The organism is Pseudomonas sp. LFS074, assembly GCF_047978165.1.
Lineage (GTDB): Bacteria > Pseudomonadota > Gammaproteobacteria > Pseudomonadales > Pseudomonadaceae > Aquipseudomonas > Aquipseudomonas putida_P.
Genome location: NZ_JBFPFV010000001.1, coordinates 1,086,774 through 1,144,444, shown reverse-complemented (window position 1 = coordinate 1,144,444; position 57,671 = coordinate 1,086,774). Strand labels below are relative to the sequence as shown.

Here is a 57,671-nt window from a genome sequence, read left to right as displayed (position 1 = left end):
TCTCCAACCTCGCCCGCCCGGCGTCCGGCCACATGTACTTCACCCTCAAGGACAGTGGCGCCCAGGTGCGTTGTGCGTTGTTCCGACAGAACGCCACACGGGTGCGCCAGGCCCTGCGCGACGGCCTGGCGGTGCGGGTGCGCGGCAAGGTTTCGCTGTTCGAGGGGCGTGGCGACTACCAGCTGATTCTCGACACCGTCGAGCCGGCCGGCGATGGTGCCTTGCGGCTGGCCTTCGAGGCGCTGAAGGAAAAGCTCGGTGCCGAGGGGCTGTTCAACACCGAACGCAAGAAGCCGCTGCCAGCCCACCCGCAACGCATCGGCATCATCACCTCGCCCACGGGCGCTGTGATCCGCGACATCATCAGCGTGTTCGGCCGCCGCGCCCCGCAGGTGGAACTGAACTTGGTTCCTACGGCAGTACAAGGCCGCGAAGCCATCGCGCAGATCGTGCGCGCCATTCGCCTGGCCGACAGCCTTGGCTTCGATGCACTGATCCTGGCCCGTGGTGGCGGCTCGCTGGAGGACCTGTGGTGCTTCAACGAAGAAGCCGTGGCGCGTGCCGTGGCCGCCTGCGTCACCCCGATAGTCAGCGCCGTGGGCCATGAAACCGACGTATCGATCAGCGACTTCGTCGCCGACATGCGCGCGCCCACCCCGTCTGCCGCCGCCGAGCTGCTGGCCCCCGACAACAGCGGCCTGCAGCAACGCCTGGATGGCCTGCAGCGGCGCCTGCTGCTGCGCATGCAGAACCGCCTGACCCACGACCGCCTGCGCCTGGAGTCACTGACCCGGCGCCTGCGCCACCCAGGCGAGCGCTTGCGTCAGCAGGCACAGCGCCTGGACGACCTGGACATGCGCCTGCGTCGCGCCTTCATGCTCAACCTCAACCAGCGCCGCGAACGCCTGGCGCGCCTGGACACCCGCCTGGCCGCGCAGCACCCGGGGCGTAACCTGAAGCTGTTGAAACAACGCCTGGACAGCCTGGCCGAGCGCCTGCCACGGGCCATGCGCGATGTGTTGAAAGACCGTCGCCAACGCTTCCAGGCCCAACTGCAAACCCTGCAGGTGGTCAGCCCGCTGGCCACCCTCGCCCGCGGCTACAGCATCCTGCTGGACGACCAGGGCCAGGCCATTCGCAGCGCCGAACAAACCCGCAATGGCCAGCGCCTCACCGCCCGCCTGAACGAAGGCGAGCTGCTGGTGCGGGTCGAAGACAACCACCAGACCCCGGTCACCCTCTCACTACTGGACTGACACATGCCCCGCCTGTTCGCGCCCCTGCTTGCCCTTTCCCTGCTGCTGCTGGCTGGCGGCGCCCAGGCCAGCTACATCACCCGCACCCTGAACAAACCGGTCCCGGGCGGCGTGGCAGTGGTCGACCTGGGCCCCGCCGCCAGCGCGCCCAGTGCCCGTTTCGACGGCAAGCCAGTGCTGGTGGTGAAGGAACAGGACAACTGGCTGGCCATCGTCGGCATCCCGCTGACCCAGAAGCCCGGCACCGCAATGCTGAACCAAGGCGGGCGCTCCCTGCCTTTCAGCGTCGGCAGTAAAAAGTACCCTGAGCAGCGCATTACCCTGAAGAACACCCGCCAGGTCAACCCGAACCCGGCCGACCTCAAGCGCATCGACCGCGAGCTGGCCGAGCAGATCAAGGCCTACCGCAGCTTCAGCCCGAGCCTGCCGAGTAACCTGATCCTCGACAAGCCGGTCAACGGCCCGCTGTCGAGCAAGTTCGGCGTGCGCCGTTTCTTCAACGGTGAAGAACGCAACCCGCATGCCGGGCTGGACTTCGCGGTGCCTGCGGGCACGCCGATCAAGACCCCGGCCAATGGCAAGGTGATCCTGGTGGGGGATTACTTCTTCAATGGCCGCACGGTATTCGTCGACCATGGGCAGGGCTTTATCAGCATGTTCTGCCACATGTCGAAGATCGACGTGCAGGTGGGGCAGCAACTGCGCCGGGGCGAGGTGGTCGGGCGCGTAGGTTCGACCGGGCGGGCAACCGGGCCGCACATGCACTGGAACGTCAGCCTGAATGATGCGCGGGTGGACCCGGCGATTTTCATTGGCGCGTTCCAACCCTGAGACCTGTGCCAGCCCTATCGCGGGTTTACCCGCGATAGGGCTCACACGGCCTGCAGCAAAACCTCTGTGTTGCGCCTTCGAAAAATACTACGCAAGCATCCAGAAGCACCTAACAAAATCCAGCTATAAAATCTCGCCGAGCAGCTTTTTTTAAGCATTTCTCTCAATTTTCCCCGAACACTTGCCATCCCCCACCCCACTGGTTAAGTTTGAAGGCATGAAAACCTTCAGCACCCTCATCCTGCTCCGACAACATCGCAGCCTCTGCCTGGTCAGCGCCCGACTACCAGGCTGAATCGCGTCGCCTCGCCTCCTCATCTCGTTATTGCTCGGCAGGCCCGATCTCGGCCGCACACAAAAGGATTGCTTCCATGACCATGCTCAAAGACCCTTCGAAGAAGTACCGCGCTTTCCCGACCATCGACCTGCCTGACCGCACCTGGCCGTCGAAGACCATCACCGAAGCACCTATCTGGTGCAGCTCCGACCTGCGTGATGGCAACCAGTCGCTGATCGAGCCGATGGATTCGGAGAAGAAACTGCGCTTCTGGAAGACCTTGGTGCAGGTGGGCGTGAAGGAAATCGAAGCCTCGTTCCCGTCTGCCTCGCAGACCGATTTCGACTTCGTGCGCACCCTGATCCAGGACGGCCACATCCCGGACGACACCACCATCCAGGTGCTCACCCAGGCCCGTGAAGACCTGATCGCCCGCACCTTCGAGTCGCTGCGCGGTGCCAAGAAAGCCATCGTCCACCTGTACAACGCCACCAGCCCGTCGTTCCGCCGCATCGTCTTCAATCAGGACAAGCAAGGCGTGAAGGACATCGCGGTGAACGCGGCCAAGCTGTTCGTCAAATACGCTGCCCAGCAGCCGGAAACCCACTGGACCTTCCAGTACTCGCCAGAAACCTTCAGCGCCACCGAAATGGAATTCGCCAAGGAAGTCTGCGACGCGGTCATCGAGGTGTGGAACCCAACACCTGAACACAAGATCATCCTCAACCTGCCGGCCACCGTGGAAGTGTCCACGCCAAACATCTACGCCGACCAGATCGAGTGGTTCTGCCGCAACGTCAGCCGCCGCGACAGCGTGATCATCAGCCTGCACTGCCACAACGACCGTGGCACCGGCATCGCAGCCACCGAGCTGGGCCTGATGGCCGGTGCCGACCGCGCCGAAGGCTGCCTGTTCGGCAACGGCGAGCGTACCGGTAACGTCGACCTGGTGACCTTGGCACTGAACCTCTACACCCAGGGCATCGACCCGCAGCTGGACTTCTCCGACATCGACGGCGTGCGCAAGGTGGTCGAAGAGTGCAATCAGCTGCCAGTGCACCCTCGCCACCCGTATGTTGGCGACCTGGTCCACACCGCGTTCTCCGGCTCGCACCAGGATGCCATCCGCAAGGGCTTCGCCAAGCAGCAGGAAGGCGAACGGTGGGAAGTGCCGTACCTGCCGATCGACCCGGCCGACATCGGCCGCAGCTACGAGGCGGTGATTCGCGTCAACAGCCAGTCGGGCAAAGGCGGCATCACCTACCTGCTCGAACAGGAATATGGCATCAGCCTGCCGCGCCGCATGCAAATCGAGTTCAGCCAAGTGGTGCAAGGTGAAACCGACCGCCTTGGCCTGGAAATGACCGCCCAGCAAATCTACAGCCTGCTGCACAAGGAATACCTCCAGGCCAACGCGCCATACGCATTGGTCAGCCATCGCCTGCAGGAAGAAAACGGCCACAGCGCCGTGGAAGTGGAAGTGGCCGGTGAAGGCGAAACCACCCTGCACTGGCGCGGCAAGGGCAATGGCGCCCTGGAAGCACTGGTGGCTGGCTTGCCGATTGCCGTGGAGATCATGGACTACAACGAGCACGCCATTGGTGCGGGCACCAATGCCAAGGCAGCGGCCTACATTGAACTGCGCGTGGCCGGTGGCCGCCCGGTACATGGCGTAGGCATCGATGAAAACATCACCACCGCCAGCTTCAAGGCACTGTTCAGCGCGCTGAACCGCTCGCTGAGCCAGCAGGAGGCCAAGGCGGCCTGAGCCCTACGGCAAGCATGAGAAAGCCCGCATCGTTTGATGCGGGCTTTTTTATTGCCTGTGCCCGCGATAGGGCCAGCACAGGCACTGCAAAAAAACCGGACAAAAAAAGGGGCGCCGACCAAGCGCCCCATAAGCCGTAAAGCACACAACAAATTCAGTTGGCGTCCAGCAGCGCCATCGCCTCCGCACTGCACGCCTCAATCCGCGCCCAGTCGCCGTTCTTGATCCAGCTGCTGTCGAGCATCCAGGTGCCACCCACGCACATCACATTGGGCAGTGCCATGTAGTTGCGCACATTGGCCGGGTTCACGCCGCCCGTGGGGCAGAAGCGAATATCACCGAACGGGCCGCCAAAGGCCTTGATTGCCGCCACACCGCCGCTGATTTCCGCCGGGAACAACTTGAAGCGACGGTAGCCCAGGGCGTAACCCATCATGATTTCGGATGGCGTGCTGATGCCTGGCAGCAGCGGAATTTCACTGTCCACGCCCGCTTGCAGAATGTCCTGGGTAATGCCCGGTGTAACGACGAACTGCGCGCCGGCAGCCTCGACGGCGGCGAACATACTGCGATCAAGCACGGTGCCGGCGCCTACGCACAACTCCGGGCGCTGTTCACGCAGCACCTGGATGGCCTTCAGGCCATGCTGCGAGCGCAGGGTCACTTCCAGGGTACGGATGCCGCCAGCGGCCAGGGCATCAGCCAGCGGCAGGATGTCTTCCTCACGGGCGATGGTGATGACCGGCAGGATGCGCGCCTTTTCGCAAATGGCGTCGATCCGCGCGGCTTTATCAGCCATCGAGAGCTTGGGCTGTGGGCGTTCGAGGGTGGTCATGACTGTGGATCCTTGGCTCATGGGCACCAGTAGATGTCCAGGGGGTCGTGAAGAAAAGCGCGAATCGGCATTTCAGTAAGGTCGTTGCCAGCCAGCGCGGCGCGCAGGGTAGCGAGTTTGCCCTGGCCTTGCACGGACAGCGCGATAAAGCCAGCACTGGCCAGCAGCGAGCGGGTCATCGACAGGCGCTGGTGCGGCACGCTCGGCGCCAGCAAGGGCAGGCAGCGGCGCGGGCTGGCCAAGTCCAGGCCTGCCTCCAGGTTGGGGCTGGCCGGAAACAGCGAGGCGGTATGGCCATCGTCACCCATGCCCAGCACCAGCACGTCGATTGGCGGTAGCGCGACCAAGCCCTGGTCGGCCTTGAGCGCAGCGGCATCGAGGTTTTCCGCCTGCTGGTACAGGCCAACGAAGCGGGCCTTGGCCGCCGCGCCCTTCAACAGGTGGCGGGCCAACAGGCCAGCATTGCTGTCAGCATGCTCCACCGGTACCCAGCGCTCGTCGGCCAGGCTGACGGTGACCTTGGCCCAGTCCAGGTTTTCGCTGGCCAGGTTCTCCAGGAACGGCACCGGGCTGCGGCCACCGGACAGCACCACGCAGGCTTGGCCCTTGGCGGCAATGGCCGCGCGCAGCCGTTCGGCCACGTCGTGCGCCAGGGTTGCAGCCAGTGCCTTGGCGTCCGCCAGGCTATGTGCCTTCACGGCCGCTGGCAGTTTCAGTTCAGATATCCCCATACCACGCCCTCCCATCGCGTGTGATCAGTGCAATCGAGCTCATCGGCCCCCAGGAGCCCGCAGCGTAAGGCTTGGGCGCATCGCCCGCATTACGCCAGCCGGCGATCAACTGGTCGCACCATTTCCAGGCATACTCGATTTCGTCCTTGCGCACGAACAGGTTCTGGTTGCCGCGCATCACTTCGAGCAAAAGCCGCTCGTAGGCATCCGGAATTCTTGCGCTGCGCCAGGTGTCGGAAAAATTCAATTGCAAAGGGCCACTGCGCAGTTGCATGCCCTTGTCCAGGCCTTGCTCCTTGGTCATCACCCGTAAAGAAATGCCTTCGTCCGGTTGCAGGCGGATGATCAGCTTGTTACCGATCTGCAAACGCTGCTCCGGGGCGAAGATGTAGTGCGGCGTTTCCTTGAAGTGGATGACGATCTGCGACAGCTTCTGCGGCATGCGCTTGCCGGTACGCAGGTAGAACGGCACACCCGACCAGCGCCAGTTGCGGATGTCGGCGCGCAGGGCAACGAACGTTTCGGTGTCGCTCTGGGCGTTGGCGTTGTCTTCTTCCAGGTAACCAGGCACCGGTTTGCCTTCGCTGTAGCCGGCAATGTACTGGCCGCGCACCACACGGGTGCTCAGGCCGTCGCCGGTGATCGGTGCCAGGGCCTTGAGCACTTTCACCTTTTCGTCGCGAATGGCATCGGCGGACAGCTCGCTGGGCGGGTCCATGGCGATCAGGCACAGCAGCTGCAGCAGGTGGTTCTGAATCATGTCGCGCAGCTGGCCGGCCTTGTCGAAATAACCCCAACGGCCTTCGATACCGACCTTTTCCGCGACGGTTATCTCCACGTGGGAGATGGAATTCTGGTTCCACTGGGTTTCGAACAGGCTGTTGGCGAAGCGCAGGGCAATGAGGTTTTGCACGGTCTCTTTGCCCAGGTAATGGTCGATGCGGTAGACCCGGTTTTCAGGGAAGAAGCGCGCCACGGCATCGTTGACCCGGCGCGACGACTCAAGGTCGTGGCCGATGGGCTTTTCCAGTACCACGCGCGTGCGCGGGGCCAACCCGACCTTGTCGAGGTTTTCGCAAATGGCCCCGTACACCACTGCCGCGGTGGCGAAGTAAGCGATCAACGGCTGCTCGCCGGGCAGTTGCTCGGCCAGGGCCTGGTAGCCCTCGGGCTGAAGGAAGTCCAGGTGCTGATAGCTCAGCCGGGCAAGGAAGCGCCCCAGCGAAGCAGGCTCGATATCGGCTTCGGGCACATGCCGGCGCAAGTGCGCCTCGATGGTGTCCAGATGCACCTGCGCACTGCCGGCCTCGCGGGCCAAGGCCAGCAGGCGGGTGTCCGGATGCAGCAAGTTGGCCCGGTCGAGCTGGTAGAGCGCAGGAAACAGCTTGCGCAATGCCAGGTCGCCGAGGGCGCCAAACAGGGCAAAGGTGCAAGGTTCGACACTGATCGCAGCCATGATGTTGGTTCTTTCCTAAAGTTGGTCTAGGAATACCGCTTTCACATACGGTTTTCAAGGGATAATGTAGTAAAAACCACAACATTACACACAAGTGTTACAGACAAGTGGTACGCCAACCGCACCGACAGTACGATAGACGACCGTGCAAAAAGCCTGCTGCTTGCGCAGCCGGCTGTCTTCCCGACCCAAGGACACACCCATGGACCGCGTGCGAAACCTCCTGGAACAGATCCAGGGACGCCTCGACGAGCTGAACAAGGCCGAACGCAAAGTCGCCGAAGTCATCTTGCTCAACCCGCAACAAGCCACTCGTTTCAGCATCGCTGCTCTGGCCCAGGCGGCCAAGGTCAGCGAACCGACCGTCAACCGCTTCTGCCGCTCGTTTGGCGTCAGCGGCTACCCGGAACTCAAGCTGCAACTGGCGCAGAGCCTGGCCAGCGGCGCCGCCTATGTCAGCCGCGCGGTAGAAGCCGACGATGACCCGGCAGCCTACACCCAGAAGATCTTCGCCAGTGCCATCGCCTCGCTCGACGGCGCTTGCCAGCAACTGGACCCGCAGCAGGTCAGCCGTGCGGTGGACATGATGATCCAGGCCCGACAGATCCACTTCTTCGGCCTAGGCGCCTCGGCCCCGGTGGCCCTGGATGCGCAGCACAAGTTCTTCCGCTTCAACCTGGCGGTGTCAGCCCATGCCGACGTGCTGATGCAGCGCATGCTGGCCTCGGTGGCGCACACCGGCGACCTGTTCGTGATCATTTCCTACACCGGGCGCACCCGCGAACTGGTCGAAGTGGCGCGCCTGGCACGCGAAAACGGCGCCTCGGTGCTGGGCCTGACCGCCGCAGGCTCGCCACTGGCCAATGCCTGCAGCCTGAGCCTGCACATCCCACTGCCGGAAGACACCGACATCTACATGCCGATGACCTCGCGGATCATCCAGCTGACCGTGCTCGATGTGCTGGCCACCGGCATGACCCTGCGCCGCGGCGTGGACTTCCAGCCGCACCTGCGCAAGATCAAGGAAAGCCTCAACGCCAGCCGCTACCCGATCGAGGACGACGAACTCAACTGAGCCGGTGCGCCTGCAAGCGCAAGTGCGCACGCTGGCCCGGCGCCAGGCTCAGGCCCTCGCCGCTGCCGCTGGCGGCCTCGACACAAACGAAACGCTGGCTCTCGCGCCCACTCACGCCCATCAGCGGGCGGTTGCCGGGGTGCCAGACCACGGTGTCGTCGCTGTCACCCGTGTCGATGCACAGCTCGCGCTGCCACGCCGGGTCCTGCAGCTGCACCCGAGGCGTGCTCGGGTAGACCTTCTGGCAGCCGCCCTTGAGCTTCAGCGCACCCTCCTCACGGCAGGCCTGGCGGTTGAGGCGGTCGTAGCCTTCGATATCCTCTAGCCCAGACAGCGCTATCTCGGACACGTCACTGATGCGCCAATAGGCCAGCAGCGCATGGCTCAACTGGCACGGTTCGCTGTCTTGATGCTCGGTGCTCAGGCTCAGTTCCATGCGGCTGCCCAGGCGAGCATGCAGGTCGACCTGCCAGTCGCACAGGTCCAGCCGCCATTTCAGGCTCACGCCATCCTCGTCCTCGCGGCTGTCCACCAGCTTCCAATCCAGCAGGCGTGCCCAACCGTGGGCCGGCCACAGGTCTTCGCTGGGGTGGCGGCCATACCACGGCCAGCACACCGGCACCCCACCCCGAATCGCCCCTACCTGCGGCCACTGCTCGGCGCACCACAGCCACGGCCGCTCACCGGCCGGTTGAAAGTGCAGCAACTGCGCACCCTGGCGGCTGAATACCGCCTGGCAACGGGGATGATCGATGATCAGCACATCGCGCTGCTGGTAACGCTCCCACTCGAATGTCGGCCTTGGCCGCTGCGAGGAAAAGAAGCGATGGAGCGGATGTTCGGGCATGGTTCAGAGCTCTTGTTGTTTGAGATAGCGCTGTCTCGGCCTATTCCCGACAACCACTGCAGGCCAGTGGGTGCCGGGAACCGAAAATGGATTGGCGTAAATTTACAACAAATGCCCTCAGAATGACGACTGAATCTTCAAACCTGCGACCAGCGCGTTGTCCACCTGGTCTACCCCGCCGGGGCTTTTGATGTACTGCAGGTTGGGCCGCACGGTGAGCCAGTTGGTGACGTGGAAGCCGTAATAGAGCTCGGCGTTGTACTCGGTGCGTTGCAGCGGCACGAAGCCTGGGTTGTCGTAATCGTTGATGCCACTCTGGGCGTTCAGCAGTTCAGCGCGCTTTTTCACGTCGTCATTTACATGAATACGCGCCACGCCAAAGCCGATGTCATCCTTGGGCCGGGCGTCGAAGGCGCCTTTGTAGACCAGCCCCACCTGCTGGTAGTTGTCGACCACGTTGGTGGCCTTGTCGTGCACGGTGAAGTTGGCGAACAGGCTCAGGCCACGGTTGACGTCGCCACCGTGAGCGGTGACTTGCTGCTGCGCCACCACCCACCAGCCGTGCTTGCTGGAATGCGACTTGAAGGCCTCGCCGCTGAGCGCCTGCGGGTTGCCGTTGACGTCGTCAAACACATCGTCGGCCTTGGCCGTGCTGTAGTAGTAGCCCAGGCGGTACTCACCAGGCAGGCCGTTGACCTTGGGTGACCACACCGCTTCCACCGGCAAGATCGCCCCCTTGGTACCACTGCCGCTGAGCTTGAAGCCGTTGCCGGTTTCCAGGTTGGAAGGGTTCTGCTCGAAAGCGCCGACCTGCACGAAGAATTCCGGGGTGATGTTGTATTTCACCCGCAGCGCCCACTGGCTGACCGGCCAGTTGTACCAGATGCCGCCGACCCAGTTGCCCACCTGCGAGCCACAGAAGGCCAGGTTCTGGAAATCGCAAGGGAAGCTGTTGAAGTCCTCGCCCTCGCCGAAGCGGCCGAATTTGACGTCCAGTGCGCCGTCGAAGTACTTCTGCTTGACCCACATCTGCGTCAAGCGCCAAGTCTGACCACGGCCCCACACCTCCTGCACCGAGCTGAACTGCCCAGCGCGTGGGTCGCTGATGCGGTCATTGGACAGGTTGCGGCCGCTGCGCTCGGTGATCGCCAGCTTGAACTCGGCATCGTGCCAGCCAAGTATTTTCTGCAAGTCCAGGTGCGCGCCGAGGGCGAACTGGTCGCTGTAGCGGGCGGTCTTGTCGTCGTTGTAGCCGCCGTGCAGGTTGCCGGCTACCTCGCCGACATAGTCGAGGGTGAAGTCGTAGCCCTTTTCCAGCAGCTCGGTACGGGTGCCGCCCCAGTCGCCAGTCATCCATTTCGACTCACTGGAAAAAGCCTCGGCAGCCTGCACGCCGCCGCTGCCGACAACGGCGAGCAAGGCCAGCGAGCCCAATGTGCTGATGCGTTTGCGCTGTTCCATCCCTTTGCGTCCTCTTTTTTCTTATTGATGGTGTAGACGATTCAACGGCCTTTGAAGTGAGCCACGTTGTCCTTTGCGGTTGCCCCAGTGCTGGCCAGGTGCACGCGTTCGCCGCTTTCGGCGTCGAACAGCAGCACCCGAGCCGGGTCGAATTGCAGGTTCAGGGTGTCACCCACCCGGCACGCCACATCCGGCGCCAGGCGGCAGCACACCTTGGTCTGGTTGAGGGTGACGAACACCAGCAGGTCCGGCCCGGTGGGCTCGGTAACCTGCACCTCGGCGCGAATGCCCGGCAGGCCATTGCCCTCTGCGGTGCCCAGGGCGATCTGCTCAGGGCGGATACCCAGAATGATCTCGCGACCGTCCAGCTCGTCGGCAGCCAACCCCAACGGCAGCTCGCAACGTGCCTGGCCACTGTCGAGCAGCGCCAGCACGCGGCCATCCTGCTTGGCCAGGCGCACCGGTATGAAGTTCATTGGCGGCGAACCAATGAAGCTGGCGACGAACTGGTTGGCCGGGTCGTTGTAGATCTGCTGCGGGGTACCGAACTGCTGGATGATGCCGTCCTTCATCACCGCCACCTTGTCGCCCAGGGTCATGGCCTCGATCTGGTCATGGGTGACGTAGACGGTCGTGGTCTTCAGGCGCTGGTGCATCAGCTTCATTTCGGTGCGCATCTCGACCCGCAGCTTGGCGTCGAGGTTGGACAAAGGTTCATCGAACAGGTAGATCTTCGGCCGCCGCGCCAGCGCCCGCCCCATGGCCACACGCTGTTGCTGGCCACCGGACAACTGCGCCGGCTTGCGCGCCAGCAGGTGCTCGATCTGCAGCAGCTTGGCCACCCGCGCCACTTCCTCGTCGATGGCGGCCTGGGGCAGCTTGCGGATTTTCAGACCAAACTCGATGTTCTCGCGCACGCTCATGGTCGGGTACAGCGCATAGGACTGGAACACCATGGCGATGTCGCGGTCCTTGGGGCTCATGCCACTGACGTCCTGCTCGTCGATGAGGATCGCGCCACCGGTGATCTGCTCAAGGCCGGCGATGCAGTTCATCAAGGTGGACTTGCCGCAGCCCGAAGGGCCGACCAGGATCAGGAATTCGCCGTCCCTGATCGACAGCTGGATGTCCTTGAGGGTGTCCGGCAGGCCGCTGCCGTAAGTCTTGTTCACATTGCGAAGTTCGAGCGTTGCCATGGCTTACCCCTTGACCGCGCCGGCTGTCAGCCCGCGCACGAAATATTTGCCTGCCACCACGTAGACCAGCAGGGTTGGCAGGCCGGCGATCATCGCTGCCGCCATGTCCACGTTGTATTCCTTGGCCCCGGTGCTGGTGTTGACCAGGTTGTTCAGGGCCACGGTGATCGGTTGCGAGTCGCCACTGGAGAACACCACGCCGAACAGGAAGTCGTTCCAGATCTGGGTGAACTGCCAGATCAAGCAAACCATGATGATCGGCGTCGACATGGGCAGGATGATGCGGCGGAAGATGGTGAAGAACCCAGCACCGTCCAAGCGCGCGGCCTTGACCAGCGCATCGGGAATGCTCACGTAGAAGTTGCGAAAGAACAGCGTGGTGAAGGCCAGGCCGTAGACCACGTGCACCAACACCAGGCCGCTGGTGGTGCTGGCCAGGCCGAGCTTGCCGAGGGTGAACGAGGCGGGCAGCAGCACGGTCTGGAACGGCAGGAAGCAGCCGAACAGCAGCAGGCCGAAAAACAGCTGCGAGCCACGAAAACGCCACATCGACAGCACATAGCCGTTCAGCGCACCGATGATGGTGGAGATCAGCACCGCTGGCACGGTGATCATGATCGAATTCCAGAAGTAACCGCTGACCGTGCCCCAGGCCTTGACCCAGCCAATGCCGGTAATCACCGCGGGCCAACTCAGCAGGTTGCCGGTACTGATGTCTTCGGGGGTCTTGAAGCTGGTCAGCAGCATCACCACCAGCGGCACCAGGTACAGCACCACAGCGATCAGCAACACCGCGTGTATGGCAATGCGGCTCAGGCTGAGCGCTGGTTTGTCGACAGGGCTATGCATGGCGTTTGCTCCGCAGCTCCGAATACAGGTAAGGCACGAGGATCGCCAGGATCGCCCCGAGCATCAGGATGGCGCTGGCCGACCCCATGCCCATCTGGCCGCGGCTGAAGGTGAACGAGTACATGAACATCGCCGGCAGGTCGGACGAGTAACCCGGGCCACCGGCCGTCATTGCCGCCACCAAGTCGAAACTCTTGATGGCAATGTGCGAAAGGATCATCAGTGCACTGAAAAACACCGGGCGCAGGCTAGGCAGCACCACGGTCCAGTAGATGCGCGGCAGGCTGGCGCCATCCATTTGCGCTGCGCGGATGATCGACGGGTCGACCCCGCGCAGGCCGGCAAGGAACATCGCCATTATGAAGCCCGAGGCCTGCCACACGGCCGCAATCACCAGGCAGTACACCACCCGGTCAGGGTCGATCAGCCAGTCCAGGCGAAAGCCCTCCCAGCCCCAGTCGCGCAGTAGCTTGTCCAGGCCCATGCCGGGGTTGAGCAACCACTTCCAGGCGGTGCCAGTCACGATCATGGACAGTGCCATGGGGTACAGGTAAAGGGTGCGGATAAAACCCTCGCGGCGTATGCGCTGGTCCAGCAGCACCGCCAGCAGCACGCCGATAACCAAGCTGATGGCAATGAACAGGCCGCCAAACACCAGCAGGTTCTTGCTTGCCACCCACCAGCGGTCGTTGTCGAACAGCCGGGCGTATTGCGCAAGGCCTGCCCATTTGTAGGTGGGCAGGAAGGTCGAGGTGGTGAAGGACAGCACGAACGTCCAGAGGATGTAGCCGTAGAAGCCCACCAGGACGATGAACATGCTGGGCGCCAGCACCAGCTTGGGCAGCCAGCGCTGAAGCGCGTCCAGGGGCGAGGCCCGCAGTTGGGCGGTAGTTGTTGTCATGGTTCACCTCAAAGGCGCCGCACTCCCTGTAGGAGCGGCCTTGCGTCGCGATAGGGCTGCGCAGCAGCCCCAAAAGACTCACGGCCAACACCTACCTGGAAGATCGAGTGCGCAGTTTTGGGGCTGCTGTGCAGCCCTATCGCGACGCAAGGCCGCTCCTACAAAGGGAGATGGCGTCGCGTTACCGGGCAGCCTTGATCGCCGCCGCCAGCTTCTTCGCCGCATCGGCCGGATCGGCCTTGGGATCGTTGATGTAGTTGGTCACTACATCGAAGAACGCACCCTGCACGGCCAGCGTGGTGGCCATGTTGTGCGCCATGCTCGGCTGCAGGCCGCCATTCTTGGCATCGGCCAGGAAGTCACTGGCAGAGCGCTGCGCGCAAGCATCGAAGCCATACTTGGCCATGTCGGCCAGCATGTCGTTGCGCACCGGGATCGACCCTTTGTTGGTGCTGAAGACTTTCTGGAAGTCCTCACCCATCACCTTGCGGGCAATGTCCTGCTGGCCGGCAGAAGTGCCTGCGTTGTTCTGCTTGAACACCACCAGCGAATCGATGTTGTAGAGGAAGGCCTTGTCGGTACCCGGGAACGGCACGCACTGGTAGTCCTTGCCGGCGGTCTTCTTCGCCAAGGTCCATTCGCTCTTGGCCCAGTCGCCCATGATCTGCATGCCGGCCTTGCCGTTGATGACCTTGGCCGCCTCCAGGTTCCAGTCCTGGCCTTTGCCATCCGGGTCCATGTAGTTGGCGACCTTTTTCAGCTCGGCCAGCGCCTTGACCATGTCCGGGCCGGTCAGGGCCGCATTGTCGAGGTCGACCATGGCCTTTTTGTAACCCTGCGCGCCCATCACCGAGAGCACCACGCTTTCAAACACGGTGCTGTCCTGCCACGGTTGGCCGCCATGGGCGAGCGGGATGAAGCCAGCGGCCTTGAGCTTGTCGGCAGCGGCATAGAATTCATCGAGCGTGGCCGGCGCCTTGTCGATGCCGGCCTTCTTGAAGACTTCTGGGTTGATCCAGAGCCAGTTGGTACGGTGGATGTTTACCGGTACGGCAACATAGTCACCGTCATACTTCACGTTGTCAGCGACCTTCTTGTCGAGCAAGGTGTCCCACTGCTCTTGCTTGGCCACATCCTTGAGCACTTCGCCGTCGAGCAAACCGGTGGCCGCCCAGTCCTGGATATCTGGCCCTTTGATTTGTGCGACACCCGGCGGGTTGCCCGCTACGGCGCGGCTCTTGAGCACGGTCATGGCCGTGGCGCCGCCACCGCCGGCGACAGCGCCATCCTTCCACGTGAAGCCGTCTTTCTCGACCTGGGCCTTGAGCACATCGACGGCCGCCTTTTCACCACCGGAGGTCCACCAGTGCACCACCTCGACACTGCCTTTGGGTTCGGCAGCCTGGGCACTGAGCGGGAGTAAGGAAGCCAGGGAGATTGCGGCAGCGAGACGGAGCGTGGAATTCATCGAAACACCTTTCTTGTTGTTATGCCGTGCAAGTCGATCGCTTGCGTTGCATGGAGTCTAAACAGCACGCCCGCCGCGCCGGGTAACGAAGCGATGCATGAATGTCATCGTTTGGTTACATTGCCGGTACAGGTAACGCAGCGTTTCACTCCACGCCCCGTGGCAGGTACAACGTCACCCGCAACCCACCCTCTCGCAGATTCAGCAAACTCACCTCGCCCCCATGGCTGTGGGCGATATTGCGTGCAATCCCCAACCCCAGCCCATAGCCCTGCTGCTGCCCTGCCAGCCGGAAATGCGGCTCGAACACCTGCTCCAGCTGCTGCTGCGGTACGCCCGGCCCCTGGTCGTCCACCTGCAGCACAAAGCCCTCGGCACTGTCGATGATGCGCAGCCGCGCCCGCTCGCCATACTTGATGGCGTTGTCGATCAGGTTGCCGATGCAGCGTCGCAACGCCAGCGGCTTGCCTGGGTAAGGCGCCAGCGCCCGGCCGTCGACCGTGATACGGCCATCACGCAGATACGGCTCTGCCAGAATCTCCAGCACCTGATTGAGGTCGACCGGCTCTATGTTCTCGTGGATATCGGTGTCCTTAACGCACTGCAAGGCGCCTTTGACCAGCAGCTCCAGTTCGTCCAGGTCCTGGCTGAACTTGGCCTGCAGGCGCTCGTCCTCCAGCAGTTCGACACGCAGGCGCAGGCGGGTGATCGGCGTGCGCAAGTCATGGGAGATGGCGCTGAACAGCTGGCTGCGTTCGGTCAGGTAGCGGCTGATGCGCTCACGCATGCTGTTGAATGCCCGGCTAACCTCGACCACTTCGCTACCCCCGCCTTCCGCCACCGGCGCCACATCGGCGCCCAGCGACATCTCCCGTGCGGCCCGCGCCAGGCGCTTGAGCGGCCAGCTCTGCCAGTGCACCAGCAGGCCGATGAACAACAACAGCAAGGCCGTGGTGAGTACGATGAAACCGATCTGCTGCCGTGGCAGGCGCTCGGCCTCCAGGCTGGTATAGGGTTCAGGCAGCAGCGAAGCGATGTACAGCCACTCACCCTCGCCCAGGCGAATCTGCGTCACCAGCACCGGCGGGTTGAGCGGCTCCAGGGTCAACGAGTAATGCGCCCAAGAACGTGGCAGCTCGTCTAGCTTAAGGCCGCTGTTGAAGATACGCAGGTCGTCGGGGGCGACGAACTCCACGGAAATGTCCATCTGCGACCCTAGGCGCTCGTGCAGCACCTGCTGGAACACATCGATCACCGCCTGCTTACGTGGGGTAATGGGCAATACCGGCATGTCCAGCGGCTTGGCGTTGAGCGACACGAAAAAGCGCGTGCCACCCATGCTGCGCAACTGGTCGAGCACCATCGGCCGATAGGCCACCGGCAGCGAGCGGAAGTAACTGACACTGGCGCTCATCGAGTGGGCCAGGCTGCTGGCACTGGCGCGCAGGCCCTGCAACTGGCTGGCCCGCAGTTGGGCAACCCAGATGATGCTCGACAGGCCCTGGGCCAGCAGCACAACCAACAAGGTCAGCAGCAGCATACGCCCCAGCAATGAGCGCGGCAGCAGGCGCCAGCGCCGCTCAGGGCGCACTGCAGACATGCGCCGCCAACAGGTAGCCACTGCCGCGTACCGTGCGGATCAGCCGGGGTGGCTTGTCGGTATCACGCAGACGCTGGCGCAAGCGGCTGACCGCCATGTCGACGATGCGGTCCAGCGGCATCGGCTCGCGACCACGGGTGGCGTTGCCGATGGTGTCGCGGTCGAGAATCTGCTGCGGATGGTCGAGAAACAGCTTGAGCAGGGCAAAGTCGGCGCCAGAAAGAATCACCTCTTCACCGTCGTGATGGAACAGGCGGTGGCTGACCGTGTCCAGGCGCCAGTCATCGAAGGCCAGCACCGCACTGCCCGGCGCCGCCTGGCCGAATTCGGCGCGACGCAGCAGGGCCTTGATTCGCGCTTGCAGTTCACGGGGGCTGAACGGTTTGCCCAGGTAGTCGTCGGCGCCCAGTTCCAGGCCAATGACCCGGTCGGCCTCGTCGGAGCTGGCGGTGAGCATGATGATCGGCACGCGCGCCTGGCGCGGGTGCTGGCGTACCCAGCGGCACAGGCTGAAGCCGTCTTCGTCGGGCAGCATGACATCGAGGATGACCAGGTCGCAGGGCGTGCTTTCCAGCGCACGGCGAAAGCCTTTGCCGTCGGCTTCGGCATGCACCTGAAAGCCGGAGCGACTCAGGTAGGTTTGCAGCAGTTCGCGGATTTCCTGGTCGTCGTCGACCATCAGGATCGATTTGCCGGCAGTGCTCAAGGTGGTCCTTCCTCTTGTTGTTTGCAGATCTTTTGCCTGCTGTTGGGTGTTGCCTTCTGGGGCTGCTTTGCAGCCCATCGCGACACAAGGCCGCTCCTACACACTGCGCGATCCCTGTAGGAGCGGCCTTGCGTCGCGATGGGCCGCGCAGCGGCCCCCTTACGCCTAGCTATGACCCAAAGCCTGCTGCAAGGCCACCCCGGCTCCCAGCAACCCGGAAAACTCGGCCGTCACCAGCCACACCGGCACGCCAGCAAAATAACCACTCATACAACCCTTGTCGGCAAAACTGGCGGCAAACCCGCTACGCAGGAACAACTCGGCGAAGCGCGGAATCACGCCGCCGACGATATAGACCCCACCTCGCGCGCCCAGCGTCAGCACATTGTTACCCGCCACGCGCCCAAGAAACCGGCAGAACTGCTCGACCACCGCCAGCGCTCGAGGCTCGCCGCCCAGTGCGGCATCGGTGACCTGCGCCGGGGTCTTGTGCCTGGGGGTGTCGCCGTCCAGTGCGCAGATCGCCTGGTACAACCGCACCAGGCCACCCCCACTAAGCACGGTCTCGGCGCTGACATGGCCAATCTGCCCATGGATGTGTTGGTGGATCGCCGCTTCGCGGGCATTGCCCACCGGCAGGTCAACATGCCCGCCTTCACCTGGCAGGGCTTGCCAGTGCTGCTCACCAAGGCGCAGCAGCGAGCCCACACCCAGGCCTGTCCCTGGCCCGATCACCAGCGCCGGCCGCGAAGGGTCGGCCTGGCCGGGGCACACTTCGCGGAACTCCTCTTCGCGCAGGCGAGTCATGCCCAGCGCCATGGCAGTGAAATCGTTGATCAGCAACAGCTGATCGACCTGCAAGGTCTTGCAGAAGGCGGTGCGGCTCAGACGCCAATGGTTGTTGGTGAAGCGGAATTCATCGCCATCAACCGGCCCAGCTACCGCCAGGCATACCGCCGCCAATCCACCGCGGGCGATGCCCTGGCCTTCGAGGTAAGCCTCGATGGCCTGCTCCGGGCTGGTGTAGTCTGCAGTGGCGAAAACCTTCACATCATGTAGCTGGTTGTCACGCCACAACGCAAAACGGGCATTGGTGCCGCCGATGTCGCCAACCAGCAGGTCTTTCATTTGAGGTTCTCCAGGGCCGAAGTGAACGCACTCGCGCCCTGCTCTGCCGGGCTGAACGCCATGCGCATGAAGCCGAACAGCTCGCGCCCGCAACCCAGGTCATTGCCCTGGGGCGCCGGCGGCAGATCGCGGCTGGCCAACTCTTCGGCCGAGACCATGACCCGCAAGGTACCTTCGACACCATCGACCCGCACGATATCACCATCGCGCACACGCGCCAGCGGGCCGCCGTCGTAAGCCTCGGGGCAAACGTGGATAGCCGCCGGGATCTTGCCCGAGGCACCCGACATACGCCCGTCTGTAACCAGCGCTACCTTGTAGCCACGGTCCTGCAGCACACCGAGGAATGGCGTTAGCTTGTGCAGCTCTGGCATGCCGTTGCAACGTGGCCCCTGGAAGCGCACCACGGCGACAAAGTCACGCTCAAGCTCACCGGCCTTGAACGCATCGGCCAGCGACTGCTGGTCCTGGAACACCCGCGCCGGGGCCTCGACCACCTGATGTTCGGCGGCGACGGCGGACACTTTCATCACGCCACGGCCCAGGTTGCCCTCCATCACCCGCAGGCCGCCTTCGGCGGAGAACGGCCGCGCCACCGGGCGCAGGATGCTCTCGTCCAGGCTCTGCTGCGGCCCTTCGCGCCACACCAGCTTGCCGTTGTCGAGGAACGGTTCCTGGGTGTAGCGACGCAAGCCGTGGCCGGCCACGGTATTGACATCCTCGTGCAGCAGCCCGGCGTCGAGCAGCTCGCGGATCAGGAAGGCCATGCCACCAGCCGCCTGGAAGTGGTTGATGTCGGCCTTGCCGTTGGGGTAGACGTGCGACAGGGTCGGCACCACTTCGGAAAGGTCGGCCATGTCCTGCCAGGTCAGCTGGATACCCGCAGCCTGGGCAATCGCTGGAATGTGCAGGGTGTGGTTGGTCGAGCCGCCGGTAGCGTGCAGGGCGACGATGGAGTTGACCAACGCTTTTTCGTCGACGATTTCACCCAGCGGCATGAAGCTGCCACTGGCCTTGGTCATGCGTGTCACCTGCTGCGCAGCCTCGGCGGTGAGTGCGTCGCGCAGCGGTGTGTACGGGTTGACGAACGAAGCGCCCGGCAGGTGCAGGCCCATTACCTCCATCACTAGTTGGTTGGTATTGGCGGTGCCGTAGAAGGTGCAGGTGCCTGGGCTGTGGTAGGAATTCATCTCCGACTCCAGCAGTTCCTCACGGCTGGCCTTGCCTTCGGCATAGCGCTGGCGCACGTCGGCCTTCTGCTTGTTGGAAATGCCGGACACCATTGGCCCACCCGGTACGAAAATGGTCGGCAAGTGGCCGAAACGCAGCGCGCCCATCATCAGGCCAGGAACGATCTTGTCGCATATGCCCAGCATCAGCGCGGCGTCGAACATGTTGTGCGACAGCGCGACAGCCGTGGACATGGCGATCACTTCGCGGCTGGCGATGGCCAGTTCCATGCCCGGCTCGCCTTGGGTCACACCGTCGCACATGGCCGGCACGCCACCTGCGAACTGGCCGACCGAGCCGACCTCACGCAGGGCCTGCTTGATTTGCTCGGGGAAATGCAGGTACGGCTGGTGGGCGGACAACATGTCGTTGTAGGCCGAGACGATAGCCACGTTGGCCGCGTTCATCAGGCGCAGCGTGTGCTTGTCTTCGCTGCCGCAACCGGCCACGCCGTGGGCGAAGTTGGCGCACTGCAGGCTGGCACGCATGGGGCCTTCACTGGCCGCGCCGCGAATCAGCTGCAGGTAACGTTCGCGGGTGGCACGGCTGCGTTCGACCAGCCGCTGGGTGACCTCAAGGATGCGCGGATGCATGTACTGGACTCCAGGCTAATTGTAAGGGCGGTTTACCGGGCATTTCCCCTCCAAACGATTGCGGCCTAGGCTCAAGGTGAGGAGCCCGCTGCATCGGTGGAGGCACGTCGCCCAACCACTCGTTGTATGTTTAAACAAAATACTGCCACTAAAAAGGCTTGTTTTCTATCGGCCAGTGAATAATCTTGTAATTCCAACAACAAAACCGTTTCAGTGAAGCTCCTTTGTGCCACAGGTTTCACTCGGACTGCCAGAGGTACTGCCATGACCCTTCGCATCGCCATCAATGGATTCGGCCGCATCGGGCGCAACGTCCTGCGCGCACTGTATACCCAAGGCTACCGCCAGGACCTGCAGGTCGTCGCCATCAACGACCTGGGCGACAGCGCCATGAATGCCCACCTGCTCAAGTACGACAGTGTGCACGGCACCTTCGACGCCAGTGTCGAGGCCGACCACGAGAGCCTGACGGTCAATGGTGACCGTATCGCGGTCAGTGCCATCCGCAACCCGGGCGAGCTGCCCTGGAAGGCCGAGGCGATCGACGTGGTGTTCGAGTGCACCGGGCTATTCACCGACCGCGCCAAGGCCGCTGCACACCTGGCCGCCGGGGCGGGCAAGGTGATTGTCTCGGCACCCGCCAAGGGTGCCGATGCCACCGTGGTGTACGGGGTCAACCACGACATCCTGCGGGCCTCGCACCAGGTCATTTCCAATGCCTCCTGCACCACCAACTGCCTGGCGCCGATCGCCCAGGTGCTGCACCGCGAGTTCGGCATCGAACAAGGCCTGATGACCACCATTCACGCCTACACCAATGACCAGGTGCTGACCGACATGTACCACAGCGACCCATATCGCGCGCGTTCGGCCACCCAGTCGATGATCCCGAGCAAGACTGGCGCCGCCGAGGCCGTCGGCCTGGTGCTGCCAGAGCTGGCCGGCAAGTTGACCGGCATGGCGGTGCGGGTACCGGTCATCAACGTGTCGCTGGTGGACCTCACCGTCAACCTCAAGCGCGAGGCCACCGCCGAGCAGGTCAACCAGCTGTTCCTTGAAGCCAGCAAGCATTCCAAGGTATTGGGCTACAACGCCTTGCCATTGGTTTCCTGCGATTTCAACCACAACCCGCTGTCGTCCATTTTCGATGCCAACCATACCCGGGCCAATGGGCGCATGCTCAAGGTGCTGGCCTGGTATGACAACGAGTGGGGGTTCAGCAACCGGATGCTGGATAACTGCTTGGCGTTGTGCAGCGCCCGCTAAGATTTGACACACGCCCTGTAGGAGCGGCCTTGTGTCGCGATGGGCCGCAAAGCGGCCCCGACAATTGGTGCTGGAGCCGAGACTTCGGGGCTGCTGCGCAGCCCATCGCGACACAAGGCCGCTCCTACAAGGGACCGCGCAGCGACGGAGCTCTCACAATCTTTACCTTTTCCTAACATTTCACCACTTGACCTACGACACAGATGATAAGCATTATCATTAACCTTTCGTCGACCAGGTTTCCCCGTGAGTCAGTCCCGGTTCAACTCCGTCTTCCTCGTCCAGCGCCTTACCCTGCTGCGTACCCTGCAGCGCATGGTCGGCAACCCCAGCACGGCCGAAGACCTGCTGCAGGAAACCTACCTGCGGGTATCCCGCGCCCTGGGCGAGCGGCCCATCGAGCACATCGAGCCGTTCGTGTTCCAGACCGCGCGCAACCTGGCGCTGGACCACCTGCGCGCACGCCGGGTGCAGGCGCGCATGCTGGTCGACGATGTGCCCGACGAAGTGCTGCACAGCGTGGCCGCCCCCGCCACCAGCAGCGAGGATGCCGCCCATGCCGAGCAGTTGCTCAAGCACCTGAGCATCAGCCTCAATCAGCTAAGCGAGCGCCAGCAACGCATTTTCATCCTCAGCCGCCTGCATGGCGCCACCTACCTGGAAATTGCCGAACAACTGAGTGTTTCGCCCAGCACGGTACAAAAGGAATTGAAACTGATCATGGCGATCTGCATGGGTGTTGCCGAGCGCCTCAAGTGAGCTGAGCGCAGGCGAACGGCAACGCAAAGCCCTTGCCACACCCCGCCTTAGCCTTGATCATTCGCAAAAACCATTCAAGGATTCACCGTGACCGACAGCCCTGCCCCTCGCCCGTCACCTGCCGGGCCCAGTGCCCGTGCTCGTGCCATGGACGAGGCGCTGGACTGGCTGGTACGCCTGCAATGCGCAGATGCCGCAGACACCCAGGCCTTTGAAGCCTGGCTGAGCGCCGCGCCGGAGAACGCCGAGGCCTATGTCGAGGCAGAGGCATTGTGGAACGGTACGCCGTTGCACCAGGCGGCCACGCAGATGCACCAGCAGCAACGCCGCTCATGGCGTGGGCGCCTGCGCAGCCACTGGAAACCCCTGGCCACCGCCGCGGTGCTGCTGGTGGGGCTGTTCACCGTCGGTAACCTGCCCATGCGCCTGCAGGCGGATCACCTGACCGTGGTGGGCGAGCGCCAGCGCCTGCAACTGGACGACGGCGCAAAAGTGCTGCTCAACACCAATTCGGCCTTTGCCAACGACCGTCGGGACGGCCGCCAGGTCGCCCGCCTGTTACAAGGCGAGGCGTACTTCCAGGTACCGGAGGGCGCGCTGTTGCCGCTGGAGGTGCAGGCAGGGCCTGTGCGCGCCCAGGTGCGCGACACCGATTTTGCCGTGCGCTACCTCGACGGCGAGGCCCAGGTGCGGGTGCAACGCGGCGATGTCGACCTGCAAGGCGCACGTGACCAGCGTATCCGCCTGAGTGCCGGCGACAGCATCAGCGTCGGCCCGCAAGGCTTTGGCCAGCGCCAGCGCCCCGACATGCAAAAGGACCTGGCCTGGATCGATGGCCGCCTGGTGTTCGAGAACTGCCCTTTGAGCCAGGTGCTGGCCGAAGTGCGGCGTTACTACCCAGGCTGGATCATCAACCGCAATGCACAGCTGGAAGACGTTGCCGTCACCGGAAACTACCGCCTCGACCAGCCGCTGGAAACCCTGCGCGCGCTGGCCCACATCACCTCGGCACAGCTGCATGAGTACCCGGCGCTGGTCATTCTGAACTGACCCTGAAATTATTTTTACGCGGTCGTGCTACCCCGCTCGTCTCGTTATAGCCAATGCAACTGATTCTTGTTTGAAAACGAGAACAGTCATCACCTATAACAGTCCGCGCGTCTGGGAGCGCTTCCGATGTCCACTGGTCCTACCCGCTCGTCCACCCTTCCCCGCCGTACAGGGCAACTGTCCCTATTGACCCTGGCCCTGCTTGCCAGCGGTGCCTGCAGCCTCCCGGCGCTGGCCGCCGAGCCGGCCCAGGCCAGCAGCCCGCGCATGGGCGACTATCGCTTCAGCATCGGCCAGCAGCCCCTGGTGTCGGCGATCAACGCCTTCAGCCAGGTCACCGGCTGGCAGGTCGGCTTCAGCGCCGAGCTGGCCGACGGCGTGGCCTCGCCTGGGGTACAGGGTTCGCTGCCGCCAGATGCCGCACTCAAGCGCCTGCTGCATGGAACGGGCCTGAGCTTTCGCAAGATCAGCAACGGCAACGTGGTTCTTGAGCGCCAGACCGTCGGTAACGTGATCGCTTTGCAGCAGGTGACCGTCAGCGCCACCCGCAGCGCCCAGGACGTCAGCCAGGTGCCGAGCACGGTCAGCGTGCAGACCCGCGAGCAACTGGACCGGCAAAACGTCAACAACATCCAGGACCTGGTGCGTTACGAGCCGGGTGTGTCGGTGGCAGGTACCGGCCAACGCAGCGGCCTGAACGGCTACAACATCCGAGGTATCGACGGCGAGCGGATCCTCACCCAGGTTGACGGCGTGTCGATCCCGGACAGCTTCTTCTATGGCCCCTATGCCCAGACCCAACGCAACTACGTCGACCCAGAAATCGTCAAGCGCGTGGAAATCCTCCGCGGCCCGGCCTCGGTGCTGTACGGCAGCAACGCCATCGGCGGCGCGGTCAGCTACTTCACCCTCGACCCGGACGACATCATCAAGCCTGGCAAAGACGTGGGTGCACGCCTGAAAACCGGTTACAGCTCGGCTGACGAAAGCTGGCTGACCTCCGCCACCGTCGCCGGCCGCGAGGGTGATTTCGATGGCCTGCTGCACCTGAGCCAGCGCAACGGCCACGAGACTGAAACCCACGGCAGCCACAGCGGTGCCGGCCTGTCGCGCACCGAAGCCAATCCAATGGATGTGCGCACCACCAACGTGCTGGCCAAGCTGGGCTGGAACTACGCCGATGACGCGCGCCTGGGCTTCACCTACGAACGCTACAAGGATGACCGCGACCAGAACATCCTCAGCGCGGTGGGCGGGCCGTTCATTCCGGGCTTTGGCGGCATGGGCTACTACAAGGCGCGCAATGGCAACGACACCATCACCCGCGAGCGCTTTGGCATCAACCATGAGTTCGGCCTGGATTCGCTGGTCGCCGACCACGTCAAGTGGAGCCTGAACTACCAGATCGCCAAGACCGACCAGCACACCGAAGAAGTCTACGCACCGCCTGGCCGCCAGGTGCTGCGTACCCGCGACACCACCTACAAGGACCGCCAGTGGGTGTTCGACGCCCAGCTGGACAAGGCCTTCAGCATCGGCGCCACCGACCATCTGCTGACCTATGGCACCACGATCAAGCACGAGAAAATCACCGGGTCCCGCAGCGGCACCGGCACCTGCCTGACCGTGGGCTCCGGTTGCTCCGCCGCTGGCGCCGAACGCCCGGCAGACGGCCAGGTTCTGGTCAGCGACTTCCCGGACCCGACCGTAAACACCTACAGCCTGTTCGTGCAGGATGAAATCCGCTGGAACAACTGGACCTTCATGCCCGGTGCGCGCTACGACTACACGCGCATGGAACCCAAGTTCACCGACGAATTCCTGCGCGGCCTGGAGTCCACCGGCACGGCACCCACCTCCCAGGACGACTCGGACAAGAAGTGGCACCGTGTGTCGCCCAAGCTCGGCGTGACCTACGCCTTCAACGACAACTACACCTGGTATGGCCAGTACGCCGAAGGCTTCCGCACCCCGACCGCCAAGGCCATGTACGGAAAATTCGTCAACCTTGAGGAAGGTTACCGCGTAGAAGGCAACCCCGGCCTGGAACCGGAAAAGAGCAAAAGCTACGAAACCGGCCTGCGTGGCAACTTCGACGCGGGTAACTTCGACGTGGCGGTGTTCTACAACAAGTACCGCGACTTCATCGACGAAGACGCCGTGCAAAGCGCCAACCTGGAACAGACCTTCCAGGCCAACAACATCAAGCACGCCACCATCAAGGGTGCCGAGGTCAAGGGCCGCCTGAACCTGGACCACTTCGGCGCACCGCAGGGCCTCTATACCCAGGGCTCGATTGCCTACACCTATGGTCGTAACGATGACACCGGTGAACCGCTGAACAGCGTCAACCCGCTGAAGGGCGTATTCGGCCTGGGTTACGAGCAGCAGAACTACGGCGGCCTGCTGAGCTGGACACTGGTCAAGCGCAAGACCCGTGTCGACGACTCCAGCTTCTACTCCCCCGACGGTTCGAGCTCGAAGTTCCGCACCCCGGGCTACGGCGTGCTGGACCTGACCGGCTTCTACAAGGTTACCGACGACGTGACCATCAACGCCGGCCTGTACAACCTCACCGACAAGAAATACTGGCAGTGGGATTCGGTACGCAGCTACGACGGCCAGGGTGAGGCAGCTGTGACCCAGCCAGCCAACATCGACCGCTTGACCATGCCAGGGCGCAACTTCGGTATCAATGTGGTTTGGGATATCTGATCCCTCACGCCTGTACCGGCCTCTTCGCGGGTAAACCCGCGAAGAGGCCGGTACAGGCAACACAAATACTGGCTTTTTTTACTGTCACGCCCCCGCTGTTTCGTCTTGTATCTAGACGCCCCTTTTTCCAAGGACTGCCCCATGACCGAACGCCCAGCCCTGCGCTCCCAGCGCCTGAACCAGATCACCCACGCCCCGCACGCCGAGCTGGATGCCCTGGTCAAATCCCACGCGCCCTTCGACAGCCGCGAAAGCTTCGCCCGTTTTGTCGTTGCCCAGTACCTGTTCCAATCCGAGCTGCAGGCGCTGTACAACGACCCACAACTGATCGCCATCGTCCCCGACCTGGCCGAGCGCTGCCGCGCAGACCAGGCCCGTCTCGACCTCGCTGACCTCGACACCGAAGTGCCGGCCGCCGTGCCAGGTGCCGTGGGCAACCCAAGCCTGGGCGAGGCAATGGGCTGGATCTTCGTCTCCGAAGGCTCCAAACTGGGCGCTGCGTTTCTGATCAAGCGTGCCGTGGCCCTGGAACTGTCCGACAGCTTCGGTGCCCGCCACTTGGGCGAGCCAGCCGGTGGCCGTGCCGAAGGCTGGAAGCAGTTCACCCGCATCCTTGATGGGCTGGAACTCTCGGCCGAAGAGGAAGCCGCTGCCGAGCGCGGCGCGGTTGCCGCTTTCGAGCGTTTCACCGAGCTGCTCAAGCACGCCTATGCCGCGGATGCCGCGCTGGTTTGATACGCCGTAGCCGGCCACCCCTCCGGTGGCCGAACCGTTTTATGCAGTGAGAACATGACCCAACCAGCCCGCTCGAAACTCGCCCGCCTGTTGTATGGAATCCTGGCTTACGTGAGCCTCGGGGTGGGCCTGGTCGCCATCGTGATTCCCGGCTTGCCGACCACCGAGTTCATCCTGCTGGCCGCCTGGGCCGCCACGCGCAGCTCACCGCGCCTTTCGGCCTGGCTGGAGAACCACCGGTTGTTCGGGCCGATCCTGTACAACTGGCGCAACGGCAAGGTGATCCAGCGCCGGGCCAAGGTCAGCGCGACCCTCAGCATGCTGCTGTGCGCCGGGCTGATGCTGACCTTCCTTGAACACCACTGGCCAGTGTTCCTGGCTATCGCCGGCATGACCCTGGGCAACCTGTGGATCTGGTCGCGCCCGGAGCACGCCTGCCCCGCCCCATCACAAGCTCAGCAGCCCTGAATACAAGGCGTAGGCCGCCAGCGCAGCGCCCACCAGCACAGCGGCGAAAATCAGCTTTTCCCAGCTAGTGAACAGGGTCTGGCCTTGCTCATGCTTGGCCCTGGCGAACAGGATCACACCTGGGGCGTACAGCAGCGCCGACAGCAACAGGTACTTGAGCCCGCCCGCATACAGCAGCCACACGGCATACAGCAAGGCAACCAGCGCCACCAGCAAGTCCTTGCGCCGCAACCCCGGCTGCCCGGCATAGGTTTCTGCGCGCACCGCCAGCAGCACGGCATAGGCCGCCGACCACAGGTAGGGCACCAGGATCATCGACGAGGCCAGGTAGATGAGGCTGGTGTACGTACCGGCCGAGAACAGCGTAATCAGCAGGAACCCCTGGATCATGCAGTTGGTCAGCCAAAGGGCGTTGGCTGGCACATGGTTGGCGTTTTCCTTGGCTAGAAAGCGCGGCATGGTCTTGTCCCGCGCCGTGGCAAACAGGATCTCGGCACACAGCAGCGCCCACGAAAGCAAGGCGCCGAGCAGCGAGACCGCCAAGCCAAGGCTGATCAGCAAGGCGCCCCAGGGGCCGACAATATGCTCCAGCACCGAGGCCAGCGAGGGGTTCTGCAGCCCGGCCAACTCCGGCTGGGTCATCACCCCCAGCGACAACACGTTGACCAGCACCAGCAGCGCCAGTACACCGAGAAAGCCGATGACCGTGGCCTTACCCACGTCAGAACGACGCTCGGCGCGCCCGGAATACACGCTGGCGCCCTCGATGCCGATGAATACGAACACGGTCACCAGCATCATGTTGCGCACCTGCTCCAGCACGCTGCCGAACTGCGGGTTGCTGAGGCCCCAGATATCCCGGGTGAAGATATCGGCGCGGAAGGCGAATGCCGCGATCACTACAAAGATCAACAGCGGCACCACCTTGGCTACCGTGGTCACCTGGTTGATGAACGCGGCTTCCTTGATGCCTCGCAGCACCAGGAAATGCACAGACCACAGCAACAGCGAGGCGCAGCCGATGGCAATGGGCGTGTTGCCTTCACCGAAAACGGGAAAGTAGAAGCCCAGGGTGCTGAACAGCAGTACGAAATAACCAACGTTACCCAGCCAGGCACTGATCCAGTAGCCCCAGGCCGAGGAAAAGCCCATGTACTCGCCGAAACCGGCCTTGGCATAAGCGTACACCCCTGAGTCCAGCTCGGGCTTGCGGTTGGCCAAGGTCTGGAACACGAAGGCCAGGGCCAGCATGCCAACCGCGGTGATCCCCCAGCCGATCAACACAGCCCCCACATCGGCGCGCGCGGCCATGTTCTGCGGCAGCGAGAAGATCCCGCCACCGATCATCGAGCCGACCACCAGCGCGATCAGCGCGCCCAGGCGCAGCTTCTGTCCCGGTTCGCTCATGAGCCTCCCTTTTTTCAAGCCCTGTCATGCATTTGTAACCGCTTTGCGGGCCATATAAATGTTGTTACTTATACTGTAGACGCGGGTTAAACCTATAGCACTAATAACTGCTTTGTCTATGCAGCCCTTCTCTCAAAATTAGCAGCAGTACGGCAACTAGAAAAGAAACTGATAAAACTCAAAATTCTTGTGAAAAATTTGCGAAAGCGGCAAAAGCGGCTAGTTTCAAGCTTCGCAGGCTGAACAGAGCGTTTGCTCTAGAAGGACATGGAGGTGCCAGCGCGCAAGGCCTGCAGCTTAAGCTGTCGGCACTCTCCAGGAGCACCCGTGAAGGAAATTTCCTACCTTCACATCGCCTTAAACTGACGCAAGTCAGGTTACGGCAAAGGCGTCGGATCTATTCTGTCGTCAACTTTCTCCTGGCAGGAGTTGTTAAATGTCTGATTCATCCGGAAAACTAAAGCTTGGTGCGTTAGTTGCACTTGTCGTCGGTTCGATGATTGGTGGCGGGATCTTCTCGCTGCCGCAAAACATGGCCGCCAGCGCAGGGGTTGGCGCGGTGTTGATCGGTTGGGGCATCACCGCGGTCGGCATGCTGACCCTGGCGTTCGTGTTCCAGACCTTGGCCAACCGCAAGCCTGATCTGGATGGCGGGGTATATGCCTACGCCAAGGCCGGTTTTGGCGACTACATGGGCTTCTCCTCAGCCTGGGGCTACTGGATCAGTGCCTGGCTGGGCAACGTCGGCTACTTCGTGCTGTTGTTCAGCACCTTGGGCTACTTCTTCCCAATCTTCGGTGAAGGCAACACGCCGGCCGCCATCATTGGCGCGTCGATCCTGTTGTGGGCCGTGCACTTCCTGGTATTGCGCGGTATCAAGGAGGCAGCGTTCATCAACCTGGTCACCACCGTGGCCAAAGTGGTGCCGCTGGTGCTGTTCGCCCTGATCTGCCTGTTCGCCTTCAGGCTCGATATCTTCACCGCCGACATCTGGGCCGTAGGCACACCAGAGCTTGGCAGCGTGATGAACCAGGTGCGCAACATGATGCTGGTCACCGTGTGGGTGTTCATCGGCATCGAGGGCGCGAGCATTTTCTCGTCCCGGGCGGAAAAACGCTCTGACGTGGGTAAGGCCACGGTCATCGGCTTCGTTACCGTGCTGCTGTTCCTGGTGCTGGTCAACGTGCTGTCGCTGGGCATCATGACCCAACCAGAGCTGGCCAAGCTGCAGAACCCGTCGATGGCCGCCGTGCTGGAACATGTGGTCGGCCACTGGGGCGCGGTGCTGATCAGCGTCGGCCTGATCATCTCGCTGCTGGGGGCCCTGCTGTCGTGGGTGCTGCTGTGCGCCGAGATCATGTTCGCCGCCGCCAAGGACCACACCATGCCGGAGTTCCTGCGCCGCGAGAACGCCAACCAGGTACCGGCCAACGCCCTGTGGCTGACCAACGCCATGGTGCAGATCTTCCTGGTGATCACGCTGTTCTCCAACAGCACCTACCTGTCGCTGATCTACCTCGCCACCTCGATGATCCTGGTGCCCTACCTGTGGTCGGCGGCCTACGCCTTCCTGCTGGCACTGCGCAGCGAAACCTACGAACAGGCCCTGGCCGAGCGCAAGAAAGACCTGATCATCGGCGGTATCGCCTTGTTGTACGCCGTCTGGCTGCTGTACGCCGGCGGTGTGAAATACCTGCTGCTCTCGGCCCTGCTCTACGCACCTGGCGCCATCCTGTTCGCCAAGGCCAAGCGTGAGGTAGGCCAACCTGTCTTCACCAACGTGGAAAAACTGATCTTCGCAGCCGTGGTCGTCGGCGCCCTGGTGGCAGCCTTTGGCCTGTACGACGGCTTCCTGACCCTTTGACCCACGTCTTCGTTCAATTGGAGGAATGAAACCATGTCCGCTGAAAAACAGAAGTACGGTGTCCACTCCGAAGCCGGCAAACTGCGCAAAGTGATGGTTTGCGCCCCGGGCTTGGCGCACAAGCGCCTGACGCCGAGCAACTGCGACGAACTGCTGTTCGACGATGTGATCTGGGTCGACCAGGCCAAGCGTGACCATTTCGACTTCGTCACCAAGATGCGCGAGCGTGGCGTGGATGTGCTGGAAATGCACAACCTGCTGACCGACATCGTGCAGAACAAAGAGGCCCTGAAGTGGATCCTCGACCGCAAGATCACCCCCGACACCGTCGGCGTGGGGCTGACCAACGAAGTGCGCAGCTGGCTCGAAGGCCTTGACCCGCGTCACCTGGCCGAATTCCTGATCGGTGGTGTGGCGGGCCAGGACCTGCCACAGAGCGAAGGCGCCGATGTGGTCAAGATGTACAACGACTACCTGGGCCACTCCAGCTTCATCCTGCCGCCACTGCCCAACACCCAGTTCACCCGCGACACCACCTGCTGGATCTACGGCGGCGTCACGCTGAACCCGATGTACTGGCCGGCGCGCCGCCAGGAAACCCTGCTGACCACCGCCATCTACAAGTTCCACAAGGAATTCACCGGCGCTGACTTCCAGGTGTGGTACGGCGACCCGGACAAGGACCACGGCAATGCCACCCTCGAAGGCGGTGACGTGATGCCGATCGGCAATGGCATCGTGCTCATCGGCATGGGCGAGCGCACCTCGCGCCAGGCCATTGGCCAACTGGCGCAGAACCTGTTCGCCAAGGGCGCCGTCAAGGAAGTGATCGTTGCCGGCCTGCCGAAGTCCCGCGCCGCCATGCACCTGGACACCGTGTTCAGCTTCTGCGACCGCGACCTGGTCACGGTCTTCCCGGAAGTGGTGAAAGAGATCGTGCCATTCATCATCCGCCCGGACGAAAGCAAGCCTTACGGCATGGATGTGCGCCGTATCAACAAGTCGTTCATCGAAGTGGTCGGCGAGCAGCTTGGCCTCAAGGGTGGCCTGCGCGTGGTCGAGACCGGCGGCAACAGCTTCGCCGCCGAGCGCGAACAGTGGGATGACGGCAACAACGTGGTGGCCATCGAGCCCGGCGTGGTCATCGGCTACGACCGCAACACCTACACCAACACCCTGCTGCGCAAGGCCGGCATCGAGGTCATCACCATCAGCGCCGGCGAACTGGGCCGGGGCCGGGGCGGCGGCCACTGCATGACCTGCCCGATTGTGCGCGACCCGATCGACTACTAACGACCATTACGCCCGGCCGCACCCACAAAGTGGCGGCCGGGACATCACCGGACTCAAGGAGAAACTGTCATGGCGTTCAACATTCACAACCGCAACCTGCTCAGCCTGGAACACCACACCACGCGCGAGTTGCGCTACCTGCTTGACCTGTCCCGCGACCTCAAGCGCGCCAAGTACACCGGCACCGAACAGCAGCACCTGAAGGGCAACAACATTGCCCTGATCTTCGAAAAAACCTCCACCCGTACCCGCTGCGCGTTCGAAGTGGCCGCCTATGACCAGGGCGCCAACGTTACCTATATCGACCCCAACTCTTCGCAGATCGGTCACAAGGAGAGCATGAAGGACACTGCCCGTGTGCTCGGGCGCATGTACGACGCCATCGAATACCGTGGCTTCAAGCAGGAAATCGTCGAAGAGCTGGCCAAGTTCGCCGGCGTACCGGTGTTCAACGGCTTGACCGACGAATATCACCCGACGCAGATGATCGCCGACGTGCTGACCATGCGCGAACACAGCGACAAGCCGCTGCACGACATCAGCTACGCCTACCTGGGCGACGCCCGCAACAACATGGGCAACTCGCTGCTGTTGATTGGCGCCAAGCTTGGCATGGATGTGCGCATCGCCGCGCCCAAGGCGCTGTGGCCACACGACGACCTGGTCGAACGCTGCAAGAAGTACGCTGAAGAAAGCGGCGCGCGCATCACCCTCACCGAAGATCCGAAAGCCGCGGTCAAGGGTGTGGACTTCGTGCATACCGACGTGTGGGTATCGATGGGTGAGCCGATCGAGGCCTGGGGTGAGCGCATCAAGCAGCTCAAGCCTTATCAGGTGAATGCCGAACTGATGAAGTCCACCGGCAACCCACGGACCAAGTTCATGCACTGCCTGCCGGCGTTCCACAACTCCGAAACCAAAGTCGGCAAGCAGATCGCCGAACAGTACCCAGACCTGGCCAACGGTATCGAAGTGACCGACGACGTGTTCGAGTCACCCGCCTGCATCGCCTTCGAGCAGGCGGAAAACCGCATGCACACGATCAAGGCGATCCTGGTTTCGACCCTGGCTGACCTCTGACGGCGTACCTCGCCCTCCTTGTGGGGGGCGAGGTGTACCCCTCTTCTGCAAATGCAAAGGACATTCCCCATGCGTATCGTTGTTGCATTGGGCGGCAACGCCCTGCTGCGTCGCGGCGAGCCCATGACCGCTGACAACCAGCGCGCCAATATCCGCACCGCCACCGAACAGATCGCCAAGATTCACCCCGGTAACGAGCTGGTCATCGCCCACGGCAACGGCCCGCAAGTCGGCCTGCTGTCGCTGCAGGCCCTTTCCTACAAGCCGGACGAAGCCTACCCACTGGACGTGCTGGGTGCCGAAACCGAAGGCATGATCGGCTACATGATCGAACAGGAACTGGGCAACCTGCTGGCCTTCGAGGTGCCGTTCGCCACCTTGCTGACTCAGGTGGAAGTGGACGCCAACGACCCAGCGTTCAAGGACCCGACCAAGTTCATCGGCCCGGTCTACAGCAAGGAAGAAGCCGAGCGCCTGGCCAAGGAAAAGGGCTGGGTAGTCAAGGCCGACGGCGACAAGTACCGCCGCGTGGTGGCCAGCCCGAAACCCAAGCGCATCTTCGAAATTCGCCCGATCAAGTGGCTGCTGGAAAAGAGCAGTATCGTGATTTGCGCCGGCGGTGGCGGCATCCCCACCATGTACGATGAAAACCGCAAGCTCAAAGGCATCGAGGCGGTGATCGACAAAGACCTGTGCTCGGCGCTGCTGGCCGAACAATTGGAAGCCGACCTTCTGATAATCGCCACCGACGTCGATGCAGCCTACATTGACTGGGGCAAGCCAACGCAGAAAGCCATTGCCCAGGCCCACCCGGACGAACTCGAACGCTTGGGCTTCGCTGCCGGCTCCATGGGGCCGAAGGTTCAAGCAGCCAGTGATTTCGCCCGCAATACCGGCAAGGTCGCCGTGATCAGCTCGCTGGAAAACATCGAGGACATCGTCAAGGGCACCGCCGGCACTCGGGTTTCTACCGAGAAGCCTGGGATCAGCTACCGTTGAATGCAGTCGGCGGGCTCACGGGGCCCGCCATTTTCGACCTTCCAAAGGAGCTAACCATGGCCCAGTACCACCCCGGTCATGTACACATCGAGCGCACTGCGCTGAACAATGCCGACCACAGCTACGACCTGAACATCGAGTACGAGGCCGTGTCGGACCCCAGGGAAGGCAGAGGCATTCAATTCCACATGCATGGCAGCATCGAAGGCAAACCGGTGGAAGAAAAGTTCTTCCTCCCCAAGGACCAGGTACTGCCCAGTTTCCTCATGCTGCTGACCCGCAAGGCCCAGTCGTACCTGGCGCCGCCAAAGAAGTTCGAGACCCTGAGTTCGCCACACAAGCTCTATGACTATATGTTCGCGGACATCCGCGAAAAGCTCGATGTGAAATCGGGCGACCCGATCAAACCTGAACATCTCGAGTGATTTCAGCATTTTGCGGCTGCTTTGCAGCCCAAGGCCGCTCCCACAACTGAATGCGTAAACGTTGTGGGAGTGGCCTAGTGTCGCGATAGGGCCGCAAAGCGGCCCCGGCGATGTTAAGGCATACTACCGCCCTCCCCGGCCACCACCTTTCGCCTCCCCATGCGCATCCACGTCAGCTTCATCGACCGCGTCGGCATCACCCAGGAAGTCCTCGCCCTGCTCGGTGCCCGCAACCTCAACCTGGACGCCGTGGAGATGGTCCCGCCGAACGTCTACATCGACGCCCCCACCCTCAGCCCCGCCGTGCTCGAAGAACTGCATGACGCGCTGTTCGAAGTACACGGCGTGCAGTCGGTGGACGTGGTCGACATCCTCCCCGGCCAGCGTCGCCACCTGCAACTCGATGCCCTGCTAGCGGCCATGAGCGACCCGGTGCTGGCGGTGGACAGCGCAGGCCTGGTGTTGCTGGCCAACCCGGCGCTGATCGAACTGTGCGGCCGTGAATCCGCCGGGCGCTCGGTGGATGAACTGTTTGGCGACCCTGCACTGCTGCAGGCCCTGCTGGACAACAACTTCCACCTGCCCATGCGCGAAATGCAGTTGAACGGCCAGAGCCTGCTGCTGGACGCCATGCCGATCACCAACGCCGGTGGCCTGCTGACGCTGTACCCACCTTCGCGCATGGGCGAACGCCTGTCGGCCCTGCACCACGACCACGCCGAAGGCTTCGATGCCTTGCTTGGCGAGTCGCCGGTCATACGCACCCTGAAGGCCCGCGCCCTGCGCGTGGCAGCGCTTGATGCGCCACTGCTGGTACATGGTGAAACCGGCACGGGTAAAGAGCTGGTCGCCCGCGCCTGCCATGCCATCAGCAGCCGCCATGCGGCACCGTTCCTGGCACTGAATTGCGCCGCGCTGCCCGAGAGCCTGGCCGAGAGCGAGTTGTTCGGTTACGCCCCCGGCGCCTTCACCGGCGCGCAACGCGGTGGCAAGCCCGGGCTGATGGAGTTGGCCAATCAGGGCACGGTGTTCCTTGATGAAATTGGCGAAATGTCACCGTACCTGCAGGCCAAGCTGCTGCGCTTTCTCAGCGACGGCAGCTTCCGCCGGGTGGGCGGTGACCGCGAGGTGAAGGTGGATGTGCGCATCATCAGCGCCACCCACCGCGACCTGGAGCGCATGGTTGCCGAAGGTAGCTTCCGCGAAGACCTGTTCTACCGCCTGAACGTGCTCAACCTGCAGGTGCCGCCACTGCGCGACCGTGGCCAGGACATCCTGATGCTGGCGCACTTCTTCATGCAGCAGGCTTGCACGCAGATCCAGCGCCCAGCCTGCCGGCTGACTCCGGCCACCCATTCGGCACTGCTGGCCAACCCTTGGCCGGGCAATGTGCGTCAGTTGCAGAACGTGATTTTCCGCGCGGCGGCCATCTGCGAGAGCAACCTGGTGGACATCGGCGACCTGGACATTGCGGGGACCTCGGTGGCACGCGGGCAAGAGGGTGAAGTGGCCAGCCTGGAACAGGCCGTGGGAGATTTCGAACGCGAACTGTTGCAGCGCCTGTATGCCAGTTACCCATCGACGCGGCAACTGGCCGGGCGCTTGCAAACTTCGCATACCGCCATCGCCCAGCGCTTGCGCAAATATGGAATACCCGGCAAACCCTGATAGTTATCGTCAAAACTGGCGGATGGTTCAGACTTTTCCTAACCGCGCAGCCGCAATTGACGGGAGTGCTCGCCGTAGAATGGTGACGTTGTAATTTCGCTTGTCACCCTGAACGAAGAGTACCCTGATGATTTAACTCGATTTTTACGGGACACTTGTAGCCGCCTCTTTAGTATTGCTACTGGGGCGTAGTTTGGTCGCACGAATTGGTTTCCTGCGTACTTACAATATCCCGGAGCCTGTTGCAGGCGGCCTGGTCGTTGCCTTGTCACTCTTGGCCTTGCGCAGTTTCGATGTACACGTCCAGTTTGATACCTCGCTGCAAACGCCGTTGATGTTGGCATTCTTCGCCACCATCGGCTTGAGTGCAGACTTCGCCAGCCTGAAAAAGGGCGGGCGCGTGGTGGCGGTGTTTTTGCTGGTGGTCACAGGCTTGCTGCTGGTTCAGAACGCCATGGGCATCGGCCTGGCAACAGCATTGGGGCTCGATCCGCTGATGGGCTTGCTGACCGGTTCTATCAGTTTGTCGGGGGGCCACGGTACAGGCGCTGCCTGGGGCGCAACCTTCACCGAGAGATTTGGCCTGGCTTCGGCATCCGAACTGGCAATGGCCTCTGCCACCTTCGGCCTGGTGCTGGGCGGTTTGATTGGTGGTCCCGTCGCCAGGATGTTGATCAAGCGCGTCAAGGCACCCGGTATCGAAGAAGAAGTTCCGCAGTTACCAAAGGGTTTCGAACACCCGCATAAAGAGCGCCTGATTACGCCATTTACATTTATCGAGACCCTCGCACTTATTGCCGTCAGCTTGCTGGCCGGCACACTACTTAATAGCGCATTGAAAGGCACAACATTTGAACTACCGACCTTCGTCTGCGTACTCTTCGTGGGGGTAGTGTTGCGCAACGGGCTTTCAGCAATCGGCTTTTACCGTGTATTCGAGCGGGAAGTGTCAGTAATGGGCAACGTGAGTTTGTCCCTGTTCCTGGCCATTGCCTTGATGTCGCTCAAATTGTGGGACCTGGCAGCCCTGGCCTTACCCTTCTTCATCTTGTTGGCCGTGCAGACACTGGTCATGGCGCTATTCGCGATCTTCGTGACCTTCAGGGTGATGGGGCGCAACTACGATGCGGCAGTCCTGGCCGCAGGGCACTGCGGCTTCGGCTTGGGTGCGACGCCGACGGCCATCGCCAACATGCAGGCGGTGACCCAGCGCTACGGCGCCTCCCAGATTGCCTTTCTGGTGGTACCGATGGTGGGCGCGTTCTTCATCGACATCATCAATGTCGTCGTGATCAAGTTGTACCTGGCATTGCTCCTCCTTATCGGAGGATGAACCCGGCTCTCAAGGCTGTATCGATTTCAGTACGCCGGATTGAAATCGATACACAACCATTCAGATGCGTCTGCACAAGGGTTTGATCACAAAACCCTTTCTCTCCCCTCGCCAACTGTAGCGTTATCGTTCCACAAAAATGTCAAACGCATTGCAGAAACAATATAAGCATATGATTTATAACGATTTTTTGTGATTGGCCGCGATATTGCTTAGGGAATCGCAACCCAAGAGCGCGGAGCCACCGCGCCCAACGCCCTGCTTCCCGAGGATTCCCCATGAGCGAGTTGCGTTTCACTGAAGATCACGAATGGCTGCGCGTCGAAGCCGATGGCAGCGTCACCGTGGGTATCACCGCCTACGCCCAGAACGCCCTTGGCGATGTGGTTTTCGTGCAACTGCCCGAGTTGCAGCAGTACGAGAAAGGCAGCGAAGCGTCCACCGTTGAATCGGTAAAGGCCGCCAGCGGCGTGTACATGCCGCTGAGCGGCGAAGTGGTCGCGGTCAACGACCAGCTCGAAAACAGCCCAGAGCTGGTCAACGAAGACCCGATGGGCGAAGGCTGGTTCTTCCGCTTCAACCCGGCCGACATGAGCGAAGTCAGCGCACTGCTCGACCAGGACGCCTACGACCGCCTGATCAAAGCCAACGACGACGCTTGAGGAACTGCGCCATGACCATCAACCTCGGCACCGCCAACGAATTCATCGCCCGCCACATCGGCCCGCGCGCCGTTGACGAACAGGCCATGCTCGCCGCCCTGGGCTTCGACTCGCTGGACGCCATGACTGCCGCAGTCATCCCTGACAGCATCAAGGGCACCAGCGTGCTTGGCTCGCACGACGGCCAGAGCGAAGCCGACGCGCTCGCCGCGCTCAAGGCCATCGCCGGCAAGAACCAGCTGTTCAAAAGTTACATCGGCCAGGGCTACTACAACACCCACACTCCGGCGCCGATCCTGCGCAACCTGCTGGAAAACCCAGCCTGGTACACCGCCTACACCCCGTACCAGCCAGAAATTTCCCAGGGCCGCCTGGAAGCGCTGCTGAACTTCCAGACCTTGATCAGCGACCTGACCGGCCTGCCGATCGCCAATGCCTCGCTGCTCGACGAAGCCACTGCCGCCGCAGAGGCCATGACCTTCTGCAAGCGCCTGTCGAAGAACAAGGCCAGCCACACCTTCTTCGCCTCCGTGCACTGCCACCCGCAAACCCTGGACGTGCTGCGCACCCGCGCCGAGCCGCTGGGTATCGAGGTCGTGGTCGGCGACGAGCGCGAGCTGGGCGATGTCAGCGCCTTCTTCGGCGCCCTGCTGCAGTACCCAGCCAGCAACGGTGAAGTGTTCGACTACCGTGAAGTGGTACAGCGCTTCCACGCCGCCAACGCCTTGGTCGCCGTCGCTGCCGACCTGCTGGCGCTGACGCTGCTGACCCCTCCGGGCGAGTTCGACGCCGACGTGGCCATCGGCAGCGCCCAGCGTTTTGGCGTACCCCTGGGCTTCGGTGGCCCGCACGCGGCCTACTTCGCCACCCGCGACGCGTTCAAGCGCGACATGCCGGGCCGCCTGGTCGGCGTATCGATCGACCGCTTCGGCAAAACCGCCCTGCGCCTGGCCATGCAAACCCGCGAGCAGCACATCCGCCGCGAAAAGGCCACCAGCAACATCTGCACCGCACAGGTACTGCTGGCCAACATCGCCAGCATGTTTGCCGTGTACCACGGCCCGGCCGGCCTCAAGCGCATTGCCGAGCGTACCCATGCGCTGACCGCGATCCTGGCCGCCGGCCTGAAGGCCCTGGGCGTACCGGTAGTGGGCACCAGCGCCTTTGACACCCTGACCCTGGCCACCGGTACCGCCACCACCAGCTTGCATGACAAGGCACGCGCCCAGGGCATCAACCTGCGCCAGATCGACGCCGCCCACCTGGGCCTGTCGCTGGACGAAACCAGCAGCCAGGCTGACGTCGAGTCGCTGTGGCAGCTGTTCGCTGGTGACCAGGCACAACCTGACTTCGTCGCCCTGGCCGCCAGCACCGGTTCGCTGCTGCCCACCGCCCTGCTGCGCCAGTCGGCCATCCTCGAACACCCCGTGTTCAACCGCTACCACAGCGAAACCGAGTTGATGCGCTACCTGCGCCGCCTGGCCGACAAGGACCTGGCGCTGGACCGCAGCATGATCCCGCTGGGCTCGTGCACCATGAAGCTGAACTCCGCCAGCGAAATGATCCCGGTCACCTGGGCCGAGTTCGGCAACCTGCACCCGTTCGCCCCGGCCGAGCAGAGCCAAGGCTACCTGCAGATGACCACCGAACTGGAGGCCATGCTGTGTGCCGCCACCGGTTATGACGCAGTATCGCTGCAGCCCAACGCCGGCTCGCAGGGCGAATACGCAGGCCTGTTGGCCATCCGCGCCTATCACCGCAGCCGCGGCGAAAGCCACCGCGACATCTGCCTGATCCCATCGTCGGCCCACGGCACCAACCCGGCCACCGCACACATGGCGGGCATGCGCGTCGTAGTCACCGCTTGTGACGCCCGCGGCAACGTCGATGTCGAGGACCTGCGCGCCAAGGCCATCGAACACCGCGAGCGCCTGGCCGCGATCATGATTACCTACCCGTCGACCCACGGTGTGTTCGAGGAAGCGATCGGCGAAATCTGCGCAATCATTCACGACAACGGTGGCCAGGTGTATATCGACGGCGCCAACATGAACGCCATGGTCGGCCTGTGCGCCCCTGGCAAGTTCGGTGGCGACGTTTCCCACCTGAACCTGCACAAGACCTTCTGCATCCCGCACGGTGGCGGCGGCCCGGGCGTCGGCCCGATTGGCGTCAAGTCGCACCTGGCGCCGTTCCTGCCTGGTCACGCGAAACTGGAAAACACCGAAGGTGCGGTGTGCGCCGCACCGTTCGGCAGCGCCAGCATCCTGCCGATCACCTGGATGTACATCCGCATGATGGGCGGTGCCGGCCTCAAGCGTGCCTCGCAGATGGCGATCCTCAATGCCAACTACATCGCCCGCAGCCTGGAAGAGCACTATCCTGTTCTGTATACCGGCGGTAATGGCCTGGTGGCTCACGAGTGCATCCTCGACCTGCGCCCGCTGAAGGACACCAGCGGCATCAGCGTCGACGACGTGGCCAAGCGCCTGATCGACTTCGGCTTCCATGCCCCGACCATGTCCTTCCCGGTGGCAGGCACGCTGATGATCGAACCGACCGAAAGCGAGTCCAAGGAAGAACTCGACCGTTTCTGCAACGCGATGATCCAGATCCGCGAAGAAATTCGCGCGGTCGAGAACGGTAGCCTGGACAAGGACGACAACCCGCTGAAAAACGCCCCGCACACGGCGGCCGAGCTGGTTGGCGAATGGGCCCATGGCTACAGCCGCGAACAGGCGGTGTACCCGCTGCCGAGCCTGGTGGAAGGCAAATACTGGCCGCCAGTCGGCCGGGTCGACAACGTGTTCGGCGACCGTAACCTGGTATGCGCCTGCCCGTCGATCGAGAGCTATCAGGACGCCTGATAGCTTTCGGGCCCGTTCCCTGAGTTGAGGTGTGGGCCTCTGTGGGAGCGGGTTTACCCGCGAATGCGATGGTGGCTTTACCGCCGCATTCGCGGGTAAACCCGCTCCCACAGGGTTCACCGTCCGTCCTGAAACCCTGGCAGGAGGTCACCATGTCATTGAGTGTCTTCGACCTGTTCAAGATCGGCATCGGCCCCTCCAGTTCACACACAGTCGGCCCGATGCGTGCCGCTGCGCGCTTTGCCGAAGGGCTGCGCCGTGACGGCCTGCTTGCCAGCACCGCCAGCGTCAGGGCCGAGCTGTATGGCTCACTGGGCGCCACCGGCAAGGGCCATGGCAGTGACAAGGCCGTGCTGCTGGGCCTTGAAGGCGAACACCCAGACATTATCGACACCGACAGCATCCCGGCTCGGCTGCAGGCCATCCGCGACAGCGGCCGCATCAACCTGCTGGGCGAGCACAGCATTGCGTTCATCGAAAAGCAGCACCTGGCGATGATCCGCAAGCCGCTGGACTACCACCCCAATGGCATGATCTTCCGCGCGTTCGACGAGGCCGGCCTGCAAATCCGCAGCCGCGAGTACTACTCGGTGGGCGGCGGTTTCGTGGTGGATGAGGACGCCGCCGGCCATGACCGCATCGTCGAGGACAGCACTGTGCTGGCCTACCCCTTCAAGACGGCCAAGGAACTGCTAGGCCATTGCTCTGCAATGCAACTGTCAGTCAGCCAAGTGATGTTGGCCAACGAGGCCGCCTGGCGCCCAGAGGCAGAAACCCGCGCCGGGCTGCTGCGCATCTGGCAGGTGATGCAGGATTGCGTCGAAGCCGGTTGCCAGCACGAAGGTATCTTGCCAGGAGGGCTCAAGGTAAAACGCCGGGCACCAGCCCTGTACCGCCAACTGAGCCGCCACCCGGAGGCCAGCCTGCGTGACGCCCTGTCGGTGCTTGACTGGGTCAATCTCTACGCTTTGGCGGTGAACGAGGAAAACGCCTATGGCGGGCGTGTGGTTACCGCCCCCACCAACGGTGCGGCGGGCATCGTCCCGGCGGTACTGCACTACTACATGCGTTTCGTGCCGGGTGCCAGCGAGGACGGGGTGGTGCGCTTTCTGCTCACCGCTGCGGCCATCGGCATCCTGTACAAGGAAAACGCCTCCATCTCCGGCGCCGAAGTGGGCTGCCAGGGAGAAGTCGGCGTCGCCTGTTCGATGGCCGCCGGGGCGTTGTGCGAAGTGATGGGCGGCAGCGTGCAGCAGGTGGAGAACGCCGCCGAAATCGGCATGGAACACAACCTGGGCCTGACCTGCGACCCGATCGGAGGCCTCGTGCAGGTGCCCTGCATCGAACGCAATGCCATGGGTTCGGTGAAAGCCATCAACGCGGTGCGCATGGCCTTGCGCGGGGACGGCCAGCACTTCGTGTCCCTCGACAAGGTCATCCGCACCATGCGCCAGACTGGCGCCGACATGAAAAGCAAATACAAAGAGACCGCCCGAGGCGGCCTGGCCGTCAACATCATCGAATGTTGACCCGACAACAACAGCAAGGAGTCACCGATGTCCGAAACACTGCTCAAGACCCCACTGCATGCCCTGCACCTGGAATTGGGGGCGCGCATGGTGCCGTTCGCCGGCTACGACATGCCAGTGCAGTACCCGCTGGGCGTGCTCAAGGAACACCTGCACACCCGCGAGCAGGCCGGCCTGTTCGATGTCTCGCACATGGGCCAGATCATCCTGCGCGGCGCCGATGCCGCCAAGGCCTTGGAAAGCCTGGTGCCAGTGGACATCATCGACCTGCCGGTGGGCATGCAACGCTATGCCATGTTCACCAATGAACAAGGCGGTATCCTTGACGACCTGATGGTGGCCAACCTGGGCGACGACACCCTGTTCCTGGTGGTGAACGCCGCTTGCAAGGACCAGGACCTGGCCCACCTGCAAACGCACATCGGCGGCCGTTGCGAGGTGCAGCCATTGTTCGAGCAGCGTGCCCTGCTCGCCCTGCAAGGGCCGGCAGCGGTCAAGGTGCTTGAGCGCCTGGCCCCGGAAGTGGCCGGCATGACCTTCATGCAGTTCCGCCCGGTGAAACTGCTGGGTGAAGACTGCTTCGTCAGCCGCTCGGGCTACACCGGCGAAGACGGCTACGAGATTTCGGTACCGGTCCAAGGCGCCGAAGCTTTGGCCCGCCGCCTGCTGGCCGAGCCGGAAGTACAACCTATCGGCCTGGGCGCGCGCGACTCGCTGCGCCTGGAAGCCGGCCTGTGCCTGTATGGCCATGACATGAATACCGAGACCACTCCGATCGAAGCCAGTCTGCTGTGGGCGATTTCCAAAGTGCGCCGTGCCGAGGGTGCGCGTGCTGCAGGGTTCCCTGGCGCCGAGGCAATCTTCGCCCACCAGCGCGAGGGAGTGGCGCGCAAACGTGTCGGGCTGTTGCCACAAGAACGTACCCCAGTACGTGAAGGGGCGGACATTGTCGATGCAAACGATAAACCGGTAGGTAAAGTGTGCAGCGGTGGCTTTGGCCCGACACTCGGCGCCCCTGTTGCAATGGGTTATATCGAGAGTGAACATGCTGCACTCGACACCCCCCTGTTTGCCGTAGTACGCGGCAAGAAGGTTGCCTTGAAAGTCAGCAAAATGCCTTTCGTGGCACAACGTTACTACCGTGGTTGAAACGGTTCTGTGAAGGTTGTGGGCAGGTTCGACATATTCGTTTTCGAACCTTCCCAATAACTTTTGAACATGGCGCCAGGCCAGGCGCCACGCCGTTTCCGACAAAGCGGTCGGTTATCGGCAGACGGTCATTTTTCCATACGACCAAGGGCTTGTTTTTCGCTCGGGAGTTGGCGTAGAGTCACTGCACTGTGTTTGCATGGGTCGCAACAGTTCGTGACCTGGGCCAGTAGCCGAGATTTGCTACAACCCGTTCGACGTCTCTTACTTTCCTGCAACCCAGCCCAGTAATCTTTCGCTTACAAACAAGTGCGAAAGTAACTGTCATCAAAATTCAAGCTTCATAGGAAATAAGACAATGGCTGAGCGTCAGAACGGTACCGTCAAGTGGTTTAACGACGAGAAAGGTTACGGTTTCATCACCCCAGAAAGCGGTGCTGATCTGTTCGTGCACTTCCGTGCTATCGAAGGCAACGGTTTCAAAAGCCTGAAAGAAGGCCAGAAGGTTACCTTCGTAGCCGTCCAGGGCCAGAAAGGCCTGCAGGCCGACCAGGTTCAGGTCGTCGCATAAGCGAATACCAGACACCCAAAAGCCCCTGCCAAGTGCAGGGGCTTTTTTTTGCCCGTAGAATAGCGGCTTCGTCTTCTGGAGCCGTCCTGCATGTCCAAGCCTCTGCTCACACCCCAGGGTGATTTTCCGCCGGTCGGCCTGGGCCGGCGCCTGGCGGCGATGTTCTATGACTTTCTGCTGTGTACGGCACTGCTGATCGTAACCGCTGGTGCCTACAAGATGATCCAGATGTCGATTATCGGCGAGGCGCGTATGCGCGAGCTGACCGAGGCCGGCGCACTGGATGGCGACCCTCTGCTGTCAACGGTGTTGCTGTTCGCCCTGTTCGGCTTCTTTGCCAAGTTCTGGACCCACGGTGGGCAGACCCTGGGCATGCAGGTGTGGGGTGTGCGGGTGCAGAACGCCGATGGCTCGGCCATCAGCCTGTGGCAGGCGCTGTTGCGCTTTGTGGTATCGATCGCCTCATGGCTGTGCCTGGGGCTGGGTTTTTTCTGGGTGCTGATCGACAAGCGCAAGCGCGGTTGGCATGACATCTACTCGGAAAGCCAACTGGTGCGGGTGCCGAAGCAGAAGAAATGACCCAGAACGGGCCTACGAAAAAGCCGACCCTAGGGTCGGCTTTTTATGCAGCTCAGGCCATCAACCCGCTCGGCGCAACAACCACACACCCGCCAGCGCACAGATGCCTGCCGGGATCACCACCGCCAGCAGCGGCGGGAAGCCGAACACCTGGCTCGAAGGCCCCAGCAGGTCCTGGCCGATGCGGAACACGAAGCCCACCAGTACACCGGTGAACACGCGCTGGCCAAGCGTCACCGAACGCAGCGGGCCAAAGATGAACGAGATCGCCATCAGCACCAGTGCCGCCGTCACCATCGGCTGCAGCACCTTGGTCCAGAACGCCAGCCAATAACGGGCGTTGTTCAGGCCCTGGTCGGACAAGTAGTGGATGTAGTCCCACAGCCCGGTGATCGACAGCGACTCCGGCGCCAGAATCACGGTATTGAGCAGTTCTGGCGTAAGCGAAACGTCCCAGCGCTCCTGCGGCGCGTTGACCACTTCGGTGTGGTCGCCACGGAAGTAGGTGGTGCGCACGTCAGCCAGCAGCCAGTGGTCGTCCTGGTACTGCGCGCGGCGGGCGAAGCTCGAGGTGACGATCTTGCGCTCGTTGTCGAAGCGGTAGCGGGTTACACCCAGCAGCAGGCCGTTGGGCTGCACGGCGTTGATGTGCACGTATTCCTCGCCCTGGCGGTGCCACATGCCGCGTTTGGAGCTTTGCGCTTCACCGCCACCCTGGGCCAGGGAACGGTCGGCCTGGGCCTTGTTCTCGGTCACCGGTGCCACGTACTCGCCAATCAGCAGGCCAACCAGCATCAGCACCAGCATCGGCTTCATCACCGCCCAGACGATACGGCCGATGGAAACACCCGCCGCACGCATGATGGTCAGTTCGCTGCTGCTGGCCAGGCTGCCCAGGCCGATCAGGCAGCCGATCAATGCCGCCATCGGCAGCATTTCGTACAGCCGCCGTGGTGCGGTAAGCAGGACGAAGTTGCCCGCTTCCATCACCGTGTAGGTGTCACTCAGGTCGCTCATCTCATCGATGAAGGCGAACAGCGAGGCCAGGCCGAGGATGATCCCCAGCACAGCCAGAATGGCCATCAGCACGCTCTGGCCGATGTAGCGGTCGAGCTTAGCCATGGGCCACCTCCGCACGGCGAGCGGCGCGTTTGAGGCGCAGAGGCTCCCAGTACATCAGACCAAGGCCGATCAGCAGGAACAGGCCGTGGACCCACCACATGCCCAGGGCGATCGGCAGTTTGCCCTTCTCGAGGGCGCCGCGTACGGAAATCAGCATTGTCAGGTAGGCCATGTACAGAAGAATTGCTGGCAACAGCTTGAGGAAGCGGCCTTGTCGCGGGTTGACCCGTGACAGCGGCACCGCCAGCAAGGTAACGACAAACACCAGGATCGGCAGCGATATCCGCCATTGCAGTTCGGCGCGCTCACGCAGGCCTTTCTTGCCAATCAGCTCGGAGGTAGGGATAGCTTCGCGCTCGGTTACCTCCTCGGCGACTTCCGGCTTGGGCAGCAGCACGCCGTAAGTGTCGTACTTGATAGCACGGTAGTCGGCCTGGCCCGGGTTGCCGTCGTAGCGGTAGCCGTTCTCCAGGACCAGGTAGCGGTTGCCGTCGGCCTGGATCTCCTGGTGGCCTTTCTCGGCGACCAGCACCGACGGGGCACGGTCCTTGGTCTTGTCCTGGTTGAAGCGCTTCTCGGAGATGAACACCCCAGCCAGGTTGATGCGGTCATCCGACAGTTGCTCGGTGTAGGTTACCCGCGAGCCATCACGTAATGTCTGGAAGCGGCCCGGCACCAGAGTGTCGAACTCGGTCAGGGCATCCTGCTGGCTGATGATCTGCTGCACCTGGGCTACGCCCAGCGGTGCCAGGCTCAGGCTCAGCCAGGCCACCAGCAGGGCGACCAGGGCAGCCGGCGCCATGGTCAGGCCCAGCAAGCGCTGCTGGCTCATGCCCGTGGCCGACAGTACGGTCATCTCGCTTTCCAGGTACAGGCGCCCGTAAGCCAGGAGAATGCCGAGGAACAGCCCCAGCGGCAGGATCAGCTGCAGGAAGCCCGGCAGGCGGAAGCCCATGATCAGGAACAGCACACCCGGATCGAGCACGCCTTGGGCAGCCTGGGCCAGGTACTTGATGAAGCGCCCGCTCATGATGATCACCAGCAGCACAGCGCTGACGGCGCTCAAGGTCACCAGGACCTCGCGGGACAGATAACGAAAGACGATCAAACCAGACACTCCTGGGTTGTCAGGGCGGACTGCCATGCAATGGCGCCAAACAATGACTTAGTACATCCAAGACCAATGCCGGTTCGCCAAAGGCGAACCTCCATGTAAAGTGCGCGCATTATCCTGTGATTGGCCGCCCCTGTCACTTGGCCGCGCATGAAGGTGCACAACGGGGTTGTCAGCACGCTTGCCGCAGGCTCAAACTGGCAGCTTTTCTGCTGGTGCGCGACGACGCGGCCAGGCCCGTCCAGAGCGCTGGAACGCACAGCGCCATACGTATCGATCATTCGGGGACCCTGACATGGAACTGGTTGTAAAAAGCGTAGCTGCTGCATCCGTAAAAACCGCCACGCTGGTCATTCCGGTAGGTGAAAATCGCAAGCTCGGCGCTGTTGCCAAGGCAGTCGACCAGGCCAGCGAAGGCGCCATCAGCGCCGTGCTCAAGCGCGGCGACCTGGCCGGCAAGCCGGGGCAGACCTTGCTGCTGCAGAACCTCGCGGGCCTGAAGGCCGAGCGCGTGCTGCTGGTTGGCAGTGGCAAGGAAGAAGCCCTGGGTGATCGCGCCTGGCGCAAACTGGTTGCCAGTGTCGCTGGCGTACTCAAGGGCCTGAACGGCGCTGATGCCGTACTGGCTCTGGACGATATCGCTGTCAGCAACCGCGACGCCCACTACGGCAAGTACCGCCTGCTGGCTGAAACCCTGCTCGACGGCGAGTATGTGTTCGATCGTTTCAAAAGCCAGAAGGCCGAGCCACGCGCCCTGAAAAAGGTCACCCTGCTGGCCGACAAGGCCGGCCAGGCCGAAGTCGAGCGCGCGGTCAAGCACGCCAGCGCCATCGCCACCGGCATGGCCTTCACCCGCGACCTCGGTAACCTGCCGCCCAACCTTTGCCACCCAAGCTTCCTGGCCGAACAGGCCAAGGACCTGGGCAAGGCGCACAAAGGCCTCAAGGTTGAAGTGCTGGACGAGAAAAAGATCAAGGACCTGGGCATGGGCGCTTTCTACGCCGTGGGCCAGGGCAGCGACCAGCCGCCACGCCTGATCGTGCTCAATTATCAGGGCGGCAAGAAGGCCGACAAGCCGTTCGTGCTGGTCGGTAAAGGCATTACCTTCGACACCGGCGGTATCAGCCTCAAGCCAGGCGCCGGCATGGACGAAATGAAATACGACATGTGCGGCGCCGCCAGCGTGTTCGGCACCCTGCGTGCCGTGCTCGAGCTGCAACTGCCGATCAACCTGGTGTGCCTGCTGGCCTGCGCCGAGAACATGCCAAGTGGCGGCGCCACCCGCCCGGGTGACATCGTCACCACCATGAGCGGCCAGACCGTGGAAATTCTCAACACCGACGCCGAAGGCCGCCTGGTGCTGTGCGATACCCTGACCTACGCCGAACGCTTCAAGCCACAGGCGGTGATCGACATCGCCACCCTGACCGGCGCCTGCATCGTTGCCCTGGGCAGCCACACCTCCGGCCTGATGGGCAACAATGACGACCTGGTCGGCCAGTTGCTCGATGCCGGAAAGCGCGCCGACGACCGTGCCTGGCAGCTGCCGCTGTTCGACGAATACCAGGAGCAGTTGGACAGCCCGTTCGCCGACATGGGCAACATCGGCGGGCCGAAGGCCGGTACCATCACCGCTGGCTGCTTCCTGTCGCGCTTCGCCAAGGCCTACAACTGGGCGCACATGGACATCGCCGGCACCGCCTGGGTAAGCGGCGGCAAGGACAAGGGCGCCACTGGCCGCCCGGTCCCCCTGCTGACCCAGTACCTGCTGGACCGCGCTGGCGCCTGACGCCGTGAAGCCGGTGGTGCCCTGCGCCACCGGCCGGCGAGACCAACCATGAGCAAAGTCGACTTCTACATCTTGCCCACCGACTCGCTGTCGGCGCGGCTCGATTTCGCCTGCAAACTGTGCGAAAAAGCCTGGCGCCTCGGCCACCGTGTTTATCTGCACTGCCAGGATACTGAACAGCGCAGCGAGCTGGACCAGCGCTTATGGCGTTTCAAGGGCGAGGCGTTCGTGCCCCACGACCTGGCCGAAGTGCATGCCGATGCTGACGTGGCCCTGGGCCTGGCTGACAACGCAGGCGAGCACCACGACCTGCTGATCAACCTGGGCGCCAGCGTGCCGGGTTTTGTCGGCCAGTTCGAGCGGGTAGCCGAAATCGTCGTCGAAGAGCCTGGTATCCGCCAATCAGCCCGTGAGCGATTCCGTTTCTACCGTGAACAGGGCTATGCTCTGCAAGACCACCGCTTACAGCGACTTTGACGACGATGGACAAGCCCTCCCCTTTGCCCGACTCCGCCCACCTGCTCGATGACCTTGAGTCGATCCGCCAGCTGCTTGGCGACGCCGACCTGCAACCGCCGCTGCTGACCGAGACGGTAGAGCAGATCCCGTTGCTGCTGGAAGAGCCTGCCGGCAAACCTGCCCCTGTTGCCAAACCGGTAGCTGTAGAACCCGAGGAAGACCCGCAGACCCGCCGCCAGGACACCCTGCTGCACCTGGAAAGCGAGCTGCGGGCGGCTGCGCAGTTGATCATGCAGGACGTGATCAACGACTTTACCCCGCACATCGAGAACGAGATCAAGCGCCGGCTGGATGCGCGGATCGAGCGGTTGATCAAGCGTTCGGAGTGACCTTCGCGACACAAGGCCGCTGCCACAGGAGGAAGGCGTTCATCTGTGGCAGCAGCCTTGTGTCGCGAAAGGGCTGCAAAGCAGCCCCCGGCCTGTCGCCTAAACCCTGTGCCTTCGTTATACTTTTCGGCTTTCCCGAATAAATGCACAGGGTCCCGCCGCGCATGGATAAGACCTACCAGCCGCACGCTATTGAAACTTCCTGGTACAACACCTGGGAGTCCGAGAACTATTTCGCCCCGCAAGGTGCAGGCGAGTCCTACACCATCATGATCCCGCCGCCGAACGTCACCGGCAGCCTGCACATGGGCCACGGGTTCAACAACGCGATCATGGACGCCCTGATCCGTTTCCGTCGCATGCAAGGCCGCGACACCCTGTGGCAGCCAGGCACCGACCACGCCGGTATCGCCACGCAGATGCTGGTCGAGCGCCAGCTCGAAGCCAAAGGCCAGAACCGTCATGACCTGGGCCGCGAAAAGTTCCTGGAAAAGGTCTGGGAGTGGAAGGATCAGTCCGGTGGCAACATCAGCCGCCAGATCCGTCGCCTGGGCTCGTCGGTAGACTGGAGCCGCGAGCGCTTCACCATGGACGACGGCCTCTCCGAAGCCGTTAAAGAAGCGTTCGTGCGCCTGCATGAAGACGGCCTTATCTACCGCGGCAAGCGCCTGGTCAACTGGGACACCAAGCTGCACACGGCCATCTCCGACCTCGAAGTGGAAAACCACGACGAGAAAGGCCACCTGTGGAACCTGCGCTACCCGCTGGCCGACGGCGCCAAGACCGCCGAAGGCCAGGATTACCTGGTCGTTGCCACCACGCGTCCAGAAACCCTGCTGGGTGACGCCGCCGTGGCCGTCAACCCGAACGACGAACGTTACCAGGCACTGATCGGCAAGTTCGTTGAACTGCCACTGGTCGGTCGCCGCATTCCGATCATCGCCGACGACTACTGCGACCCAGAATTCGGTACCGGTTGCGTGAAGATCACCCCGGCCCACGACTTCAACGACTACGAAGTCGGCAAGCGCCACAACCTGCCGCTGCTGAACATCTTCGACAAGAACGCCTTCGTGCTGGCCAGCGCCCAGGCCTTCAACCTCGACGGCAGCGTCAACGAGCAGGTCGACACCCGACTGCCGGCCCAGTACGCCAACCTCGACCGCTTTGTCGCGCGCAAGCAGATCGTCGCCGACCTGGACGCCCAGGGCCTGCTGGTCAGCATCGACGACCACGCGCTGAAAGTGCCGAAAGGCGACCGCTCCGGCACTGTCATCGAGCCGTGGCTGACCGACCAGTGGTACGTTTCCACCAAGCCGCTGGCAGAACCCGCCATCGCCGCTGTGGAAGATGGCCGCATCCAGTTCGTGCCCAAGCAGTACGAGAACATGTACTTCTCCTGGATGCGCGATATCCAGGACTGGTGCATCAGCCGCCAGCTGTGGTGGGGCCACCGCATTCCGGCGTGGTACGACGAGGCCGGCCAGGTCTATGTCGGCCGCGACGAGGCTGAAGTGCGCACCAAGCATAACCTGGGCGCCGACGTGGTCCTGCGCCAGGACGACGACGTGCTCGACACCTGGTTCAGCTCGGGCCTGTGGACCTTCTCCACCCTGGGCTGGCCGGAACAGACCGAATTCCTCAAGAAGTTCCACTCCACCGACGTGTTGGTGACTGGCTTCGACATCATCTTCTTCTGGGTTGCGCGCATGATCATGCTGACCATGCACCTGATCAAGAACGAAGACGGCACCCCGCAGGTACCGTTCAAGACCGTGTACGTGCACGGCCTGGTACGTGACGGCCAGGGCCAGAAGATGTCCAAGTCCAAAGGCAACGTCCTGGACCCGCTGGACATCGTCGACGGCATCACCCTCGATGCCCTGCTGGAAAAACGCACCAGCGGCATGATGCAGCCCAAGCTTGCCGAAAAAATCGCCAAGCAGACCAAGGCCGAGTTCCCTGAAGGTATCGCCAGCTACGGCACCGACGCCCTGCGCTTCACCTTCTGCTCGCTGGCCTCCACTGGCCGCGACATCAAGTTCGACATGGGCCGCGTCGAAGGCTACCGCAACTTCTGCAACAAGATCTGGAACGCTGCCCGCTACGTGCTGGACAAGGGCGAAGACTGCGGTCAGAACGGCGAAGCCTACGAACTGTCGCTGGCCGACCGCTGGATCATCTCGCAACTGCAGCGCACCGAAGCCGAAGTGACCCGCCAGCTGGAGCAGTTCCGCTTCGACCTGGCCAGCCAGGCGTTGTACGAGTTCATCTGGAACCAGTACTGCGACTGGTACCTGGAGCTGTCCAAGCCGGTACTGTGGGACGAAAACGCCCCGGTCGAGCGCGCCCGTGGCACCCGCCGCACCCTGGTGCGCGTGCTGGAAGTAGCGCTGCGCCTGGCGCACCCGTTCATGCCGTTCATCACCGAAGAAATCTGGCAGCGCATCGCGCCGCTGGCTGGCATCGATGGCAAGACCATCATGCTGCAGCCGTGGCCAGTGGCCAATGAAGCGCGCATCGACGCCGCTGCAGAAGGCGACATCGAGTGGCTGAAAGAGCTGATGGTCGGCCTGCGCAACATCCGCGCCGAGATGAACATCGGCCCCGGCAAGCCGCTGCCGCTGTTCCTGAAGAACGCCAACGCCGACGACCAGCGCCGCCTGCAGGAAAACGAAGCGCTGCTGAAGAAGCTGGCCAAGGTCGAGTCGTTCACCGTCCTCGGCGATGCCGACGAAGCGCCGCTGTCGGCCACCGCACTGGTGGGCGATCTGCAGGTGCTGGTGCCGATGGCAGGCCTGATCGACAAAGACGCCGAGTTGGCTCGCCTGAACAAGGAAATCCAGCGTCTGCAAGGTGAAGTCCAGCGCGTGGGCGGCAAGCTGTCCAACGCCGCCTTCGTCGACAAGGCGCCGCCTGCGGTGATCGAGAAGGAGCGCGCCAAGCTGGCCGAGTCCGAGCAGGCCCTGGCCAACTTCACCGAGCAACATGCGCGGATTGCAGCGCTGTAACAATCTGATAGACCGCAGGGGCCGCGTTGCGGCCCTTTCGCGACACAAGGCCGCTCCTACAGGGACGGCGCCGGTTTGAAGGGCGCCGCTATCCTGTAGGAGCGGCCTTGTGTCGCGAAAGGGCTGCAAAGCAGCCCCACGGCCTGCAACACCGGATCCGACCATGACAGAAAAACCCACCCTGCACCCGCGCAACCGCCACCAGGGCCGCTACGACTTCCCCAGCCTGATCAAGGCCCACCCTGACCTGGCCCGCTTCACCATCACCAACCCCCACGGCAAACCCAGCATCGACTTCGCCAACCCCGAAGCCGTGCGGGTGTTCAACCGCGCCCTGCTCAAGGCCCAATACGGCATCCAGCACTGGGACATCCCCGCCGACTACCTGTGCCCGCCCATTCCAGGTCGCGCCGACTACATCCACGTGGCCGCCGACCTGTTGGCCGACGACAATGCGGGTGAGGTCCCCAAGGGCGCCCAGGTACGTGCGCTGGACATTGGCGTAGGTGCCAATTGCATCTACCCGCTGTTGGGCCACAGTGACTACCGCTGGCGCTTCCTCGGCTCGGACATCGACCCGGTGGCACTGGCCTCGGCCAAGGCCATCGTCCAGGCCAATGGCCTGGGCAAGGCCATCATCCTGCGCCAGCAGGCCAACCGTGCACACATCCTCAGCGGCCTGCTGCAAGAGGGCGAACGCTTCGACCTGACCCTGTGCAACCCGCCCTTCCATGCCTCACGCGACGAAGCCACCCGCGGCAGCCAGCGCAAGTGGAAAAACCTGGGCAAGCAGGACCCCAAGCGCAAACTGCCCGTGCTCAACTTCGGAGGCCAGAACAATGAACTGTGGTGCGAAGGCGGCGAAATCCGCTTTGTCAGCCAACTGGTTGGCGAAAGCGTGCAATATGCCGAGCGGGTGCTGTGGTTCACCAGCCTGGTGTCCAAGGCCAGCAACCTGCCAGGTATCGAGGCGGCGCTGAAAAAGGCGGGCGCCAAGGCCGTGCGCATCATCGAGATGGGCCAAGGGCAGAAACAGAGCCGCATGGTCGCCTGGAGCTTCCATGACGCCGCTGCGCGCCTGGCCTGGCACGCCCAGCGTAAATCACAGGCATGAAAAAACCGCGCCCGGGCAAGCCGGGCGCGGTTTCGTCAACGCTTCAACAATTACTTGTTGATGGCGTCGGTCAGCACTTTGGCTGGAACGAACTTGACGACTTTCTTGGCAGCGATTTCGATGGCAGCGCCAGTCGAAGGGTTGCGGCCGGTACGGGCAGGACGCTCGGAGACTTTCAGCTTGCCAATGCCTGGCAGAGTGATTTCAGCGCCGTTTTCCAGTTGGTCGGCAACGATCTGGCCCAGTTGCTCCAGAGCGTTCTTGGCGGTGGCTTTTGGCGCGGCGATCGATTCGGCGATGTCGGCAATCAGTTGGTCTTTGGTCAATGCCATGGTGGTGTTCCTTCCCTATCAAATTCGATGGTTATGCAGCGAACTACGACGTTATCGGGCCAGCCCCTTTTAGTGGAGGGCCGCGCCAATCGCGTATGTAGATACGTAAATCGGCGTTTGGTTCGACACGACGAAAGCACGCTGCCAGCAATGCGCCACACGAGGGGCGCAAGACCGCGCAAAACTACCACAGGAATGGATAAATATCCGCTGCACGCTTCGATTTAATGCAGGTTTTTCGGGGGTTTTAGCTTAATTCGTACAAAATTGAACAAAAAACGAACAACCGACATATCTGCCAACATACGGCCACTGCATCACCTTGCGTGTAGGGTAAACTTGGCGACTTTTGCAGCTCGCCGAGAATTCCATGCCAATTCGTCATTGCATCGTTCACCTGATCGACAAAAAGCCCGATGGCAGCCCCGCCGTGCTGCATGCTCGCGACTCTGAACTGGCGGCCTCCGATGCCATCGAAAACCTGCTGGCCGACCTCAATGACAGCTATAACGCCAAGCAAGGCAAGGCCTGGGGGTTTTTCCACGGCGAATCGGGGGCCTACCCGCTGAGCGGCTGGCTCAAACAGTACCTGGATGAGGAAAAGGACTTCACCGCCTTCAGCCGCGTCGCTGTCGAGCACCTGCAGAAGCTGATGGAAGAGTCCAACCTGTCCACCGGCGGGCACATCCTGTTTGCCCACTACCAGCAAGGCATGACCGAGTACCTGGCAATCGCCCTGCTGCACCACAGCGAAGGCGTGGCGGTGAACGCCGAGCTGGACGTCACCCCGTCACGTCACCTCGACCTTGGCCAGCTGCACCTGGCGGCGCGCATCAACCTGTCGGAGTGGAAGAACAACCAGAACTCCAAGCAGTACATTTCGTTCATCAAGGGCAAGAACGGCAAGAAGGTCTCGGATTACTTCCGCGATTTCATCGGCTGCCAGGAAGGCGTTGATGGCCCGGGCGAAACCCGCACCCTGCTCAAGGCCTTCAGCGACTTTGTCGAAAGCGAAGACCTGCCGGAAGAATCCGCCCGCGAAAAGACCCAGACCCTGGTCGAGTACGCCACCACCCAGACCAAGCTGGGCGAACCGGTGACGCTGGAGGAACTGTCCAGCCTGATCGACGAGGACCGGCCCAAAGCGTTCTACGACCATATCCGCAACAAGGACTACGGCCTGTCGCCGGAAATCCCCGCGGACAAACGCACACTGAACCAGTTCCGCCGCTTCACCGGGCGCGCCGAAGGCCTGTCGATCAGCTTCGAGGCGCACTTGCTGGGTGACAAGGTTGAATATGACGAAGCTGCGGGCACCCTGATCATCAAGGGGCTGCCGACGACGTTGGTCGATCAGCTGAAGCGCCGCAAGGACTGATTCCCCCAACGCCTTTGAAGGAGGCCACCAGTGCCTCCTTCGCCGACTTGCGCAGCCGCTTCACCAACCGTTCCTGGCGCAACGCTTCGCCTTTATCCGGCCACTGCTCCACATACACCAGCGCCTGGGCCGGGCTGGTCTTGAAGTAGCGGGCGCCCTGCCCCTTCTGATGTGCCACGAAGCGCCGTTGCGGATCATCGCTGATGCCGCAATACAACGAGCCATTGGCCGCCCGTACCAGGTAGACAAACCAGGGTTTACCAACCACAGGTTCGACGACTTCACTCACCTTGGGCCTGCTGGAAGGCGCGCAAACCCTTGAATGCTTGCAGGCGGACCTTGTTCTGCAACAGCGGCGACCAACCCAGCAACATGCCGGGCACCCCAAGCGCCTGCCGCGACCAGCGCCACAGGTCGAACGTGTCGTCATGCTGGCAGATCAGCCCATCGCGAATGACAAAGCGCGCCTGGATGTCATTGACCACGACACGGCCGGTCTGGCTGAACAGGTAGGTTGCCACCCAGTGCGCAGCACCCGTGCGCTCATCAGCGCGGACGCTGTCGAACGTCAGGGTGAAGTTTTTGGCGCGGCTGGTGAGCATCCGCCACATATCGCCCGCGTCCTTGCCGCGCAGGGTCCCGAACACCGGGTCGCTGAAAACGATATCGTCGCTGTAGCAGGCCAGCATGGCCTCGGCATCCAGGCGCTGGAAGGCCTGGTAGAAGCGGGTGATCAGGTCGCGGTTGGCGTCGCTCATGGGGGCTGGTCCGTCCTCGGGTCGAAAGCAGCACGATAATCCGCCCCGAAGGCTTATACCAGTGCCGGCACTCAGACCTTCTCGCTTGTCACCTGTACATGCAACGCCCGCCCGGCACCCAGCCCGAACACGATGGCGCCAGTACCCAGCACCGCGAAAATCCACCCCACTGCCGCCCAGCCCCCGGTCATGTCATGCACCAACCCCACCGCAAATGGCCCCATTGACGCCAGGGTGTAACCGACCCCCTGGGCCATGCTCGACAGGTTTGCCGCAACGTGCGCGTCCTTCGAGCGCAGCACGATCAAGGTCAGCGCCAGGGCAAAAGTACCGCCCTGCCCCAGACCAAGCACCACGGCCCAGCCCCACAGCCCGGAGATCGGTGCATACAGGCAACCGAACAACCCCGCCAGGGTGATCAACATGACCACCACGATAGCCAGCCGTTGGTCCTTGCCACGGGTGGCCAACCAAGGTGCTGTGAGCGAGCTGATCAACTGCACGATCACCGAGCCCGACAGCACCAGCCCCGCCTCGGTCGGGCTTAGGCCGCGGCCGATCAGGATCGACGGCAACCAGCCAAAGACGATGTAGGCCAACGACGACTGCAGCCCCATGTACAGGGTCACCTGCCAGGCCAGCGGGTCGCGCCACAGGCCACGCACGCGATAGGCAACCTTGTGCAGGCCATGCCCGTGCCGGGCCTGAGGCAGCCACACCAGCATGGCCAGCAAGGCCGGCAGCCCCCAGAAGCCCAGCCCCAGCGCCCAACTACCGTCGAAATGCTGGGCCAAGGGTACGGTGGCCCCCGCCGCCATGGCCGCGCCCAGGCACAAAGCCATGGTGTACACACCGGTCAGCGTGCCAGCGTGCTGCGGGAAATCGCGCTTGACGATACCCGGCAGCAACACGCCGATAATGCCGATGCTGGCACCCGCCATCAGGCTACCGAGAAACACCCCGGTGACGCCAAATGTGCTTCGCACCCCGATACCCAGCGCCAGGGTAACCAGAATGCCGACGATCACCCGCTCGCTGCCAAAGCGCCGTGCCAGCGCAGGCGCCAGCGGCGCGAACAGGCCCAGGCACAGCACCGGCAAGGTGGTCAGCAAGCCTGCCTGCGAGGCATTGAGCCCCAGGCCCTCGGACACCTGGCCCAGCACCGGCGCCATGCTCGACAGCGCCGGGCGCAAGTTCAACGCCACCAGCACCAGGCCCAGCAACAAAAACCAGGGCCGCCTCAGCAGCACGGGCTGCTGCTGCACCTGCTCGTCGTCAGCTTCAGCGTCGATCAGCAGCTCATCGAGCTCGCGCTCCTTTGGCGGGGTATTGCGTGTGATTGATTCAGCCATGGCCTTCTCGGAGTCAGGATTCGATGAGGGTACGGCTCAGGCGCTTGGCCCGCTCCGCGTCGCGTTGCTCGATGGCGTCGAGGATCTGCCCATGCAGGTCGAACGTGGCCTGGCAGCGTGGCACGGTCGCCATGTTGCGCTGCAGCGCGGCAGCCACCACCCCGGAAAAGTAACGATACAGCTCGCTTAACGCCGGGTTGTGGGCGGCATCGACCAGCCGTTGGTG

The 57,671-nt window shown here is 62.7% G+C and carries 49 protein-coding genes and 1 pseudogene (2 of these 50 cut by a window edge); 29 read left to right on the top strand and 21 right to left on the bottom strand.

Annotation, left to right across the window (positions count from 1 at the left end; all coding sequences use genetic code 11):
* From xseA to leuA, 3 genes are all read left to right on the top strand, one after another.
* Positions 1-1,256, top strand: partial view of an exodeoxyribonuclease VII large subunit gene (gene xseA / locus ACNQP3_RS05245; protein WP_264316858.1) — the 3' portion only. The gene continues 124 nt to the left of window position 1, outside the view; only the last 1,256 of its 1,380 coding nucleotides appear in the window; its start codon lies beyond the left edge, outside the window; its stop codon occupies positions 1,254-1,256.
* Positions 1,257-1,259: 3 nt separating this feature from the next.
* Positions 1,260-2,087, top strand: coding sequence for a M23 family metallopeptidase (locus ACNQP3_RS05240; protein WP_012270718.1), 828 nt, complete (start codon positions 1,260-1,262; stop codon positions 2,085-2,087).
* A 371-nt stretch (positions 2,088-2,458) separates the two neighbouring features.
* Positions 2,459-4,132, top strand: a complete 1,674-nt coding sequence (gene leuA, locus ACNQP3_RS05235) for a 2-isopropylmalate synthase (protein ID WP_012270717.1) — start codon at positions 2,459-2,461, stop codon at positions 4,130-4,132.
* Between the two features lie 154 nt (positions 4,133-4,286).
* Here leuA and ACNQP3_RS05230 read toward each other — a convergent pair whose 3' ends face one another.
* From ACNQP3_RS05230 to zwf, 3 genes are read right to left on the bottom strand one after another with little or no spacing between them, the layout of a single operon-like run.
* The gene (locus ACNQP3_RS05230) at positions 4,287-4,967 is read right to left on the bottom strand and encodes a bifunctional 4-hydroxy-2-oxoglutarate aldolase/2-dehydro-3-deoxy-phosphogluconate aldolase (RefSeq protein WP_012270716.1); all 681 of its coding nucleotides are present in this window, start codon (positions 4,965-4,967) and stop codon (positions 4,287-4,289) included.
* Positions 4,968-4,984: 17 nt separating this feature from the next.
* Positions 4,985-5,698, bottom strand: coding sequence for a 6-phosphogluconolactonase (pgl, locus tag ACNQP3_RS05225; protein WP_060494479.1), 714 nt, complete (start codon positions 5,696-5,698; stop codon positions 4,985-4,987).
* Positions 5,685-7,154, bottom strand: a complete 1,470-nt coding sequence (gene zwf, locus ACNQP3_RS05220; RefSeq protein ID WP_012270714.1) for a glucose-6-phosphate dehydrogenase — start codon at positions 7,152-7,154, stop codon at positions 5,685-5,687. The genes pgl and zwf overlap by 14 nt, the downstream gene beginning before the upstream one ends.
* 211 nt (positions 7,155-7,365) lie before the next feature.
* On the opposite strand from zwf, the gene hexR reads away from it, so the two are divergent.
* A complete protein-coding gene (gene hexR / locus ACNQP3_RS05215; protein WP_169725179.1) occupies positions 7,366-8,229 on the top strand; it encodes a DNA-binding transcriptional regulator HexR in 864 nt (287 codons plus the stop codon).
* Here hexR and ACNQP3_RS05210 read toward each other — a convergent pair.
* The 10 genes from ACNQP3_RS05210 to edd all read right to left on the bottom strand — a co-directional run bounded on the left by ACNQP3_RS05210 (position 8,222) and on the right by edd (position 20,208).
* Complete coding sequence (locus tag ACNQP3_RS05210; protein ID WP_264316857.1) at positions 8,222-9,076, bottom strand: D-hexose-6-phosphate mutarotase; 855 nt, start codon at positions 9,074-9,076, stop codon at positions 8,222-8,224. The two genes, hexR and ACNQP3_RS05210, sit on opposite strands and share 8 nt — an antisense overlap.
* Before the next feature lie 117 nt (positions 9,077-9,193).
* Complete coding sequence (locus tag ACNQP3_RS05205) at positions 9,194-10,537, bottom strand: carbohydrate porin (protein ID WP_012270711.1); 1,344 nt, start codon at positions 10,535-10,537, stop codon at positions 9,194-9,196.
* Positions 10,538-10,578: 41 nt separating this feature from the next.
* Positions 10,579-11,733, bottom strand: coding sequence for an ABC transporter ATP-binding protein (locus ACNQP3_RS05200; RefSeq protein ID WP_060515672.1), 1,155 nt, complete (start codon positions 11,731-11,733; stop codon positions 10,579-10,581).
* A gap of 3 nt (positions 11,734-11,736) precedes the next feature.
* Positions 11,737-12,582, bottom strand: a complete 846-nt coding sequence (locus ACNQP3_RS05195) for a carbohydrate ABC transporter permease (RefSeq protein WP_012270709.1) — start codon at positions 12,580-12,582, stop codon at positions 11,737-11,739.
* Complete coding sequence (locus tag ACNQP3_RS05190) at positions 12,575-13,483, bottom strand: carbohydrate ABC transporter permease (RefSeq protein ID WP_012270708.1); 909 nt, start codon at positions 13,481-13,483, stop codon at positions 12,575-12,577. Before ACNQP3_RS05190 ends, ACNQP3_RS05195 begins: the two co-directional genes overlap by 8 nt.
* 181 nt (positions 13,484-13,664) lie before the next feature.
* Positions 13,665-14,951, bottom strand: coding sequence for an ABC transporter substrate-binding protein (locus tag ACNQP3_RS05185; RefSeq protein ID WP_012270707.1), 1,287 nt, complete (start codon positions 14,949-14,951; stop codon positions 13,665-13,667).
* 145 nt (positions 14,952-15,096) lie between these two features.
* Entirely contained in the window at positions 15,097-16,551 is a 1,455-nt protein-coding gene (locus ACNQP3_RS05180; protein WP_060493424.1) for an ATP-binding protein, read from the bottom strand.
* A complete protein-coding gene (gene gltR, locus ACNQP3_RS05175; RefSeq protein ID WP_012270705.1) occupies positions 16,532-17,257 on the bottom strand; it encodes a two-component system response regulator GltR in 726 nt (241 codons plus the stop codon). The genes ACNQP3_RS05180 and gltR overlap by 20 nt, the downstream gene beginning before the upstream one ends.
* A 165-nt stretch (positions 17,258-17,422) precedes the next feature.
* Positions 17,423-18,385 (bottom strand): glucokinase, encoded by a 963-nt coding sequence (locus ACNQP3_RS05170; RefSeq protein WP_264316856.1) that lies wholly within the window; start codon positions 18,383-18,385, stop codon positions 17,423-17,425.
* Positions 18,382-20,208 carry a phosphogluconate dehydratase gene (gene edd / locus ACNQP3_RS05165; protein ID WP_012270703.1) on the bottom strand — a complete coding sequence of 609 codons (1,827 nt, stop codon included), beginning with the start codon at positions 20,206-20,208 and terminating at the stop codon, positions 18,382-18,384. The genes ACNQP3_RS05170 and edd overlap by 4 nt, the downstream gene beginning before the upstream one ends.
* A gap of 264 nt (positions 20,209-20,472) precedes the next feature.
* Between edd and gap the strand changes: the two genes are divergently transcribed.
* The 6 genes from gap to ACNQP3_RS05135 all read left to right on the top strand — a co-directional run bounded on the left by gap (position 20,473) and on the right by ACNQP3_RS05135 (position 27,201).
* Positions 20,473-21,474 (top strand): type I glyceraldehyde-3-phosphate dehydrogenase, encoded by a 1,002-nt coding sequence (gene gap, locus ACNQP3_RS05160; protein WP_264316855.1) that lies wholly within the window; start codon positions 20,473-20,475, stop codon positions 21,472-21,474.
* 246 nt (positions 21,475-21,720) lie between these two features.
* On the top strand, positions 21,721-22,233 hold the full coding sequence (locus ACNQP3_RS05155; protein ID WP_012270701.1) for an RNA polymerase sigma factor: 513 nt from the start codon (positions 21,721-21,723) through the stop codon (positions 22,231-22,233).
* Between the two features lie 87 nt (positions 22,234-22,320).
* Complete coding sequence (locus ACNQP3_RS05150) at positions 22,321-23,283, top strand: FecR family protein (RefSeq protein WP_012270700.1); 963 nt, start codon at positions 22,321-22,323, stop codon at positions 23,281-23,283.
* Between the two features lie 126 nt (positions 23,284-23,409).
* Positions 23,410-25,998, top strand: coding sequence for a TonB-dependent receptor (locus ACNQP3_RS05145; protein WP_012270699.1), 2,589 nt, complete (start codon positions 23,410-23,412; stop codon positions 25,996-25,998).
* A gap of 141 nt (positions 25,999-26,139) precedes the next feature.
* Positions 26,140-26,733, top strand: coding sequence for a biliverdin-producing heme oxygenase (locus ACNQP3_RS05140; RefSeq protein WP_264316854.1), 594 nt, complete (start codon positions 26,140-26,142; stop codon positions 26,731-26,733).
* 54 nt (positions 26,734-26,787) lie between these two features.
* Positions 26,788-27,201, top strand: coding sequence for a YbaN family protein (locus ACNQP3_RS05135; protein WP_012270697.1), 414 nt, complete (start codon positions 26,788-26,790; stop codon positions 27,199-27,201).
* Here ACNQP3_RS05135 and arcD (ACNQP3_RS05130) read toward each other — a convergent pair.
* The gene (gene arcD / locus ACNQP3_RS05130; protein ID WP_012270696.1) at positions 27,181-28,608 is read right to left on the bottom strand and encodes an arginine-ornithine antiporter; all 1,428 of its coding nucleotides are present in this window, start codon (positions 28,606-28,608) and stop codon (positions 27,181-27,183) included. The two genes, ACNQP3_RS05135 and arcD (ACNQP3_RS05130), sit on opposite strands and share 21 nt — an antisense overlap.
* Before the next feature lie 436 nt (positions 28,609-29,044).
* On the opposite strand from arcD (ACNQP3_RS05130), the gene arcD (ACNQP3_RS05125) reads away from it, so the two are divergent.
* The 13 genes and pseudogenes from arcD (ACNQP3_RS05125) (at position 29,045) to ACNQP3_RS05065 (ending at position 44,627) form a co-directional block, all read left to right on the top strand.
* A complete protein-coding gene (gene arcD / locus ACNQP3_RS05125; RefSeq protein WP_012270695.1) occupies positions 29,045-30,472 on the top strand; it encodes an arginine-ornithine antiporter in 1,428 nt (475 codons plus the stop codon).
* Positions 30,473-30,505: 33 nt separating this feature from the next.
* Entirely contained in the window at positions 30,506-31,765 is a 1,260-nt protein-coding gene (gene arcA / locus ACNQP3_RS05120) for an arginine deiminase (protein WP_012270694.1), read from the top strand.
* A gap of 69 nt (positions 31,766-31,834) precedes the next feature.
* Entirely contained in the window at positions 31,835-32,845 is a 1,011-nt protein-coding gene (locus ACNQP3_RS05115; RefSeq protein ID WP_012270693.1) for an ornithine carbamoyltransferase, read from the top strand.
* A gap of 69 nt (positions 32,846-32,914) precedes the next feature.
* Positions 32,915-33,844, top strand: coding sequence for a carbamate kinase (arcC, locus tag ACNQP3_RS05110; RefSeq protein ID WP_012270692.1), 930 nt, complete (start codon positions 32,915-32,917; stop codon positions 33,842-33,844).
* 56 nt (positions 33,845-33,900) lie between these two features.
* On the top strand, positions 33,901-34,269 hold the full coding sequence (locus ACNQP3_RS05105; protein WP_012270691.1) for a DUF5064 family protein: 369 nt from the start codon (positions 33,901-33,903) through the stop codon (positions 34,267-34,269).
* Between the two features lie 159 nt (positions 34,270-34,428).
* Entirely contained in the window at positions 34,429-35,937 is a 1,509-nt protein-coding gene (locus ACNQP3_RS05100) for a sigma-54-dependent transcriptional regulator (RefSeq protein ID WP_012270690.1), read from the top strand.
* A 136-nt stretch (positions 35,938-36,073) separates the two neighbouring features.
* Positions 36,074-37,270: pseudogene (gene gltS, locus ACNQP3_RS05095) on the top strand (sodium/glutamate symporter); the annotation flags it as partial.
* Between the two features lie 278 nt (positions 37,271-37,548).
* Positions 37,549-37,932 (top strand): glycine cleavage system protein GcvH, encoded by a 384-nt coding sequence (gcvH, locus tag ACNQP3_RS05090; protein ID WP_012270688.1) that lies wholly within the window; start codon positions 37,549-37,551, stop codon positions 37,930-37,932.
* Between the two features lie 11 nt (positions 37,933-37,943).
* On the top strand, positions 37,944-40,799 hold the full coding sequence (gcvP, locus tag ACNQP3_RS05085; protein ID WP_264316853.1) for an aminomethyl-transferring glycine dehydrogenase: 2,856 nt from the start codon (positions 37,944-37,946) through the stop codon (positions 40,797-40,799).
* A gap of 152 nt (positions 40,800-40,951) precedes the next feature.
* Complete coding sequence (locus ACNQP3_RS05080) at positions 40,952-42,328, top strand: L-serine ammonia-lyase (RefSeq protein WP_012270686.1); 1,377 nt, start codon at positions 40,952-40,954, stop codon at positions 42,326-42,328.
* Positions 42,329-42,355: 27 nt separating this feature from the next.
* Complete coding sequence (gene gcvT / locus ACNQP3_RS05075) at positions 42,356-43,477, top strand: glycine cleavage system aminomethyltransferase GcvT (RefSeq protein ID WP_012270685.1); 1,122 nt, start codon at positions 42,356-42,358, stop codon at positions 43,475-43,477.
* A gap of 358 nt (positions 43,478-43,835) precedes the next feature.
* Complete coding sequence (locus tag ACNQP3_RS05070) at positions 43,836-44,048, top strand: cold-shock protein (RefSeq protein WP_012270684.1); 213 nt, start codon at positions 43,836-43,838, stop codon at positions 44,046-44,048.
* 90 nt (positions 44,049-44,138) lie between these two features.
* Positions 44,139-44,627 (top strand): RDD family protein, encoded by a 489-nt coding sequence (locus tag ACNQP3_RS05065; RefSeq protein ID WP_003255094.1) that lies wholly within the window; start codon positions 44,139-44,141, stop codon positions 44,625-44,627.
* Positions 44,628-44,687: 60 nt separating this feature from the next.
* Here the strand turns inward: ACNQP3_RS05065 and lptG are convergent, their stop codons facing one another.
* A complete protein-coding gene (lptG, locus tag ACNQP3_RS05060; protein ID WP_012270683.1) occupies positions 44,688-45,749 on the bottom strand; it encodes an LPS export ABC transporter permease LptG in 1,062 nt (353 codons plus the stop codon).
* The gene (lptF, locus tag ACNQP3_RS05055; protein WP_012270682.1) at positions 45,742-46,857 is read right to left on the bottom strand and encodes an LPS export ABC transporter permease LptF; all 1,116 of its coding nucleotides are present in this window, start codon (positions 46,855-46,857) and stop codon (positions 45,742-45,744) included. Before lptF ends, lptG begins: the two co-directional genes overlap by 8 nt.
* 301 nt (positions 46,858-47,158) lie before the next feature.
* On the opposite strand from lptF, the gene ACNQP3_RS05050 reads away from it, so the two are divergent.
* From ACNQP3_RS05050 to rlmF, 5 genes are all read left to right on the top strand, one after another.
* On the top strand, positions 47,159-48,652 hold the full coding sequence (locus ACNQP3_RS05050) for a leucyl aminopeptidase (RefSeq protein WP_012270681.1): 1,494 nt from the start codon (positions 47,159-47,161) through the stop codon (positions 48,650-48,652).
* Positions 48,653-48,700: 48 nt separating this feature from the next.
* Complete coding sequence (locus tag ACNQP3_RS05045; protein WP_060493431.1) at positions 48,701-49,129, top strand: DNA polymerase III subunit chi; 429 nt, start codon at positions 48,701-48,703, stop codon at positions 49,127-49,129.
* Positions 49,130-49,134: 5 nt separating this feature from the next.
* Positions 49,135-49,500 carry a DNA polymerase III subunit chi gene (locus tag ACNQP3_RS05040; protein ID WP_264316852.1) on the top strand — a complete coding sequence of 122 codons (366 nt, stop codon included), beginning with the start codon at positions 49,135-49,137 and terminating at the stop codon, positions 49,498-49,500.
* A 164-nt stretch (positions 49,501-49,664) separates the two neighbouring features.
* Positions 49,665-52,511 carry a valine--tRNA ligase gene (locus tag ACNQP3_RS05035; RefSeq protein WP_012270678.1) on the top strand — a complete coding sequence of 949 codons (2,847 nt, stop codon included), beginning with the start codon at positions 49,665-49,667 and terminating at the stop codon, positions 52,509-52,511.
* Positions 52,512-52,674: 163 nt separating this feature from the next.
* Positions 52,675-53,625, top strand: coding sequence for a 23S rRNA (adenine(1618)-N(6))-methyltransferase RlmF (rlmF, locus tag ACNQP3_RS05030; protein WP_012270677.1), 951 nt, complete (start codon positions 52,675-52,677; stop codon positions 53,623-53,625).
* 50 nt (positions 53,626-53,675) lie between these two features.
* Here the strand turns inward: rlmF and ACNQP3_RS05025 are convergent, their stop codons facing one another.
* Positions 53,676-53,957 carry an HU family DNA-binding protein gene (locus tag ACNQP3_RS05025; protein ID WP_003255106.1) on the bottom strand — a complete coding sequence of 94 codons (282 nt, stop codon included), beginning with the start codon at positions 53,955-53,957 and terminating at the stop codon, positions 53,676-53,678.
* 370 nt (positions 53,958-54,327) lie between these two features.
* Here ACNQP3_RS05025 and yejK point away from each other — a divergent pair, with 370 nt between their 5' ends.
* Entirely contained in the window at positions 54,328-55,335 is a 1,008-nt protein-coding gene (gene yejK / locus ACNQP3_RS05020) for a nucleoid-associated protein YejK (protein WP_012270676.1), read from the top strand.
* Here yejK and ACNQP3_RS05015 read toward each other — a convergent pair.
* The 4 genes from ACNQP3_RS05015 to ACNQP3_RS05000 form a co-directional block, all read right to left on the bottom strand.
* Positions 55,283-55,624, bottom strand: coding sequence for a GIY-YIG nuclease family protein (locus ACNQP3_RS05015; RefSeq protein ID WP_012270675.1), 342 nt, complete (start codon positions 55,622-55,624; stop codon positions 55,283-55,285). The genes yejK and ACNQP3_RS05015 overlap by 53 nt on opposite strands.
* Entirely contained in the window at positions 55,617-56,093 is a 477-nt protein-coding gene (locus ACNQP3_RS05010) for a nuclear transport factor 2 family protein (protein ID WP_060493433.1), read from the bottom strand. Before ACNQP3_RS05010 ends, ACNQP3_RS05015 begins: the two co-directional genes overlap by 8 nt.
* Positions 56,094-56,164: 71 nt before the next feature.
* Entirely contained in the window at positions 56,165-57,445 is a 1,281-nt protein-coding gene (locus ACNQP3_RS05005; RefSeq protein WP_012270673.1) for a CynX/NimT family MFS transporter, read from the bottom strand.
* Between the two features lie 13 nt (positions 57,446-57,458).
* On the bottom strand, positions 57,459-57,671 hold the end of the coding sequence (locus tag ACNQP3_RS05000; protein WP_012270672.1) for a FadR/GntR family transcriptional regulator. It continues 438 nt past the right edge of the window; only the last 213 of its 651 coding nucleotides appear in the window; the start codon falls outside the window, past its right edge; it ends in the stop codon at positions 57,459-57,461.

Coding starts and splice junctions, on each gene's coding strand:
- arcA (WP_012270694.1), top strand. CDS start 30,506: ATGTCCGCTGAAAAACAGAAGTACGGTGTCCACTCCGAAGCCGGCAAA.
- ACNQP3_RS05210 (WP_264316857.1), bottom strand. CDS start 9,076: ATGCCCGAACATCCGCTCCATCGCTTCTTTTCCTCGCAGCGGCCAAGG.
- ACNQP3_RS05025 (WP_003255106.1), bottom strand. CDS start 53,957: ATGGCATTGACCAAAGACCAACTGATTGCCGACATCGCCGAATCGATC.
- ACNQP3_RS05065 (WP_003255094.1), top strand. CDS start 44,139: ATGTCCAAGCCTCTGCTCACACCCCAGGGTGATTTTCCGCCGGTCGGC.
- ACNQP3_RS05005 (WP_012270673.1), bottom strand. CDS start 57,445: ATGGCTGAATCAATCACACGCAATACCCCGCCAAAGGAGCGCGAGCTC.
- ACNQP3_RS05145 (WP_012270699.1), top strand. CDS start 23,410: ATGTCCACTGGTCCTACCCGCTCGTCCACCCTTCCCCGCCGTACAGGG.
- ACNQP3_RS05045 (WP_060493431.1), top strand. CDS start 48,701: ATGAGCAAAGTCGACTTCTACATCTTGCCCACCGACTCGCTGTCGGCG.
- lptG (WP_012270683.1), bottom strand. CDS start 45,749: ATGGCTAAGCTCGACCGCTACATCGGCCAGAGCGTGCTGATGGCCATT.
- arcD (WP_012270696.1), bottom strand. CDS start 28,608: ATGAGCGAACCGGGACAGAAGCTGCGCCTGGGCGCGCTGATCGCGCTG.
- gcvP (WP_264316853.1), top strand. CDS start 37,944: ATGACCATCAACCTCGGCACCGCCAACGAATTCATCGCCCGCCACATC.
- ACNQP3_RS05050 (WP_012270681.1), top strand. CDS start 47,159: ATGGAACTGGTTGTAAAAAGCGTAGCTGCTGCATCCGTAAAAACCGCC.
- ACNQP3_RS05040 (WP_264316852.1), top strand. CDS start 49,135: ATGGACAAGCCCTCCCCTTTGCCCGACTCCGCCCACCTGCTCGATGAC.
- ACNQP3_RS05115 (WP_012270693.1), top strand. CDS start 31,835: ATGGCGTTCAACATTCACAACCGCAACCTGCTCAGCCTGGAACACCAC.
- ACNQP3_RS05140 (WP_264316854.1), top strand. CDS start 26,140: ATGACCGAACGCCCAGCCCTGCGCTCCCAGCGCCTGAACCAGATCACC.
- gcvT (WP_012270685.1), top strand. CDS start 42,356: ATGTCCGAAACACTGCTCAAGACCCCACTGCATGCCCTGCACCTGGAA.
- ACNQP3_RS05100 (WP_012270690.1), top strand. CDS start 34,429: ATGCGCATCCACGTCAGCTTCATCGACCGCGTCGGCATCACCCAGGAA.
- ACNQP3_RS05190 (WP_012270708.1), bottom strand. CDS start 13,483: ATGACAACAACTACCGCCCAACTGCGGGCCTCGCCCCTGGACGCGCTT.
- gap (WP_264316855.1), top strand. CDS start 20,473: ATGACCCTTCGCATCGCCATCAATGGATTCGGCCGCATCGGGCGCAAC.
- zwf (WP_012270714.1), bottom strand. CDS start 7,154: ATGGCTGCGATCAGTGTCGAACCTTGCACCTTTGCCCTGTTTGGCGCC.
- ACNQP3_RS05035 (WP_012270678.1), top strand. CDS start 49,665: ATGGATAAGACCTACCAGCCGCACGCTATTGAAACTTCCTGGTACAAC.
- ACNQP3_RS05170 (WP_264316856.1), bottom strand. CDS start 18,385: ATGAAAGACCTGCTGGTTGGCGACATCGGCGGCACCAATGCCCGTTTT.
- ACNQP3_RS05105 (WP_012270691.1), top strand. CDS start 33,901: ATGGCCCAGTACCACCCCGGTCATGTACACATCGAGCGCACTGCGCTG.
- ACNQP3_RS05010 (WP_060493433.1), bottom strand. CDS start 56,093: ATGAGCGACGCCAACCGCGACCTGATCACCCGCTTCTACCAGGCCTTC.
- ACNQP3_RS05070 (WP_012270684.1), top strand. CDS start 43,836: ATGGCTGAGCGTCAGAACGGTACCGTCAAGTGGTTTAACGACGAGAAA.
- ACNQP3_RS05185 (WP_012270707.1), bottom strand. CDS start 14,951: ATGAATTCCACGCTCCGTCTCGCTGCCGCAATCTCCCTGGCTTCCTTA.
- ACNQP3_RS05080 (WP_012270686.1), top strand. CDS start 40,952: ATGTCATTGAGTGTCTTCGACCTGTTCAAGATCGGCATCGGCCCCTCC.
- ACNQP3_RS05200 (WP_060515672.1), bottom strand. CDS start 11,733: ATGGCAACGCTCGAACTTCGCAATGTGAACAAGACTTACGGCAGCGGC.
- edd (WP_012270703.1), bottom strand. CDS start 20,208: ATGCATCCGCGCATCCTTGAGGTCACCCAGCGGCTGGTCGAACGCAGC.
- leuA (WP_012270717.1), top strand. CDS start 2,459: ATGACCATGCTCAAAGACCCTTCGAAGAAGTACCGCGCTTTCCCGACC.
- ACNQP3_RS05195 (WP_012270709.1), bottom strand. CDS start 12,582: ATGCATAGCCCTGTCGACAAACCAGCGCTCAGCCTGAGCCGCATTGCC.
- pgl (WP_060494479.1), bottom strand. CDS start 5,698: ATGGGGATATCTGAACTGAAACTGCCAGCGGCCGTGAAGGCACATAGC.
- ACNQP3_RS05135 (WP_012270697.1), top strand. CDS start 26,788: ATGACCCAACCAGCCCGCTCGAAACTCGCCCGCCTGTTGTATGGAATC.
- ACNQP3_RS05240 (WP_012270718.1), top strand. CDS start 1,260: ATGCCCCGCCTGTTCGCGCCCCTGCTTGCCCTTTCCCTGCTGCTGCTG.
- ACNQP3_RS05180 (WP_060493424.1), bottom strand. CDS start 16,551: ATGTCTGCAGTGCGCCCTGAGCGGCGCTGGCGCCTGCTGCCGCGCTCA.
- ACNQP3_RS05230 (WP_012270716.1), bottom strand. CDS start 4,967: ATGACCACCCTCGAACGCCCACAGCCCAAGCTCTCGATGGCTGATAAA.
- ACNQP3_RS05205 (WP_012270711.1), bottom strand. CDS start 10,537: ATGGAACAGCGCAAACGCATCAGCACATTGGGCTCGCTGGCCTTGCTC.
- arcD (WP_012270695.1), top strand. CDS start 29,045: ATGTCTGATTCATCCGGAAAACTAAAGCTTGGTGCGTTAGTTGCACTT.
- gcvH (WP_012270688.1), top strand. CDS start 37,549: ATGAGCGAGTTGCGTTTCACTGAAGATCACGAATGGCTGCGCGTCGAA.
- yejK (WP_012270676.1), top strand. CDS start 54,328: ATGCCAATTCGTCATTGCATCGTTCACCTGATCGACAAAAAGCCCGAT.
- rlmF (WP_012270677.1), top strand. CDS start 52,675: ATGACAGAAAAACCCACCCTGCACCCGCGCAACCGCCACCAGGGCCGC.
- arcC (WP_012270692.1), top strand. CDS start 32,915: ATGCGTATCGTTGTTGCATTGGGCGGCAACGCCCTGCTGCGTCGCGGC.